Annotated in this window: 48 protein-coding genes; 20 read left to right on the forward strand and 28 right to left on the reverse strand. The window is 62.8% G+C overall.

All coding sequences use genetic code 11. The features are described from left to right. Positions 1–69 precede the first annotated feature (69 nt). The 5 genes from mtgA to C0456_RS11595 form a co-directional block, all read right to left on the reverse strand. The gene (gene mtgA / locus C0456_RS11575; RefSeq protein ID WP_291052051.1) at positions 70–1,188 is read right to left on the reverse strand and encodes a monofunctional biosynthetic peptidoglycan transglycosylase; all 1,119 of its coding nucleotides are present in this window, start codon (positions 1,186–1,188) and stop codon (positions 70–72) included. Continuing rightward, the gene (gene queG, locus C0456_RS11580; RefSeq protein ID WP_291052054.1) at positions 1,185–2,312 is read right to left on the reverse strand and encodes a tRNA epoxyqueuosine(34) reductase QueG; all 1,128 of its coding nucleotides are present in this window, start codon (positions 2,310–2,312) and stop codon (positions 1,185–1,187) included. The genes mtgA and queG overlap by 4 nt, the downstream gene beginning before the upstream one ends. Further along, positions 2,293–2,970, reverse strand: coding sequence for a glutathione S-transferase family protein (locus C0456_RS11585; RefSeq protein ID WP_291052056.1), 678 nt, complete (start codon positions 2,968–2,970; stop codon positions 2,293–2,295). The genes queG and C0456_RS11585 overlap by 20 nt, the downstream gene beginning before the upstream one ends. A gap of 68 nt (positions 2,971–3,038) precedes the next feature. Continuing rightward, the gene (locus tag C0456_RS11590) at positions 3,039–7,763 is read right to left on the reverse strand and encodes an NAD-glutamate dehydrogenase (protein ID WP_291052059.1); all 4,725 of its coding nucleotides are present in this window, start codon (positions 7,761–7,763) and stop codon (positions 3,039–3,041) included. 373 nt (positions 7,764–8,136) lie between these two features. Continuing rightward, positions 8,137–9,228: an AI-2E family transporter gene (locus tag C0456_RS11595; protein ID WP_291052062.1), complete on the reverse strand. Its 1,092-nt coding sequence runs from the start codon at positions 9,226–9,228 to the stop codon at positions 8,137–8,139. Between the two features lie 151 nt (positions 9,229–9,379). Between C0456_RS11595 and C0456_RS11600 the strand changes: the two genes are divergently transcribed. Continuing rightward, positions 9,380–10,948, forward strand: a complete 1,569-nt coding sequence (locus C0456_RS11600; protein ID WP_291052065.1) for a helicase HerA-like domain-containing protein — start codon at positions 9,380–9,382, stop codon at positions 10,946–10,948. After that, complete coding sequence (locus C0456_RS11605; RefSeq protein WP_291052068.1) at positions 10,945–11,145, forward strand: hypothetical protein; 201 nt, start codon at positions 10,945–10,947, stop codon at positions 11,143–11,145. The genes C0456_RS11600 and C0456_RS11605 overlap by 4 nt, the downstream gene beginning before the upstream one ends. A gap of 9 nt (positions 11,146–11,154) precedes the next feature. Here C0456_RS11605 and C0456_RS11610 read toward each other — a convergent pair whose 3' ends face one another. Further along, entirely contained in the window at positions 11,155–11,388 is a 234-nt protein-coding gene (locus tag C0456_RS11610) for a hypothetical protein (RefSeq protein WP_291052071.1), read from the reverse strand. 149 nt (positions 11,389–11,537) lie between these two features. Between C0456_RS11610 and C0456_RS11615 the strand changes: the two genes are divergently transcribed. The 3 genes from C0456_RS11615 to C0456_RS11625 all read left to right on the forward strand — a co-directional run bounded on the left by C0456_RS11615 (position 11,538) and on the right by C0456_RS11625 (position 14,395). Then, positions 11,538–12,968, forward strand: coding sequence for an aldehyde dehydrogenase family protein (locus C0456_RS11615; protein WP_291052074.1), 1,431 nt, complete (start codon positions 11,538–11,540; stop codon positions 12,966–12,968). A gap of 163 nt (positions 12,969–13,131) precedes the next feature. Next, on the forward strand, positions 13,132–13,716 hold the full coding sequence (locus C0456_RS11620; protein WP_291052077.1) for a hypothetical protein: 585 nt from the start codon (positions 13,132–13,134) through the stop codon (positions 13,714–13,716). Positions 13,717–13,822: 106 nt separating this feature from the next. Continuing rightward, a complete protein-coding gene (locus tag C0456_RS11625; protein ID WP_291052080.1) occupies positions 13,823–14,395 on the forward strand; it encodes a hypothetical protein in 573 nt (190 codons plus the stop codon). Between the two features lie 45 nt (positions 14,396–14,440). Here the strand turns inward: C0456_RS11625 and C0456_RS11630 are convergent, their stop codons facing one another. Beyond that, positions 14,441–16,036, reverse strand: a complete 1,596-nt coding sequence (locus C0456_RS11630; protein ID WP_291052083.1) for a PQQ-dependent sugar dehydrogenase — start codon at positions 16,034–16,036, stop codon at positions 14,441–14,443. Between the two features lie 186 nt (positions 16,037–16,222). On the opposite strand from C0456_RS11630, the gene C0456_RS11635 reads away from it, so the two are divergent. Next, positions 16,223–17,479: a multidrug effflux MFS transporter gene (locus tag C0456_RS11635; RefSeq protein WP_291052086.1), complete on the forward strand. Its 1,257-nt coding sequence runs from the start codon at positions 16,223–16,225 to the stop codon at positions 17,477–17,479. A gap of 9 nt (positions 17,480–17,488) precedes the next feature. Here the strand turns inward: C0456_RS11635 and rimK are convergent, their stop codons facing one another. Next, positions 17,489–18,877: a 30S ribosomal protein S6--L-glutamate ligase gene (rimK, locus tag C0456_RS11640; protein WP_291052088.1), complete on the reverse strand. Its 1,389-nt coding sequence runs from the start codon at positions 18,875–18,877 to the stop codon at positions 17,489–17,491. A gap of 203 nt (positions 18,878–19,080) precedes the next feature. Here rimK and C0456_RS11645 point away from each other — a divergent pair, with 203 nt between their 5' ends. The 3 genes from C0456_RS11645 to C0456_RS11655 all read left to right on the forward strand — a co-directional run bounded on the left by C0456_RS11645 (position 19,081) and on the right by C0456_RS11655 (position 20,856). Next, on the forward strand, positions 19,081–19,734 hold the full coding sequence (locus C0456_RS11645; RefSeq protein ID WP_291052090.1) for a hypothetical protein: 654 nt from the start codon (positions 19,081–19,083) through the stop codon (positions 19,732–19,734). Between the two features lie 124 nt (positions 19,735–19,858). After that, positions 19,859–20,311 carry a hypothetical protein gene (locus C0456_RS11650; protein WP_291052093.1) on the forward strand — a complete coding sequence of 151 codons (453 nt, stop codon included), beginning with the start codon at positions 19,859–19,861 and terminating at the stop codon, positions 20,309–20,311. 59 nt (positions 20,312–20,370) lie between these two features. Further along, positions 20,371–20,856, forward strand: coding sequence for a hypothetical protein (locus C0456_RS11655; RefSeq protein WP_291052096.1), 486 nt, complete (start codon positions 20,371–20,373; stop codon positions 20,854–20,856). On the opposite strand, the gene C0456_RS11660 is transcribed toward C0456_RS11655, so the two are convergent. Continuing rightward, positions 20,816–22,810, reverse strand: coding sequence for a protein meaA (locus C0456_RS11660; protein WP_291052098.1), 1,995 nt, complete (start codon positions 22,808–22,810; stop codon positions 20,816–20,818). The two genes, C0456_RS11655 and C0456_RS11660, sit on opposite strands and share 41 nt — an antisense overlap. 141 nt (positions 22,811–22,951) lie before the next feature. Between C0456_RS11660 and C0456_RS11665 the strand changes: the two genes are divergently transcribed. Continuing rightward, entirely contained in the window at positions 22,952–23,491 is a 540-nt protein-coding gene (locus C0456_RS11665) for a hypothetical protein (protein WP_291052100.1), read from the forward strand. 3 nt (positions 23,492–23,494) lie between these two features. On the opposite strand, the gene C0456_RS11670 is transcribed toward C0456_RS11665, so the two are convergent. Both C0456_RS11670 and C0456_RS11675 read right to left on the reverse strand, forming a co-directional pair. Further along, entirely contained in the window at positions 23,495–23,818 is a 324-nt protein-coding gene (locus C0456_RS11670; protein ID WP_291052103.1) for a carboxymuconolactone decarboxylase family protein, read from the reverse strand. Between the two features lie 40 nt (positions 23,819–23,858). After that, positions 23,859–24,749: an aminotransferase class IV gene (locus C0456_RS11675; RefSeq protein ID WP_291052106.1), complete on the reverse strand. Its 891-nt coding sequence runs from the start codon at positions 24,747–24,749 to the stop codon at positions 23,859–23,861. A 159-nt stretch (positions 24,750–24,908) separates the two neighbouring features. On the opposite strand from C0456_RS11675, the gene ccrA reads away from it, so the two are divergent. From ccrA to C0456_RS11690, 3 genes are read left to right on the forward strand one after another with little or no spacing between them, the layout of a single operon-like run. Beyond that, positions 24,909–26,180 carry a crotonyl-CoA carboxylase/reductase gene (ccrA, locus tag C0456_RS11680; protein ID WP_291052109.1) on the forward strand — a complete coding sequence of 424 codons (1,272 nt, stop codon included), beginning with the start codon at positions 24,909–24,911 and terminating at the stop codon, positions 26,178–26,180. A 5-nt stretch (positions 26,181–26,185) separates the two neighbouring features. After that, positions 26,186–26,542 (forward strand): nuclear transport factor 2 family protein, encoded by a 357-nt coding sequence (locus C0456_RS11685; RefSeq protein WP_291052111.1) that lies wholly within the window; start codon positions 26,186–26,188, stop codon positions 26,540–26,542. Positions 26,543–26,554: 12 nt separating this feature from the next. Then, a complete protein-coding gene (locus C0456_RS11690) occupies positions 26,555–27,076 on the forward strand; it encodes a shikimate kinase (RefSeq protein ID WP_291052114.1) in 522 nt (173 codons plus the stop codon). 121 nt (positions 27,077–27,197) lie between these two features. On the opposite strand, the gene C0456_RS11695 is transcribed toward C0456_RS11690, so the two are convergent. The 6 genes from C0456_RS11695 to C0456_RS11720 form a co-directional block, all read right to left on the reverse strand. Next, entirely contained in the window at positions 27,198–28,490 is a 1,293-nt protein-coding gene (locus tag C0456_RS11695) for an adenylosuccinate synthase (protein WP_291052117.1), read from the reverse strand. Between the two features lie 87 nt (positions 28,491–28,577). Next, entirely contained in the window at positions 28,578–29,156 is a 579-nt protein-coding gene (locus tag C0456_RS11700) for an acyloxyacyl hydrolase (RefSeq protein WP_291052120.1), read from the reverse strand. 99 nt (positions 29,157–29,255) lie between these two features. Further along, positions 29,256–30,851 (reverse strand): phosphoglycerate dehydrogenase, encoded by a 1,596-nt coding sequence (gene serA, locus C0456_RS11705; RefSeq protein WP_291052123.1) that lies wholly within the window; start codon positions 30,849–30,851, stop codon positions 29,256–29,258. A gap of 143 nt (positions 30,852–30,994) precedes the next feature. Further along, a complete protein-coding gene (locus C0456_RS11710) occupies positions 30,995–32,155 on the reverse strand; it encodes a phosphoserine transaminase (protein WP_367179255.1) in 1,161 nt (386 codons plus the stop codon). Positions 32,156–32,309: 154 nt separating this feature from the next. Beyond that, on the reverse strand, positions 32,310–32,963 hold the full coding sequence (locus C0456_RS11715; protein ID WP_291052129.1) for a lysoplasmalogenase: 654 nt from the start codon (positions 32,961–32,963) through the stop codon (positions 32,310–32,312). A 5-nt stretch (positions 32,964–32,968) separates the two neighbouring features. Continuing rightward, positions 32,969–33,370 (reverse strand): YkvA family protein, encoded by a 402-nt coding sequence (locus C0456_RS11720; protein WP_291052131.1) that lies wholly within the window; start codon positions 33,368–33,370, stop codon positions 32,969–32,971. A gap of 65 nt (positions 33,371–33,435) precedes the next feature. Here C0456_RS11720 and C0456_RS11725 point away from each other — a divergent pair, with 65 nt between their 5' ends. The 3 genes from C0456_RS11725 (at position 33,436) to C0456_RS11735 (ending at position 36,304) form a co-directional block, all read left to right on the forward strand. After that, complete coding sequence (locus C0456_RS11725; protein ID WP_291052134.1) at positions 33,436–34,218, forward strand: SDR family NAD(P)-dependent oxidoreductase; 783 nt, start codon at positions 33,436–33,438, stop codon at positions 34,216–34,218. 135 nt (positions 34,219–34,353) lie between these two features. Beyond that, positions 34,354–35,031 (forward strand): nitroreductase, encoded by a 678-nt coding sequence (locus C0456_RS11730; RefSeq protein WP_291052136.1) that lies wholly within the window; start codon positions 34,354–34,356, stop codon positions 35,029–35,031. A gap of 97 nt (positions 35,032–35,128) precedes the next feature. Continuing rightward, on the forward strand, positions 35,129–36,304 hold the full coding sequence (locus tag C0456_RS11735) for an acetyl-CoA C-acetyltransferase (protein WP_291052139.1): 1,176 nt from the start codon (positions 35,129–35,131) through the stop codon (positions 36,302–36,304). A gap of 74 nt (positions 36,305–36,378) precedes the next feature. Here the strand turns inward: C0456_RS11735 and C0456_RS11740 are convergent, their stop codons facing one another. From C0456_RS11740 to C0456_RS11755, 4 genes are all read right to left on the reverse strand, one after another. Next, positions 36,379–37,419: an aspartate-semialdehyde dehydrogenase gene (locus tag C0456_RS11740; protein WP_291052142.1), complete on the reverse strand. Its 1,041-nt coding sequence runs from the start codon at positions 37,417–37,419 to the stop codon at positions 36,379–36,381. Positions 37,420–37,645: 226 nt separating this feature from the next. Beyond that, entirely contained in the window at positions 37,646–38,113 is a 468-nt protein-coding gene (locus tag C0456_RS11745; RefSeq protein ID WP_367179256.1) for a MaoC family dehydratase, read from the reverse strand. Between the two features lie 191 nt (positions 38,114–38,304). Then, positions 38,305–39,066 carry a vWA domain-containing protein gene (locus C0456_RS11750; protein WP_291052147.1) on the reverse strand — a complete coding sequence of 254 codons (762 nt, stop codon included), beginning with the start codon at positions 39,064–39,066 and terminating at the stop codon, positions 38,305–38,307. A gap of 163 nt (positions 39,067–39,229) precedes the next feature. Continuing rightward, the gene (locus C0456_RS11755) at positions 39,230–40,120 is read right to left on the reverse strand and encodes an acyl-CoA desaturase (RefSeq protein WP_291052150.1); all 891 of its coding nucleotides are present in this window, start codon (positions 40,118–40,120) and stop codon (positions 39,230–39,232) included. Between the two features lie 233 nt (positions 40,121–40,353). On the opposite strand from C0456_RS11755, the gene C0456_RS11760 reads away from it, so the two are divergent. Continuing rightward, on the forward strand, positions 40,354–41,571 hold the full coding sequence (locus C0456_RS11760; RefSeq protein WP_291052152.1) for a hypothetical protein: 1,218 nt from the start codon (positions 40,354–40,356) through the stop codon (positions 41,569–41,571). On the opposite strand, the gene C0456_RS11765 is transcribed toward C0456_RS11760, so the two are convergent. After that, positions 41,568–42,620: a lysine-2,3-aminomutase-like protein gene (locus C0456_RS11765; RefSeq protein ID WP_291052155.1), complete on the reverse strand. Its 1,053-nt coding sequence runs from the start codon at positions 42,618–42,620 to the stop codon at positions 41,568–41,570. The two genes, C0456_RS11760 and C0456_RS11765, sit on opposite strands and share 4 nt — an antisense overlap. Beyond that, positions 42,617–43,660: an EF-P lysine aminoacylase EpmA gene (epmA, locus tag C0456_RS11770; RefSeq protein ID WP_291052158.1), complete on the reverse strand. Its 1,044-nt coding sequence runs from the start codon at positions 43,658–43,660 to the stop codon at positions 42,617–42,619. The genes C0456_RS11765 and epmA overlap by 4 nt, the downstream gene beginning before the upstream one ends. A 133-nt stretch (positions 43,661–43,793) precedes the next feature. Here epmA and efp point away from each other — a divergent pair, with 133 nt between their 5' ends. The 3 genes from efp (at position 43,794) to C0456_RS11785 (ending at position 46,641) form a co-directional block, all read left to right on the forward strand. Beyond that, on the forward strand, positions 43,794–44,366 hold the full coding sequence (gene efp / locus C0456_RS11775) for an elongation factor P (RefSeq protein WP_291052160.1): 573 nt from the start codon (positions 43,794–43,796) through the stop codon (positions 44,364–44,366). 412 nt (positions 44,367–44,778) lie between these two features. Then, positions 44,779–45,348, forward strand: coding sequence for an RNA polymerase sigma factor (locus C0456_RS11780; RefSeq protein ID WP_291052162.1), 570 nt, complete (start codon positions 44,779–44,781; stop codon positions 45,346–45,348). Positions 45,349–45,939: 591 nt separating this feature from the next. After that, positions 45,940–46,641 carry a response regulator transcription factor gene (locus C0456_RS11785; protein ID WP_291052164.1) on the forward strand — a complete coding sequence of 234 codons (702 nt, stop codon included), beginning with the start codon at positions 45,940–45,942 and terminating at the stop codon, positions 46,639–46,641. On the opposite strand, the gene C0456_RS11790 is transcribed toward C0456_RS11785, so the two are convergent. The 5 genes from C0456_RS11790 to bcsA form a co-directional block, all read right to left on the reverse strand. After that, the gene (locus C0456_RS11790) at positions 46,638–48,995 is read right to left on the reverse strand and encodes a PAS domain-containing protein (protein ID WP_291052168.1); all 2,358 of its coding nucleotides are present in this window, start codon (positions 48,993–48,995) and stop codon (positions 46,638–46,640) included. The genes C0456_RS11785 and C0456_RS11790 overlap by 4 nt on opposite strands. Positions 48,996–49,165: 170 nt before the next feature. Continuing rightward, on the reverse strand, positions 49,166–50,578 hold the full coding sequence (locus tag C0456_RS11795; RefSeq protein ID WP_291052171.1) for a PAS domain-containing protein: 1,413 nt from the start codon (positions 50,576–50,578) through the stop codon (positions 49,166–49,168). Next, a complete protein-coding gene (locus C0456_RS11800) occupies positions 50,575–53,100 on the reverse strand; it encodes a cellulose synthase subunit BcsC-related outer membrane protein (protein WP_291052174.1) in 2,526 nt (841 codons plus the stop codon). Before C0456_RS11800 ends, C0456_RS11795 begins: the two co-directional genes overlap by 4 nt. Beyond that, positions 53,097–55,271: a cellulose biosynthesis cyclic di-GMP-binding regulatory protein BcsB gene (locus tag C0456_RS11805; RefSeq protein WP_291052176.1), complete on the reverse strand. Its 2,175-nt coding sequence runs from the start codon at positions 55,269–55,271 to the stop codon at positions 53,097–53,099. The genes C0456_RS11800 and C0456_RS11805 overlap by 4 nt, the downstream gene beginning before the upstream one ends. Then, positions 55,268–57,409 carry a UDP-forming cellulose synthase catalytic subunit gene (gene bcsA, locus C0456_RS11810; protein WP_291052179.1) on the reverse strand — a complete coding sequence of 714 codons (2,142 nt, stop codon included), beginning with the start codon at positions 57,407–57,409 and terminating at the stop codon, positions 55,268–55,270. The genes C0456_RS11805 and bcsA overlap by 4 nt, the downstream gene beginning before the upstream one ends. Positions 57,410–57,671 lie beyond the last annotated feature (262 nt).

Below are 57,671 nucleotides of genomic sequence, written 5' to 3' on the forward strand. Positions count from 1 at the left end.
TTTGGACAAACCCGGACAAATCCGGACAGGCAGGTGCATTGCGCGGCGCTTAAGGCACCCTTGCCGGCCTTACTCCGGCGGGCGGAGTTCGCGGGGGCCGGAGGGGGTGTCTTCGGAGGGCGTGATTTCGGGCAGCGGTTCGGGTGCCGGCTGGCTGACGGGGTCCTGGGGGGTCTCTTCGGGGGCTGCCCCCTGCCCCTCTGCGGGCGCGGGCGGCGCGCGGAGGGATTCGTCGGCGGCGTTGAGAAGGTCGTTCAACTCGTCATTGGCGTTGCGGGGCACATCCGTGCCGAGTTCTTCGGGGGACGCGCCGAGGGCCTCTTCACCCGTTTCGGGGGCTTCGGGAAGATCTTCCAGCACCGGCGGGGCTTTGGGCGTTTCGCCTTTGGGGCGCTCGCCCGCAGGCGGCCGGGGCGCTTCGCCGCCGAAGACGCAGGCCGCATAGCCCTCATTGGCCACCACGCGCATACGGCCCTGGATGGAGCTGGCGCGGCGCTGGACATAGGGGCCCGGATTGACGGCCTTCCATTTGTTCGGGGACGGAAGAACCGCCGCGAGCAGCGCGGCTTCGCGCTCGGAAAGGTCTGCCGCCGATTTGCCGAAGCGGGCCTGGGCAGCAGCCTCGGCGCCGAACAGGCCATCGCCCCATTCGGCGACATTGAGATAGACTTCCATGATGCGCCGCTTGCCCCAGACGGCCTCGATCACATAGGTCATCCAGGCTTCGCCGGCCTTGCGGGGCATGCCGCCACCATTCCAGAAGAAGACGTTCTTGGCGGCCTGCTGGCTGATGGTCGAGCCGCCGCGCCGATTGCGATCCGGGTTTTTCGCGTTCCATTCGCGGGCCGCTTCCACCGCGTCCCAGTCAATGCCGCCATGGGTGCAGAATTTGGCGTCTTCAGCGGCAATGACGGCATGGACAAGGCGGGGGGAAATCTTGTCGAGCGGCGTCCAGTCATGGCGCACGTCCTGCCCTTCCAGGCTGCGCTGGGACATCAGGATGGTGCCGGGGACCGGCGCAAAGCGCAGGAGGAGGGCGTAAAGATGGAACAACAGGAAGGCAGCAACGCCCGCCAGCACTATGCCGACCAGAATGCGCCGCCAAAGGGGCGCCTTGCGCTTTGGCGCGGGGGCATCTGGGGCGGGCGCCGGCGCGAACGAAGGCGGCGGGGTCAGGCTGTCGCTCATGCCGGTGTCTCATCCCATTCTGCGATCACCGTCCTATCATGCTCAAGAGGCCGGCGGCGCGCCTTTTCGTCTGCAAAGCGGGCAGGATCAAGGCGGGCGAGCGCCCAGATCGCCGCCCCGCGCACGACCGGGGCTTCGTCCTGCAGCAGCGGCAGCAGGCTGGCGACGAGGCGGGGCTGCCCCGAATTGCCGATGGCAATGGCGACATTGCGCACGAACCGGTCACGCCCTGAGCGCTTCACCGGGGAGCCGGAGAAGACTTCGCGGAAGGCCGCGTCGTCGAGGGCGGCAAGTTCGTCCAGGCCGGGTCCTTTCAGTTCTGCGCGGGCGTAGAGTGCTGAATGAGACGCGCTGCTGGCAAATTTGTTCCATGGGCAGGCGGCCAGGCAATCATCGCAGCCATAGATGCGGTTGCCCATGGCGGGGCGGAATTCGCGGGGGATCGGGCCGGCATATTCGATGGTGAGGTAGGAAATGCAGCGGCGGGCATCGAGCTGGTAGGGCGCGGGGAAGGCGCCGGTCGGGCAGATGTCGAGGCAGGCGCGGCAGGAGCCGCAATGGTCCCCCTCGGCGGCATCCGGCGCGAGGGCGGCGCTGGTGAGCACGGTGCCGAGGAAGAACCAGGAGCCGAGCTGGCGGCTGACGAGGTTTGTGTGCTTGCCCTGCCAGCCGAGCCCGGCGCGGGCGGCCAGCGGCTTTTCCATCAGCGGGGCAGTGTCGACGAAGACCTTCACGTCTGCGCCGGTGATCTCAGCGACCTCGCCGGCGAGTTGTTTGAGGCGGGACTTGATCAGGTCGTGATAGTCCCTCCCCCGTGCGTAGACGGAGATGTTTCCGGTGGCAGTCTGGGCGAGGGTATCGAGGGGATTGTGATCGGGGCCATAGTTCATGGCGACCACGAGGGCGCTGCGGGCGCCCGGCCACATGGCAGTGGGGGCGCTGCGGCGCTCGAGCGTTGTTTCCATCCAGGCCATGTCGCCATGGCGGCCAAGCTCGACAAAGGTTTTCAGACGCTCGCCCGCCGGCCAGGCTTCATCGGCGCGCGCGATGCCCGCCGCATCGAAGCCGAGGGCGAGGGCCCGTTCTTTTAGCCGGGCTTCGGGGTCAGAAATCGAGCTCTGCATAATAGGATACGGGACGGGCGGCCTCGAGACGGTCAGCAAGCAGGGGCCGGAAGCTCGGCCGGGACTTGATGCGCATATACCAGGCTTTGAGGTCTGGCACGGCCTCCCACTGCACATCGCCGAAATAGTCGTAGGCGGAAAGATGCGCGGCGGCGGCAAGATCGGCCAGGGAAAGGTGGCGGCCGGCGAGATTGCCGCGGGTTTCGGTCAGCGCGTTGAGATAGGTCAGCCGCCCGCGTAAGGCATGGGCGCCGCGGCGCAGCCTGTCGGAATCAGGCTGGCGGCCGCGATGGGTCCATTGGGTGACGCGCTCGGAGAGGAGATTGTCGGTCACCTCCTCCATGCCGGCTTCGACCCAGGCCCAGAGGCGGCGCGCCTCGGCGCGCTCGGAAAGATCATCGGGCAGCAGCGCGGGCACCGGGCGGACCTCTTCGAAATGCTCGCAGATGGCGCGCGTTCCGCAGGCGGCGAAGCGGGGGCTGGTGCCATGAGTGGACACGACGGCAGGCGCCACGGCGCCGGGCGCGATCGAGGCTATCTCAAGTTCCGGCGCCCAGGGGCGGGAGGGCACGGCGTCGAAGGGCTCGCCCTTTTCGGCAAGCACGAGCCGCACCATGCGTCCGGCGGGGTCGAGGGGCCAGTGATACAATCGAAGCATGTGCCAGACTGTGGATAACATGCGTAAACGTTGTATGGAGCTGGCGCCCTTTCCTCCGGATTTTTTCCCTAACGACCCATGAACTGACGCACCGCGTCGGTCGACAGGGCGAATTTGGCGAAGGACCAGTCGCGATCCTTGCCGAGCGCGCCGAGGGTGGCGAGGAGCTGTTTGCGGCCGTCGCCGCGCGTTTCGAGCCAGGCCTCTACACCGCCCGCCGACAGCGCCTCTTCCGACACGCTGGCCTGCAGGCGCACGAGTTCGGAGATGAGGCGGCGGCCCGCGACACGGTCCCAGTAAGGCGCATGGGCGAGCCCCTCGCGCGCCGAGGTGCGCAGGCGGTCAAGGCGCAGGGCATCGCCCACCTGATAGAAGGTGGCGCCCGCTTCAGCGACCTTGCGGCCAGAATGGGCGGCGATGTCCGTGACGACGAGGCCTTGGGCAAAATAGTTCATCGCCGGGGCCCAGCGGGCGAGCGCTTCGGGCACGCCGCGCTTCATGAAGGCGCGGGCTGAGCGCTCGATCCGCGCGGCGGGATAGGCCGTCTGGATGCTGCTGAGGGCGGCTTTCAGCTCGTTGAGCGGGGCATAGGTGAGGCTGACGGCGTCGCCGGTGGACTTGTCCGGCAGCACACGGATGAACCAGGCGGCCGCCTCGCTGACGGCCTGAACGGCTTCAATTTGAAGCTCCGTCTGCAGATCAGCAGAGACCTTGTTGTCCAGCGCGAAGACTTCCTTGCGGAAGCCGGCAATGTCGAGCACCGCGCGGGCTGCTTCCACGCCGCGGATGACGGCAGCGGGGGAGGCCCCGGTCAGCTCGCGCAGACGCTGGATGGCGACGGGGCCGCCAAGGTCCAGGCTGCGGTTGGCGATGATCGTGGCGATGATCTCGCGGCGCAGGCGGTGATTGGCGAGGGCTTCGCCGAAGCCATCGATCGGGCTTGGAAAGTAGCCCCTGAGCACTTCGGCAAACCACGGATCATCCGGCAGGTCAGAGGCGACGATATCATCGAAGAGGACGATCTTGGACCAGGCGAGCAGCACGGCAAGCTCCGGCCGGGTCAGCGGACGGCCTTCGGCGCCGCGCGCCTGCATCTCCTGGGTGGAGGGCAGGCCTTCGAGCGCCCGGTTGAGCACGCCGCGTTCTTCCAGATAGACCATCACGCGCTCGAGCGCTTCATGGTCTTCGGTGGCAGTGGCTTCCGCCAAGCTCAACGTGTTGGTCTGGTCATAGTTATGCGTGAGCACGAGACGGGCGACATCGTCGGTCATCTGCGCCAGCATCGGGTTGCGCTCGGCCTCCTTCAGCGCGCCGAGGCGGATGGCCTCTGCGGCGAGGATCTTGATATTCACTTCGTGGTCGGAGGAATCCACGCCGGCAGAGTTGTCGATGGCGTCTGTATTCAGGCGCCCACCCGCGAGGGCAAACTCGATGCGGGCGGCCTGGGTCATGCCCAGGTTTGCACCCTCCCCGATTACCTTGGCCTTCAGATCACGGCCATTGACGCGCACGCCGTCATTGGCGCGGTCACCAACATCGGCATGGCTTTCATGGGCGGCCTTCACATAGGTGCCGATACCGCCGAACCAGAGGAGGTCTGCCTCTGCCTTGAGGAGGGCGTTGATCAGTTCATCGGGGGTGACGACATCCTTGCTGATACCGGCCAGCGACTTGATCTCGGGCGTCAGCGTGATCGACTTGGCAGAGCGCTCGAAGATGCCGCCGCCCTTGGAGATCAGCTTGGTGTTGTAGTCTGCCCAGCTTGACCGCGGCAGGGCGAACATGCGCTCGCGCTCGGCCAGGTTTTTCTTTGCGTCGCCGGGATTGGGATCGAGGAAGATGTGCATATGGTTGAACGCGGCCACGAGGCGGATTTCCGGCGACAGCAACATGCCATTGCCGAACACATCGCCCGACATGTCGCCCACGCCGATGACGGTGAAAGGCTCGGTCTGGATGTCCTTGCCCATCTCGCGGAAGTGGCGCTTGACCGCTTCCCAGGCGCCGCGCGCGGTGATGCCCATCTTCTTGTGGTCATACCCGGCCGAACCGCCCGAGGCGAAGGCGTCGCCGAGCCAGTGGCCTTTTTCAAGGCTGATGGCGTTGGCGGTGTCGGAGAAGGTGGCCGTGCCCTTGTCGGCTGCAACCACGAGATAGGGATCTTCCCCATCCCAGATGACCGTATGCTGAGGATGGACGACCTTGCCTTCGATGATGTTGTCGGTGACGCCCAGCAGCGCGGTGATGAACTGCTTGTAGGCGTCGCGGCCGCTTTCGAACCAGGCGTCGCGGTCTGACCGGTCAGCGAGCTGTTTGGGGTAGAAGCCGCCTTTGGAGCCCACCGGCACGATGACGGCATTCTTCACCTGCTGGGCTTTCACGAGACCGAGGACCTCGGTGCGGTAGTCGGACGGGCGGTCTGACCAGCGCAGGCCGCCGCGCGCCACCGGGCCGAAGCGGAGGTGAACGCCCTCAACCTTCGGGCTGTGCATGAAGATTTCACGGAACGGTTTGGGCTCCGGCAGGTCTGCCAGTTCGCGGCTGGCTACCTTGAAGCTGATGAAGGGGCGCACCTCTCCGTTTTCGTCTTCCTGATAGAAGTTCGTGCGCTGAATAGCCTCGACGAGGTGGAACAGGCGGCGCAGGACGATATCGTCCGCAAGGCTCGCCACATCCTTCATCGCGTCTTCAAACTTTGCGGCCAGAGACGCCTGGGCTTTCTTGCGGGCGTCCAGAGACTTGTGCGCCTTCGGATCAAAGCGGGTGGCGAAAAGATCCAGCAGCAGGCGGGTGACGGCCGGGTAACGGGCGAGCGCCGCTTCCTGGACTTCCTGAGGCTGGTCCAGACCGCTCTGGCGGCGATAGGAGGCCAGCCCGCGGATCAGCGCCGCCTGACGCCAGCTTGCCCCGGCCACCAGCACCAGCTTGTTGAAACCGTCATTCTCCCCGCGCCCGCCCCAAACGGCGAGGAAGGCCTGTTCGAATTCATGGGCGATGTCTTCCAGCGCAAGCGCCGAACCGTCCGCCGTCTGCATCGACAGCGAATGGATCCAGTAGACATCGGGCGCATCCTCGACCGGCTTCATCAGGGGACGGACCGGATAGCCGGTCTCGAAATCCACGAAGAGGCCGAGATTCTCGAAGACCGGCACGCAGCGGGACAGCGGGATGGAGCCGGTGCGGGTGTAGATCTTCACGCGCACCTTGGATGGGTCGTCGGTTTCAAGCCGGTAAGCGCGCGCCACGATGGGCTTGCCGGCGCTGAGCTCTGCCATGCAGGTTACATCGCGCAGCGCTTCTTCCGGCGGGAAGGCTTCGCGGTAGGCCGCGTTGAAGCCGCCGATGAAGCAGCGGGCCCCTTCCCGGTCCGGGCCGGCAAGACCCGCCCCCATCAGCAGCTCGCGGAAGCCCTGGTCCCAAGTGCGGGCAAGCTCGATGATGCGGCGCTCGATGTCTTCCGGGTCAGGCTCGGGATGATCCGGATGCAGCGCAATCTCGAAATGGACGCGGGCGAGCGGGCCGGAGTCGAAGTAAGGCTGGAAGCTTTTCAGGTCGCCCTTGTAGGCGTCGGTCAGCAGCGCGCCGATGCGCTGGCGCAGGGCGGTGTCATAGGATTCGCGCGGCACGAAGACGAGGGCGGTGACGAACCGGTCAAACTCGTCCCGGCGCAGGAAGACGCGGGTGCGCGGGCGGCCGATGAGGTGCAGCGCGCCCATGATCATCGGGCCAAGCACGGTTGAGCGGGTCTGGAACAGCTCGTCGCGCGGCCAGGTCTCGATCAGGTTGGCGAGGGCCTTTTCGGTATGCCCGCCGGGGGCGGCGCCTGAGGCGGTCATGATCTTCTGCACACGGCGGCGCACGAAGGGAATGGAGCGCGCAGTCTCGTCATAGGCCTCCGCCGTGAAGAGGCCCAGGAAGCGGACCTCGCCATTGACGCGGCCTTCCTCATCATACTTCTTCACGCCGATATAATCGCACGGTACGCGGCGGTGGACCCGGCTCGGAAGGGTCGACTTGGCGATGATCAGCGGCACGGGTGACTGCAGGAACTCGCCGATCTCACGCGTCAGCACCAGGGGCTCGCTGTCGCGGCTCAGAACGTTGAGGTTTTCGTCGCGCAGGATGCCGAGATTGGAGCCTTCCACCATCAGCGGCTCGGAGGGCAGCACACGGCCCTCCGCATCGGTCTCGAAGTCATATTCGCGCGCGCCGAGGAAGACGAAATGCTCCCGCGAGAGCCATTCGAGGAAGGCAACGGCCTCGTCCCGCTCCGCAGACTGAATATGCGGGAGGCTGGAGATGCGCTTCATCTCGCTGCGCATCCGGGCGCGCATGGCAGCGTGATCAGACACGGCGCGCTCGACATCGGCGAGCGTGGCGCGTGCCCCCTCTTCCAGCAGCTTTGCTTCACCGGGGGTGAGCAGCGCGGTGTGGACCTGGATGACCGAGACCATACGCCCGTCCGCCATGGTGACGACGGGGTGGAACAGGGTTTTCACCTCATGGCCCTGAGCGGCGCATTCCCCCAGCAGCGAATCGACCAGGAAGGGCATGTCCGGCCCGGTGACCTGAAGCAGGCTGCGCGGCAAGGTTCCGCTGGCGCCTTCGGCTTTCACGGAAACGTGAACGGCGCGCTGGCCGGCTGGAACGTCCTCGGCCCAGTCCCACAGGCGCTTGGCCAGCGCCTGGATGTCTGCCTCACTGAGGCCGGAGACATCCTCGCGTGCAGCTTCCTGTAGAATCTGATCGAGAACCTGGCTGGCAGGTCCGGGGGCGGTGGTGGAACGGGGCATGGAAACGACTCTTGCTCGAAAACCGGTCAAACACCGGGTCTACCCGCCCTAAGGGAAGGCTTCAAGAAACATGTTCCAAATGAAACGGTTGCGCGGATTCAGAAAGCCGGTGAGAAGGCCCGGAAACAAGCGGGCCCGCCAGACGGGGACATGTCCAGCGGGCCCTACAGGCAAATTCCGCAGGCTGGGTGGGGGGACGCACGCGGAAGCCTGATCTTGTTTTATGTTGTTCGTGACAGCGGCAAATCAACTACATTCCGCTGCCACAAACGTTAATTTTCGGTAGTGCGGCAAACCGGAATCAGTTGCCATACAGCCTCAACCCAACCCGCATGTAACATTTCAATGGCGGGTTGGCTAGCCTTGCCGTCAGTCACGCCGCGTCTCCTTCAGGCGAGGCGCCGCCCTTGGGTTTGCCGTCTGCCGACAACAGGATGGCGATCCATCTGGTGTTTGGGGACTGGGCAAAGAGGATCATCATCAGCACAGTCAGCGGGGCCGACAGGAACATGCCGGGGATGCCCCAGATCAGCCCCCAGATGGCCAGGGCCAGCAGCACCACGAGGGCGGACAGATTGAGCGAATCGCCCATCATCCGCGGCTGCACGAAATTGCCGATGGAGAACTGCCAGAAGCTGACCACCGCAAAGACAATGGCGGCGTAGATGTAGGATTGCTCGAAGGCCACATCCGGAACCCATCCGGGCACTTCCGGCTGCACCAGCGCAAACAGCGGCGGCACCATCGCTGCGACAATAGACCCCACGGTCGGGATGTAGTTCAGCACGAAGATCAGCGCCGAGAGGAACAGGGCATTCTGCACGCCCAGTGCCAATAGGGAGATGTAGGTCAAGAGGGTGATCAGCGCGGAGATGACCGTCTGCGTCCAGAGATAGGTCTCGATGGCGAGGCGGGCATCATTGCCGATCCGGCGCACCGCTTCACGGCGCTGCGAATCGGGGAAGATGTTGTCGAGCTTCTGCGTCCACATCGACTGGGCGGTGAACAGGAAAGCGACATAGATCAGGATCAGCACGATGTCGCCGGAAAGACCGCTGACGGAGTTGGCGATCGTGGCAAAGAAGCGCTGGCCGCCTTCGTCAAATACCAGATGCGTCAGCGTCGGCGCGTCCTGCAGGCTGGCGAGGCTGTAGACATCGGCAATCAGGCCATTGATCTTCTCTTCATAGTCCGCCCCATCACGCCCGAACTCGGCCACGCCATTGGCCATCAGCGCAATGAAGCCGATAAAGCCGGCAACCACCAGCAACACCGCAAGGATACGCGCAAGGCCGATATGGATGTTGCGCGAGGCATTGTTGATGACCGTGCCGAACCCCTCGATGATCAGGAAGAGGAAGACCGCCATGGCGAAGGTCGCCAGGATGCTGCGGCCGAAATACAGGAGCGCGATGATCACGCCTGTGGCGATGATCCAGATGCCCGTCTTGGTGGCGCTGCCCATTTACTGCTCCGATTGAATGTGAGGCCATCAGGGTGCGGCCCCGCCCCTTCCCCGTCAAGCGGGAGAAACCTGCGCGGCATAGCTTGCTGAAATCTCCGGAACAGCTAGCGTCTCCGCCTTGATTCAGAACGTATCAGCAAGGGGCGGCGGCATGAGCGAGACAATCTTTCTGGGAGGCGCAGATGCCGATGGCGCGGGCAAGCCGGACGATGCCCAATCGCTGATCCTGAAGGTTGCCAACCGGCACGGCATCGTTGCCGGCGCCACCGGCACGGGCAAGACCGTGACCCTGCAGGTGATGGCGCAGGCCTTTGCCGACGCCGGCGTGCCGGTCTTTGCCGCTGACGTGAAGGGCGACCTTTCGGGCATCGCCTTTCCCGGCACCGAAACCCACAAGGCACACGCCTCTTTCGCCAGCCGCGCCGAAAATATCGGCATGGGCCCGCTGACCTATCATCCCGCCCCGGTGATCTTCTGGGATGTGTTCGGCGAGAAGGGCCACCCGATCCGCGCCACGATCGCCGAGATGGGCCCCGTGCTGCTCTCCCGCCTGATGGGGCTGACCGCCGTGCAGGAGGGCATCCTCAACATTGCCTTTCAGTATGCGGATGACCGCTGCGTGGACGATCCCGATTTCCGCATCCTGGACCTGAAAGACCTGCGCAAGCTGCTGGCGCATCTGGGCGAGCCGGGGGTCCGTGAGGAGGTCAGCCGCAAATACGGCAATGTCGCCGCCGCCTCGCTGGCGGCCGTGCAGCGCGAACTGCTGGTGCTGGAGCGCGCCGGGGCGGAGAATTTCTTCGGTGAGCCCGCGCTGGAACTTGCAGACTTCATGCGCACGACCCGCGACGGGCGCGGCTATGTGAACATTCTGGACGCGACCAGGCTGATCAACAGCCCGAAGCTCTATTCGACCTTCCTGCTCTGGCTGCTGTCGGAACTGTTCGAGCAGCTGCCTGAAATTGGCGACCCGGAGAAGCCGCGCCTCGTCTTCTTCTTCGATGAGGCCCATCTTCTGTTCACGGACACTCCGCCCGCCCTGCTGCAGAAGATCGAGCAGGTGGTGCGTCTCATCCGCTCGAAGGGTGTGGGGGTCTATTTCGTGACGCAGAACCCGCGCGATGTGCCTGAGAGCGTGCTGGCCCAGCTTGGCAACCGTATCCAGCACGCCCTGCGCGCCTATACGCCGATGGAGCAGAAGGCGGTCAAATCCGCAGCCGCCTCCTTCCGGCCGAACCCGGCCTTCAAGACCGAGACCGTGATCACCGAACTGGGCGTCGGCGAAGCGCTGGTCTCCACCCTGGACGCCAAGGGCACGCCCTCGATGGTGCAGCGCACGCTGATCCGCCCGCCGGCCTCGCGCCTTGGCCCGGTGACCGATGCCGAGCGCGCCGAGATCAACAAGGCAAGTCCGCTCTTTGGCCGGTACGACAAGATGGTGGACCGCGAGTCCGCCTATGAAATCCTGACCAAGAAAGAGGCCGAGGCGGCCAAGCTCGCCGAGAAGGCCCGGCTGGCAGCGGAGAAGGAAAAGGAAGCGGCCGCAAAAGCCAAAGCCACCGCCAAGGCCCCGGCCAAGGGCCGCGCCACGACCACCCCCAGCCGCTCGCGCCGGATGACCCCGGCAGAACGCGCCACCAATACTGCCGCCACCACAGTCAGCCGCGAAGTTACCCGTTACATCCTGCGCGGCATTTTCGGGAACATGAAAAAGAAATGAGACAGATCGCGCTCGTCCTTGCCGCCGCTGCCCTGCTTTCCGCATGCGCCAGCGCCCCGAATGATGGCTGGACCGCCCGGGAGGGGGCCATGCCCTACGAATCGGCCCGCGCGGCCTGCCAGCAGATCAGCTATGGCATCGAGGTGAACTACATCACCTGCATGGCCGGGCGCGGCTGGGTGAAGGCGAAGAAGTAGCGCCGCGCCTCAGTCCATCTTTTCCTCGATCGTGCTGACCAGCCGCGTGGCAAGCGTCAGGCTGTGCATCGCCGTCTGGCCATAAGCATGGCGCGGCGGGTCCCCGTCGACATGAAACACGCATTTCCAGGCCCGCATTGCCTCGTCGAAGACCGGTGCCTCGAAAGCCACCTTTTTGCTTCCGTTGCGGTTCTGCCCATTCCCCCAATCCGGGGTGAGCACGAGTTCCAGCCGCGTGTTCATGTCATGTCTCCGATAGCGCCTGAAAAAGCGCTGGTTTTACTGCCGCGCCGCATCGCCCCTCCCCCCGCGTCAGGAGTGGCGAAAGCGTCACACCTCTCCTATAGTCAAGGAGATGGCTCAATAAGCTGCGCCCAAGGGAGGCCCTACTCATGCAACAATATCTCAAATTCTATATCGATGGCGAATGGGTTGACCCGGTAACGCCGCGCACGCTGGAAGTCGAAAACCCGGCGACCGAAGAGAATTTTGCCGTCATCTCCATCGGCTCTGCCGCCGATGTGGACAAGGCCGTGGCCGCCGCCAAGCGCGCCTTCCCGAGCTTCTCGCAGACGAGCGTGGAATACCGCGCGGACCTGCTCGACAAGATCACCGCCGGCCTGCAGAAGCGCATGCCGGACCTTGCCAAGGCAATCTCCGAAGAGATGGGCGCGCCGATGTGGCTGGCCAATGCCGCCCAGGTGCCCTCGGGCCTTGGCCACTTCGCCACCACTGCTGCGATCCTGCGCTCATACAAGTGGGAGGAGCTGAAAGGCACGACCCTGCTGCGCAAGGAGCCGATTGGCGTCTGCGCCTTCATCACGCCCTGGAACTGGCCGCTGAACCAGATCGCCTGCAAAGTGGCGCCTGCCCTGGCTGCGGGCTGCACCATGGTGCTGAAGCCGTCTGAAATCGCGCCGCTCGACGCGATGATCTTCGCTGAAGTGCTGCATGAGGCCGGCGTGCCCAAGGGCGTGTTCAACCTGGTGAACGGCGACGGCCCCGGCGTTGGCGCGGCAATGTCGTCCCACCCCGATGTCGACATGGTGAGCTTCACCGGGTCGACCCGCGCCGGCGTGCTGGTGGCCCAGGCTGCTGCTCCGACCGTCAAGCGTGTGGCCCAGGAACTTGGCGGCAAGAGCCCGAACATTGTTCTGCCTACGGCCGATCTCCAGAAAGCCGTTTCCAGCGGCATCATGAACATGATGACCAATTCGGGCCAGAGCTGTAACGCCCCCTCGCGCATGTTTGTGCAAAAGGACCAGCAGGACCAGGCCATCGCCATTGCCAAGGCAACGGCCGAGGCCGTGAAGGTTGCCAATCCGGCAGACGCCCCTCCCGGCGCCATCGGCCCGATCTCCAACGGCAACCAGTATCAGAAGGTCCAGGACCTCATCCAGAAGGGCATCGAAGAGGGCGCAACCCTCGTCGCCGGTGGCCCGGGCCGTCCTGAAGGCTTCAACAAGGGCTACTTCGCCCGCCCGACCGTGTTTGCCAACGTCACCAATGACATGACCATCGCGCGCGAGGAAATCTTCGGGCCGGTCCTCGTCATGATCCCTTACGACACTGTGGACGACGCGGTCGCCATGGCCAACGACACCGTTTACGGTCTTGCCGGCTATGTTCAGGGCCCGGACAAGGAAGCCCATGCGGTTGCCAACCGCATCCGCGCCGGCCAGATCCTCGTCAATGGCGCACGGCCTGACTTCTCGGCGCCCTTCGGTGGCTACGGCCAGTCAGGCAATGGCCGCGAATGGGGCGAGCATGGCTTTGAGGAGTTCCTCGAAGTCAAAGCCGTCATCGGCTACAACGCCGCCTGAGGCAGGCTTCCTGCAACAGATCAAAGGAAACGGCAGCCCTCGGGCTGCCGTTTTCGTTTGCGCACAAAGCCCGCCAGAACGGGATTTTTTTGGTCCGGTATTGACGTGGTCAAACTACTTTGTAATTCAAAGTTATTGTTCATCTGGACCAAAGGCCCCTTCCATGACCCTCGCCGAGCTCAATGCTTCTCTCAAGACCGCCCGCCTGCAGGCTTACGCGGAGGCGCGCGGCGGCTGGCCCGTGCCGCTGGCCGGGGCGCTCTACTGGGCCGTCCTCGCCTGGCTGGGCACACGCATGGCGCCGGAAGACTGGTCGGTGACCGCGGCAATCTTTTCGGGCGCCATATTCCCGGTGGCGGTCGCCCTGGCGGCGCTGCTGCGCAATCCCTTCATGAAGGTGCAAATCCCCGATCAGGGCGTGGTGTTCATGGCGATGGGCGCAATGCTGCTGTTCTGGCCGGGCGCGATTGCAGCGATGTGGACCTACAATGCGCTGGCCCCGCTCTTGATCGCCATCGGGATTTCAGGCCACTGGCCGGTGTTCGGCTGGTCCTATGGCCGCCCCGCGCCGTTCATTGCCCATGCTGTGATCCGGGCTGGGACCGTCTCTGCCATCTGGCTGCTCCTGCCGGAAGATCGCTTCACCCTGCTGCCTGCGGCGGTGGCCGGGATCTATCTCGTCACGGTGCTCGCGCTCTACGTCGACAGCGGCCAGGTCGCCCGGAAACTGAAATCCACGGCATCGTGATCGCCCGGCGCCTGCGTCACGTTGTTGTGAACTTGCGTGTTGGCTGGCGTTCATCTTCGTGGAGTCACACTATATAGTGTAGATGAAGCTTTTGGAGGCCGTTGCCATGAAACGCCTTAGCCTTGCCGCTGCCGTCGCTGCGCTCGCCTTTACGGCGGCCTGCGCCACGGCGACCCCCTATCAGCCTGCCACCCTGTCGGATCGCGGCTATTCGGAAATGAAGATCGAAGACAACCGCTTCCAGGTGGAGTTCGCGGGCAACTCGCTGACCAACCGGAAGACGGTGGAAACCTATCTCCTGTTCCGCGCGGCAGAGCTGACCAAGCAGAACGGGTATGACCATTTCCGGGTGGTGCGCCGGGATACCGACGCCAATACCCGTGTGGTTTCCTCGGGCGCAGCCTATTCGCCCTATTATGACCACTTCTACCTGAACTACCGCTATTTCGGCCCGCGCGCGGCGTATTTCTACGATCCCTATCGCAGCGTGCGCTACAGCCGGTACAGCTTCTACGATCCCTTCTGGGATGGCCCGCTCAACTACCGGGAACAGACGAGCTATATCGCCAGCGCCGAGATCGTGATGGGCAAAGGCCCCAAGCCCGATGATGTGGCCTTCTTCGATGCCGATCAGGTGATCTTCAACCTGGCAGGCCAGATCCAGCGCGCCGCGCCCTAGCTGCGCCGGCCTGAAGCAGGCGTACCAGAATGATCAGAGGGCGCCTTACGGGGCGCCCTCAATTCTGAAGATGCTGCCATTATAGGAAACGATGTAGACGTTGCCGCTGTTATCCAGGCCAAAGCTGGTGATCTGGCTGAGCGTTCCGGCATCGGGCACCAGCTGGTCATTGAGGCGGTTGAAACTGGTCGCCGCCAGGGTCTGCCCGACCGTCAGCGACGAGACCGGAACCGACCACACATTGCCGCTGATAAAGTCCGCAAACAGATAATGGTTGCGGATCGGGCCGATATTGCCGCGATAGACATAGCCGCCGGTGATCGAGCGGCCCTGTGTCGCCGAAGTGCCGTGGGTGTACTCGGCCACGGGCGGGGTGAAACTTGCCGAGTCCGCGCCCGAATAGAATGCCGTGCCTTCGCGAACGGCCCAGCCATAATTGGCGCCCGCATCAGACGGGCGCATCCGGTTGATTTCCTCGCGGTTGGACTGGCCCACATCGGCAATGAACAGGTCGCCCGTCTGGCGGTCAAAGCTCGACCGCCACGGATTGCGCAGGCCGCGCGCGAAGATTTCCGGACGCCCGGCGCTGCCATTTGACGGAAACGCATTGCCAGCAGGGATGCGATAGTCGCGGTTGGCATCGGCGGGAAAATCATCGGCAGACACATCAATCCGGAGGATCTTGCCGAGCAGGGAATTGACGTTCTGCGCGTTCTGGTCCGCGCCAGCGGTCACCCCGCCGCCATCGCCGGTGGCAATGTACAGCAGGCCGTCATTGCCAAAGCCGAGCCAGCCACCATTGTGGTAGGAGTCGACCTGGGTGACGGTCAGGATAACGTCCGATGTTGCCGGATCGAGTTGCAGCGGATTGTTTGCATAGGTCTGGTAACGGCGGATTTCCGTATCGCCGGCGGTATTGGTGAGGTTCACGTAGACGTACCGGTCGGTAGCAAAGCTGGGCGAGAAAGTCATGCCGACAAGACCCTGCTCACCCTCGCTCGACACCTGAGACGCCACATCCAGGAATGGCACGCTCTCTATTGTCCCATTCGACGGGTTCAGGACGCGGGCCAGGCCGCCTTTCTGCAGAACCACCACACGGTCCGTACCCGGAATTCCCTCCAGATAAAGCGGCGCCGAGAAGCCGGTGGCCACGCGGCGCAGGGCCATACCGGTTATGGTCTCATCCACATCCAGAACGCGGATCTGAACGGTGATCTGCGCCGTGCCGCCCCGGCCATCGCTCACCTGAAACGTCACCAGATAGATATTGTCGCCATTGCCGTCCTGGGGCGTCTCATAGTCGAGCGCCGAATTCAGGGAGAGGACGCCGGTTGTCGGGTTGAAGCTGAACAGTGCGGCGTCTCCGCCGGCAACCAGCGAGCGGGTGAGCGGGTCTCCATCCGGATCGGTGGCCGTCAGCGTGTAGACGGTCCCGGTCGTCCCCTCATTGATCGACACAGAGGCGGGCGAGGTGATCGACGGCGGCTGGTTCACCGGCGGCGGAGGCGGCGGGGGCGGCGGTGGGGGTGAGGACGGCGGTGAACTGGACCCGCCCCCGCCTCCGCAAGCCTGAAGCGCGAACATGCCGGCGGCGACGAGAGCCACCCAGCGCTCTGTACGGAGGGTCGGTGTTTTCATGAGGGGATTCCTTACCACTCCTGCAGAACCGCCCGAAGTGTACATTTTGCAAGGAAATTATCCGGCAGCACGAATTTGTGCGCCCCTACTCTGGCCAAGCGGGAAAGATGGGTCCAAAAGGCCCGGTTGTTGACGGGCGGCCTGGCTGAAATCTGGGGCGCGCCGGATTTTGGAAAGACCGGACCAATGGACGGAAGTGAAGCGGGCAAGGCCGAAGGCCTTCACATGCCGCCACCGACAGGCATGCGCAAAGTGGAGTTCGTGGCGATCGTTGCGGGCCTGATGGCGCTCAACGCCATCGCCATCGACATCATGCTGCCTGCCCTGAGCGAAATCGCCCGCGCGACCGGCCTCACCGCAGACGGCGGCGACGCCAATCGTCAACAGCTGATCATCTTCGCCTATGTGCTCGGCTTTGGCGCGCCGCAGCTGATCTGGGGCCCGATCACGGACCGGTTCGGGCGGCGCGCGCCGCTGTTCGTTGGCCTGGTGGGCTATGTGCTCACTGCCCTGCTCTGCGTCATGGCGCATGATTTCTGGGCGCTTCTGGCTGCGCGTTTCCTGCAGGGCATCTTTGCGTCAGGCGCCCGCACGGTGGCCGCCGCCGTGGTCCGCGATCTCTTCGCCGGGCGGGCCATGGCCAGCTTCATGTCGCTGGTGATGACCATCTTCATGATCGTGCCGATCATTGCCCCTGCCATCGGCCAGCTCATCCTGGCATATGCGCCCTGGGAAGGCATCTTCATCGTGCTCGCCGTCTGGGGCGGGCTGATGCTCGCCTGGACCTGGGTGCGCCTGCCGGAAAGCCTGCCGAAAGAGGCCCGACGGTCCCTTGAGATTGGCAGCGTTCTGTCAGCCTACATGCAGGTGGTCCGCTCGCGGGTTGCCTTCGGCTACATGCTGGCTTCCGGCATTGTGTTCGGCGCGCTCTTTGCCTTCATCGCCTCGTCCGAGCAGGTGTTCCGGGAAGTGTTCGATCAGGGCGACAACTTCGCGCTCTGGTTTGCCGGCATTGCCGGCGCGCTGGCAATCTCGAACTTTGCCAATTCCCGCCTCGTCGGAAAGCTCGGTATGCGGCGCATCGGCCATATTGCCCTGCTCACCTTTACCCTTGTCTCGGCCCTGTTGACCGCCACAACGCTGATCTGGGGCGAAAACCTCGCCGTCTTCTTTCCGATGTTTGCGGTGGGCTTTGCCTGTTTCGGGATGATGGGATCAAACTTCTCCGCCCTTGCCATGGAACCCCTCGGCAAGATCGCGGGCACCGCCTCTGCCGCCTATGGCTTTGCCACCACGCTGATCTCCAGCCTGGTCGGCATGTTCATCGGCGCGCAGTTCAACGGCTCCACCGTGCCGCTCACCCTCGGCTTTGCCGCGATGGGCGCTGTCTCGCTGGGGGTGATCCTCGTCACCGAAAAAGGCCGCCTGTTCAGCCGCTATTAGCGCCGCGCCCTATAGCGGCTCGCGGTGGCGCGAGAGCGGGCGGACGACCGTTTCCAGATGCTCGATGATGCGGGCGGCAATGTCCTTGCCGGTGGCTTTCTCAATGCCCTTGAGGCCGGGGGAAGAGTTCACCTCCAGCACCTTGGGCCCATCCTTGGTCTGCAACAGGTCAACGCCGGCCACTTCCAGCCGCAGCACCTTGGCCGCCTCGCGCGCCACGTCCCGCTCCTGCGCGCTGAGCCGCGCTTCGCTGGCCGTGCCGCCGCGGTGAAGGTTTGAGCGGAACTCGCCCTTCTCCGCCTGCCGCCGCATCGCGCCCACCACCTTGCCGCCCACCACGAAGGCGCGCACATCGGCCCCGCCCGCCTCCTCGACAAATTCCTGCACCAGGAAATTCGCGTCGAGCCCGCGGAACGCATCGACCAGCCGCTCGGCAGACTTGCGCGTTTCAGCCAGCAGCACCCCCTTCCCCTGCGTGGAGGAGAGCAGCTTCAGCACGATCGGCGCCCCGCCTGCCAGCGCCACCAGACCGGCGGTGTCCTTCGGGCTATGCGCAAAGGCGGTAATCGGCATGGCAATCTTCGCGCGCGCCAGCATCTGATGGGCCAGCAGCTTGTCGCGTGAGCGGCCAATGGCGCCGGCCGTGTTCAGGCAGAAGGCGCCGGTATTGGAAAACTGGCGCAGCACGGCCATGCCGTAATCGGTGATCGTGGCGCCGATACGCGGGATCACGGCGTCATAACGCGGCAGTGCCTGGCCATCATAATGCACCTCGGCGTCCACCGCCCCGATGCGCATGTAACAGCGCGCCGTATCGATCACCTCGATCACATGGCCGCGCTTTTCAGCCGCCTCGATCAGGCGGCGGGAGGAATAATTCTTCGGCTCCCGCGTCAGGAGCGCAATGCGCAAGGGGCGCTTCACCGGCTTGCGGCGCGGCAGGCCCTGATAGATCTGGTAGCCGAGCGGGGGCTGAAGAAAGGACGCATTCGGATCAATGATCCAGCTTGGCTGGATCGCGCCGCGCCCCAGCAGCATCCGGTAGGCCATCGTCTCGCGGTTGGAGAGGGTGAGCTGGATCGGCCAGACGAGCCCGCCGAGCTCGGCATGGGTCTCGATCACATAACGCAGCTCCCGCTCGCCATTGGAACTCGTCACCTCCCGCCGGTCCACCACCGGGGCCGAGCAGGTGATCTCCAGCGAGGGGTCGCCGGGGTCCGGCTGGATCAGGAAGCGCACCTGCGGGGCATGGGCGGGCCCGAACGGCTCGATCACGCTGGCATGCAGGGCCGATGTCTTGGCGCCGGTGTCGATCTTGGCCTTGATGGCGGGCAGGCCCAGCTCCCGCAGCGCGATCCATTCTTCCCAGCCAAGCTGGAACGGGGCAGCAGAAGGCATGGGGCGGCTCCATAGGCTGACCGGCCTCCCCGTTACTCTGCCTTCGGCGCACCCTGCAAGGGCTGCTACAGAAGTCTGGAGGCTTGCCCTCACTTACCCTTCAGTTTCACTACGCTCATCGCCCGCGCTGACGCGAGGACAGCTCTTGGCGCCGCATCGGACTGCCATATGCTTGCGTGAAATCATTGGCTTTGGGGGGAACCATGCCGCTACCACGTTTTCAAACGGCCATTGCTGCTGGCCTGGCCGGGCTCATTCTTGCTGCCTGCGGACAGTCCGCTGCGCCCCCCGCCGAGGCTCCAGCCGCCGCTCCACCCGCCGCAATGGCTGCCAGTTTTGAGCCGCAGGCGGAAGATTTCCGCTGTATCCGCGACATGCATCCCGTGCGCGGCTTCTTCGTGGATAACCTGCTGGGGGATCTGGAAGCCACGCTTGCCGTCGCCCAATCGGAAACCGGCGGCGTCTATCCGCCCGGATCAGTGGTTCAGCTTGTCCCCGGCGAAGTGATGGTGAAACGCGAAGCGGGCTTCAGCGCCGAGACCCAGGATTGGGAGTTTTTCGAGCTGGATGTCAGCCCTGCCGGATCGGTCATCCGGGTCAGGGGCACGAATGACGCCGTCAACCAGTTTGGCGGAAACTGTCTGGAATGCCACGCCAAGGCAGAGCCGCAATGGGACCTCATCTGCGAACAAACCCATGGCTGCGATCCCATCCCGCTGACCGCCGTGATGGTGAAGGCGATCCAGAACACCGATCCGCGCTGCCCGCCGGTCGATAATCTGCCCCCGGAACAGATAGAAGCGCTGGAACTTCTGGCCTTCCTCCGGGAAGTATCGGCCGAAAACGAAGCGCCCTGAAGCGCCTCAGGCACTCAACTAGCCAGGCTTTTTGAACAAGACTGGTTACAAAGAATCTTAGCAGAGCAACTTGATCTATCTAAGATAGATGGCATACTCTATATGCGCTATCGGGGGAGCAATCATGGCCGATACATATGAGTGGCAAGACGATCAACGCCGCGCCTACATTCACTCTGTTGCCGGAAGCGCTTTGTTCACTGACGAAGAATACTCCAAGCCAAGATATGTCCCCACTACTATTCCTGAATTGCCGGTGCGAGCCTGGGAAACATTCCACTCCCGCTTCACCGAATTTGTTTTTTACAATTTGTCCGACTTCCGGAGGATAAGCGATCAAAAGTGGCGGCGTCTCACCAGAGCTCAGTTTGCAATCCTCGACCAAGAGATCGTGAATGATGCGTTTGCCGATGAATATGTATCAAACCTGACTGGAAAAGGAGCGTATGCGGAAGCATCGGGTCAAATTTGCCAATGGCTAAAAGACAATGGATACTGCATCAGCGCAGACAGCCCCCTCAGCCCAATTCCTGTAAGTTCCCCCATTATGCCTATGGGCGGCGGCAGCGTAGACTGACTGTGATTCTCGGAAACAAAGAGAAAGCACTAGACACGCGAGTGAATGCCGCTGGGGCGATGATATCAGCAGCCAGCCTGCTGATTGCGGGCCTGTCTTTTTTCGCCTTTCAGTATCTTTCGAGCGACCAACCGATCCTCCGTGGTCTATCCGCACTCGGCTTGATTCTGCTTTGTGCCGTAGTCGTCCAATGTGTGGCAGTCACCTACCTAGTATCGAACATATATAATGAGGGAGCCCGTCCCGGGGACAAGAGGTTCACCACAATTAAGAAAAACCTGAACAGATCATCCCTCTCAATGATTGCCGGGATGCTCGTATTTGCAGGATTGGCTTTATTCGCTCTTGGGCAGCCCAATGCCCCTGCAGACAATCGGGGCAGTATGCCAATGCCCGAAAAGTTGCTCTACGACTGCGACATCGTGTATGGCGAAGAAACGACAAAGATGACCTGCATCCGCACCCACCAGGAAGCAGCTCCAGAACCAACCAACCCGGCAAAAACTACCCCTTCACCAGCCAGGCCTTCTCAACAAGGCGGGTGACATCGCCCATGATCTCCGTGATGCGGAAATCCTTCGGCGTATAGACCGCCGCTACGCCCATCTGGCGCAGGGCGCGGGCGTCTTCGGGCGGGATGATGCCGCCAACGACGACGGGCACATTGTCGAGGCCGAGCTTGCGCAGTTCGGCCACCGTCTCGCGCACAAGATCGAGATGGCTGCCCGAGAGGATGGAGAGACCCACCACATGCGCCTTGGCTTCCTTGGCCTGGGCGGCGATTTCGGCCGGGGTGAAGCGGATGCCTTCATAGACAACCTCCATGCCCACTTCGCGGCCACGCGCGGCAATCTGTTCGGCGCCGTTGGAGTGACCATCGAGGCCTGGCTTGCCGAGCACATAAGTCAGTGTACGGCCAAGCGCCTCTGAAACGCGGGCCACCTCGGCTTTCACCTGCTCGACGTCTTCTTCGCCGCTGCTCGAGACGACCAGCGCCACGCCGGTCGGCGCGCGGAATTCGCCGAACACCTCGCGCAGCACCGTGCCCCACTCCCCTGTCGTCACGCCGGCCTTGGCGCAGGTAATCGAAGGCTCCATGATGTTGCGGTTCTCGGCAGCTGCCGCGCGCAGTTCAGCCAGCGCCGCCTCGGCAGCGGCGTTGTCGCGGGCGGCCCGCCAGGCTTTCAGGTCGCGCACCTGCATTGCCTCTTCGGCCGGGTCCACGGTCTGGATGGCGCCATCGCCGCCGCCCAGCGGACTTGCCTCGGTCTCGGTAAACCGGTTGACGCCCACCACGGTGAGCGCGCCGGACTCGATTGCGCGTATACGGTCTATATGGGCGCCAACCAGGCTTTCCTTCATGAAGCCGATTGCCGCCGTTGCCCCGCCGATCTCGTCGATCCTGGCCAGCGTGGCGCGGGCCTTCTCTTTCAACTCCTCGGTCTTGGCCGTGATCACATGGCTGCCATCGAAGATGTCTTCAAATTCCAGAAGATCGGTCTCATAGGCGAGGATCTGCTGCAGGCGCAGCGACCATTGCTGGTCCCAGGGGCGCGGCAGGCCCATCGCCTCATTCCAGGCCGGCAGCTGCAGCGCGCGGCAACGGGCGCGCTTGGAGAGCGTGACGGCGAGCGCTTCCATCAGGATACGGTAGACATTGTTCTCCGGCTGCGGCTCGGTCAGCCCCAGCGAGTTCACCTGCACACCATAGCGGAACAGCAGCGCCTTGGGATCGGTGACGCCATAGCGCTCCCGCCCGATCTCTTCCCAGAGATCGACGAAGGCGCGCATCTTACAGAGTTCCGTTACGAAACGGACCCCCGCATTTACGAAGAAGGAAATGCGGCCGAACACGGTTTCAAAGTCTGATTCTGGAACTTGACCGCCGGCCTTCACCGTATCGAGCACGGCAATGGCGGTGGCCAGCGCATAGGCGAGCTCCTGTTCCGGCGTCGCGCCCGCTTCCTGCAGGTGATAGGAGCAGACATTCATAGGGTTCCATTTTGGAACTTCTGTATAGCACCAGCTCACCATATCCGAGATCAGCCGCAGGGAGGGCTCGGGCGGGAACACATAGGTGCCGCGCGAGAGGTACTCCTTGACGATGTCGTTCTGGGTCGTCCCGCGCAGATTTTTCCGGTTGTCGCCGCGCTCATCGGCCAGCGCCACATAGAGCGCCAGCATCCAGGCGGCCGGCGCATTGATCGTCATCGACGTGTTCATCGTCTCCAGCGGCAGCTCGGCAAACAGCTCCCGCATGTCGCCCAGATGCTTGACCGGCACGCCCACCTTGCCGACTTCGCCGCGGCTGAGGATATGGTCGGCGTCATAGGCCGTCTGGGTCGGCAGGTCGAAGGCGATGGAGAGGCCGGTCTGGCCTTTCGACAGGTTCAGCCGGTAAAGCTCGTTGGATTTCTTGGCGGTGGAATGGCCCGCATAGGTGCGGAAAATCCACGGCGCGTCAGGCTTGTGCTGGTAATTTCCGGCGGCTTTTGTCATGGTCTTCTTGCCTCCCCTATGCTGCGGCGCAACATGGCCGAGCGGCCTGCCGCTGGCAAGCGGCGCCTCTGCCGCACTTGCAGGCCTCTGCCTGTGCGACCACCTACCCTGCACCAGACTGCAAGAGCCCGCCAGATACCCGTGACCCAGCCCCGCGCTACCCTCCAGACCGCCCTTGGCCTTCGCCTGGCCTCGCTCATGGCCTTTCCCGCTGGCGCCGCACTGATGGCGATCTTCCAGCGCAGCCCGCTGGCGCTCGCGCTTTTGACTGGAGCCATGCTGGCGGTCGGCCTTTATGAACGCCGCCGCCTCGCCGCCGTCACCGGCGTGCAGACAGCCATTTCCGGCGCTACGCTGCTGACGGGCTTCGGCTTCCGCCTTGGCCTGCTGATCGCGATCTTCGTTATCACGGTCGGCCTGCTCGCCCTCTTCCGGGATACCTCGCTCGCCCGGCAGCTTGAGCTGATCGATGCCGGCCTGATCGCCCTGCCTGTGGCTATCGCGCTCGCCGCCAACGAGATCAGCGCCGGCATTGCCCGGCGCGAGCTGGGCGATGTTCACACCCAGATCACCGCCGCCTTCAGCCAGCAGACCAGTTCCGGCCCCGCAGCCCCGGACGCCGGCGGCGACATCATCGAAGGCGAAATCATCGAGGACAGCGACCCGCCAGAGCGGCGCTGACCCTCAATCCGCCTGGTCGTAGGCCTGCAGCGCAACCGGCAGAGCCTGGATCACGCCATTGCCCACGGCCGGCAGGCCCGCCAGCACCGCGCTGATGATCTCTTCCCGCGTCGCCCCCAGCGCGCGGGCATGGGCCACATGAAAGGCCAGCCCGCTCTCCAGCCGCGCCGCCGCCAGGATACCGATATAGACGAGTTCCCCCGTCTTGGCGTCCAGCGCCGAAGCCCCCTCCAGCTTTCCCACCGCCTCAAGCCAGGCCTGTTGATGCTCCGGCGCCTCCTTCATGAAGGCCTGAAAGGCAGCGCTTACTCTGGACATGTCACTCATCGAAACGGCTTCCTGTTCATCCTCCCTGCCGGAGGGCATTTCAGTCCCGGTCAAACACAAACGGCGCGGCCACGGCCACATCCGCCCCCATCGCTTCATAGTAAAGCTTCTGCACCTTCCGGGTCACTGGTCCTGGCCGGCCATCGCCCACCGGCTTGCCTTCCAGCGTGACCACCGGCGCCACCATCGCCCCGGCCGAGCTTGTGAAAATCTCGGCCGCATTCACCGTCTCCTCCGGCGTGAAGGCGCGCTCGGTGATGGTAAACCCGCCCGTCTCGCGCAGGCTCATGACACCCGCCCGCGTGATCCCCGGCAGGATCGCCGGGGAGAGATGGCGGGTGAGGATCTCGCCCTGCCGGGTCACGATCCAGGCATTTGCCGAGGCCGCTTCGGTGACAAACCCGTCTTCCACCATCAGGGCGGTTTCCGCCCCCATCGCCCTGGCGGCCCGGTAGGCAAGCGCCTGGGAGAGGAGCTGCGTGGTCTTCATGTCGCGCCGTTTCCAGCGGCCATCCTCGATGAACACTGCCCCGATCCCGTCGCGCGCCTGCGCCCCGATCAGCGTCTTGGTGTCGGCATAGGCAAAGACGGTGGGTGTGAACCGCTCCGGCCCGGCAAAGTCGCGCGCCTCATAGGCCCCGCCGGTGACCTGCAGATAGACCAGCCCCTCGACGAGATCATTGTGGGCGATCAGCTCCCGGTGAAGGTTGGCCCAGCCTTCGGGCGTATGCGGGTTGGGAATGGAAATCCCCGCCAGCGTCCGCTCCAGCCGGGTCACATGCCCCTCCAGATCGACGAACCGCCCGCCATAGACGGCGGTGACCTCATAGGCGGCGTGGGCAAACAGGAACCCCCGGTCCAGCGGCGAAATATGAGCCTCTGACAGCGGCAGCAGCGTGCCATTCAGGTGAACCAGCGGACAAATCGTCATGACTTAAATGCCTCAGGGGAACGGAACATCTATTGTGCGGCGCAACATTGACCTTGCGAAGCCTCACAACACTTGCCAGTGTGCCCGCGCCAGACGGGGCTGTGAAGACGCCGCATAGAGCGAGCCCGCCCCCAATGCACCAGAGACGGAGGAAGGTCCATGACCACAGAAACGGCAGGCCGGGTTAAAAAAGACATCTACGCACTCGGCGAGATCCCGCCCGAGTTTCACGTGCCCAAGCTGATGCACGCCTGGGCGATCCGGCGCGAGCGGCATGGCCGCCCGATGACCGCGATGCAGGTCGAGCAGGTGCCGGTGCCGGAAATCGATTCCGATGAAGTGCTCGTCCTCGTGATGGCGGCGGGCGTGAATTATAACGGCATCTGGGCCGCGCTCGGTGAGCCGATCTCCCCTTTCGATGTTCACAAACAACCCTTCCATGTCGCCGGTTCCGATGCGGCCGGCATCGTCTGGGCCGTGGGCCGCAAGGTCACCCGCGTGAAGCCCGGCGATGAAGTCGTCATCCATTGCAACCAGGATGATGGCGATGATGAAGAGTGCAATGGCGGCGATCCGATGTTCTCGCCCAGCCAGCGCATCTGGGGTTATGAAACGCCCGACGGCGCCTTCGCCCAGTTCTGCCGCGTGCAGGCCCGCCAGTGCATGCCGCGCCCCAAACACCTCACCTGGGAAGAAAGCGCCTGCTACACGCTCACCCTCGCCACCGCCTACCGGATGCTGTTCGGCCACCGCCCGCATACGCTCCAGCCGGCAGATAACGTCCTCGTCTGGGGCGCTTCGGGCGGGCTGGGCAGTTTCGCCGTGCAGCTCTGCGCGGTCACCGGCGCCAATGCCATTGGCGTTGTCTCTTCCGACGACAAGCGCGACTATGTGCTCTCCCTCGGCGCCAAGGGCGTCATCAACCGGAACGATTTCAACTGCTGGGGCCAGCTGCCGAAGGTCAACGGGCCGGAATTTGCAGACTATATGAAAGAGAGCCGCAAGTTCGGCAAAGCCATCTGGGACATCACTGGCAAGAAAGACGTCGACATCGTCTTTGAACACCCCGGCGAGGCAACCTTCCCCGTCTCGGTCTTCGTGGTGAAGCGCGGCGGCATGGTCGTCATTTGTGCGGGTACGTCCGGTTTTAACCTGACGATGGACGCCCGCTTCCTCTGGATGCGGCAGAAACGCGTTCAGGGCAGCCACTTTGCCAACCTGAAACAGGCCTCCGAGGCCAACCAGCTCGTCATCAACCGGCGTATCGATCCGGGCATGTCGGAAGTCTTCACCTGGGCCGATATTCCGCTGGCGCACGAAAAGATGCTCGATAACAAGCATATGCCGGGCAATATGGCCGTGCTCGTCACCGCGCCCAAGCCCGGCCTGCGCACGGTCGAAGACGTACTCGCCCTCAGCGGCCAGGCCTGAGGGCCATGCTCTCCCGGCCCTTCGCCGAAAACTTTGCACGCGACTGGCTGGCCGCCTGGAATGACCGCGATATTGAGCGCATCCTCAGCCATTATGGCGAGGACATCGTCTTCCACTCGCCCCGCATCGCAAAGGTGCTGGGCACTTCGGCCAGCAGCGTCTCCGGCAAGGCCGCGCTGCGGGATTACTGGACAAAGGCGCTGGGCCTCGCCCCGCAACTCTTCTTCGAGCTGGATGACATCCTCATCGGCTCGGATGCCCTGACCATTCTTTACACGAACCATCGTGAGGAGCTGGTCGCCGAAACCTTTGTCTTCGGCCCCGAAGGCAAGGTCGTCCGCTCGATTGCGGCGTATCGCTGAAAGGACACCGCCATGCGCCTGATCTTCATCTATGGCGAGGCCGCCGCCGGCAAGCTGACCGTGGCAAGACAGCTGGCAAGGCAGACCGGCCTTCCCCTCTTCCATAACCATCTCGTGGTCGATGCGGTCGCCTCGGTCTTCCCCTTCGGCTCTGAAAGCTTCATCCGCCTGCGCGAGCAGTTCTGGATGGATGTGTTCAGCGCGGCGGTGGCCGAAGACCGCTCCCTGATCTTCACCTTCGCGCCCGAACCCACGGTCGATCCGGGCTTTCCGCAAGCGGTGAAAAGCCTGGTCGAAAGTTCCGGCGGCGAAGTGATCTTCATCGCCCTGAGGGTCAGCGCCGAAGAACAGATGCAGCGGATCGCAAATTCCAGCCGCGCGGAGTTCGGCAAGCTGCGCTCGCCGGAAATTCTCAGCGAGATGAAAGAGGCTTTCGTGGCGTCGATGGCCGCGATGCCGGCCGCCGATATCGTCATCGACACCGATCAGACCTCCCCGGCCGAAGCAGCCGCCGAAATCCTCGCCCGCCTCTGACGCATAAAAAAACTCCAACGGCGTTGGAGTTTTTTTGGAGTTTTCGGGCAGCCCGTTGGAGTGCCGTTGGAGTTTTTTGGCGCCCTTATCCACGGGATAGGCGGCGCCCTCTCCCCGGTTCTTACACCTCGAACGGATCGCGCATCAGGATCACGTCTTCCCGCTCCGGCGAGGTGGAAACGAGCGCGCAGGGCTTGCCCACAAGTTCTTCCAGGCGGCGCACATAGACCACCGCTTCGGGCGGCAGATCGGTCCAGCTGCGGGCTCCGCGGGTCGAGCCGCTCCAGCCTTTCAGGGTCTCGTAAACCGGCTCCACGGCCGCCTGATCGGTCAGGCCGGCGGGGAAGTAGTCAATCGTCTTGCCGTTCAGCTTGTAGGCCACGCAAACCTTGATTTCTTCAAATCCATCAAGGACATCCAGCTTCGTCAGGGCAAGTCCGTTGACGCCCGACGTGGCGCACGCCTGGCGCACCATGACCGAGTCAAACCAGCCGCAGCGGCGCGCCCGGCCGGTATTGGTGCCAAACTCATGGCCAATCGTGCCAAGCCGCTTGCCGATGTCATTGTCCTGCTCGGTCGGGAACGGCCCGGCGCCGACGCGCGTTGTGTAGGCCTTCGCCAGGCCCAGCACATAGGAAACCGCCCCCGGCCCAACGCCCGAACCGGCCGAGGCATTGCCCGCCACCACGTTGGAAGAGGTCACAAACGGGTAGGTGCCATGGTCGACGTCCAGCATCACGCCCTGGGCGCCCTCAAACAGGATGCGGCTGCCCCGGCGAACCTTCTCGTCCAGCAGTTTCCACACAGGCTGGGCATAGGCCAGCACCTGCGGTGCAATCTCCAGAAGCGCGGCCTTCAGCGCGGCGCCATCAGGCTCGGGCAGGTCGAGACCCGCGCGCAGCGGGCAGTGATGAGCGAGCAACCGCTCGATCTTCATGTCGAGGGCGGCGGGGTCGGCAAGGTCTGCCACGCGGATGGCGCGGCGGCCAACCCGGTCTTCATAGGCCGGGCCGATGCCGCGCTTGGTGGTGCCGATCTGGGCCGCGCCGAGGGCGCCTTCACGGGCCGCATCGATGTCCTTGTGCCAGGGCAGGATGAGGGATGCATTGTCGGCCAGCACCAGGCTTTCGGGAGAAACTTCAATGCCTTGCGCGCGAATGCCGTCGATTTCAGTCAGCATGTGCCAGGGGTCGACCACCACGCCATTGCCGATCACCGACAGCTTGCCGCCGCGCACGAGGCCGGAGGGCAGCAGCGCCAGCTTGAAGGTCTTGCCGTCGATGACAAGCGTGTGGCCGGCATTGTGCCCGCCCTGAAAGCGGACCACGACATCGGCCCGGCTCGACAGCCAGTCGACGATCTTGCCTTTGCCTTCGTCGCCCCATTGGGCCCCGACGACCACTACTCCTGCCATGAACCTGCTCCGTTGTTCAGCCGCGGCGACAAGGGCAGCATTCGGCAGGCAATTGCAAGGGGCCTTTTGCCACCCCTTGCGGCAGACCTATTCGCCGAACGCGTAGCGGACGCGGACACCAATACTATCAAGGCCCTGGTTGCGGCCACTGCCCAGGATCTGGCCATGGCTGAGGTGTTCATACATCAGCTGCACGCCCCAGGGACCGGCGAGATCCTTGTTGAGGGAGAGGCTTGTGCGGAAGAGGTCGCGCGAGCCGAAGAAGACCTTGCTTTCCGAGATCGGGGCATTGCGCGGATCCCCTTGCGGGAACGGGAAATCCAGCTCGCCATCATGGACCACATAGCCCACGCCCGGCTCCAGCGACCAGCCTTGCGCGAAATCCCAGTTCCAGTTCAGGCCAGCGCCGCCAAAGCTGGTATCCCCGGCCGTGTTCACGCTGCCCATCACATAGGGGCGCGGGCTCCAGATCAGCCGCAGGAACTCCGGCGAATTGAAAACAATCTCGCCATTGACGTTCGGCCCACCCTCCTTGCCTGCATTGTCACACCCAAGGACGCAGACATTGTGCGCGACTACGCCAAGGCGGACTTCATCGACGATCTGGGCCGAGGCCATCATCGGCATGGCCGCCAGGGCGGCTGTGAGCAGGGAAATACGGCGCATCAAAATGCCTTTCGTGACGATTTCATCACAAGCCATCGCGCCCCTTCCCCGCCCTCGTCAAGTGTGGCCGGACGGTCACGCCCGGCCACTGCCCTGCCTTCAGAAGGACAGGACCTTCGCATACCGGACCTGCGGCAGGCTGCTCAGCTTTTCCATGATCGCTGCCGGCGGGGTGGAATCGATACCGATCAGGGCAATCGCCTCCCCGCCCGCTTCCTGGCGGCCAAGGTGGAAGGTGGCGATATTGACCTTCGCCTCGCCCAGCATCTGGCCGAGGGCGCCGATGAAACCCGGCTTGTCGATGTTGTTCACATAGAGCGTAACCGGCGAGAAATCGCCCTCCAGCGCCATGCCCTTGACCTCGACGATGCGCGGCTTGCCCGCGATCAGCGCGCCCGCCAGCGTACGCCATCCGCCTTCGGGAGAGTTCTTGGTGGCCTTGGTCTTCACCTTGATGCGGATCAGGCTGTCATAGACGGGGCTCGTCTCGGTCTTGGTCTCGGTCAGCTTGACGCCGCTCTCGGCCAGGATCGCCGGGGCGGACACCATATTCACATCGCCGCGCGAGGCCCGCAGCAGGCCCGCCAGCAACGCTGCCGTGATCGGCTTGCGGTTCAGCTCGGAAACGTCGCCTTCATATTCGATGACGACTTCTTCATAGCCATAGTCGGAGATCTGACCGGCAAAGCTGCCGAGCTTTTCGGCCAGCGCCGCGAAGGGTTTGAGGCGCGGGGCTTCCTCGGCGGTGACAGAGGGCATGTTGAGGGCGTTGGTGACCGCGCCGGTGAGAATGTAATCGGCCATCTGCTCGGCCACCTGCAGCGCCACGTTTTCCTGCGCCTCATTGGTGGAGGCACCAAGATGGGGCGTCGCCACGAAGTTCTTCTTGCCGAAGAGGATGTTTTCCTTGGCAGGCTCGACCGCGAACACGTCAAACGCAGCCCCAGCCAGATGGCCGGATTCCAGAAGTTCGGCGACGGCTTCTTCATCGACCAGGCCGCCCCGGGCACAGTTGACGAGGATGAGGCCCTTCTTGGTTTTCAGCAGGCTTTCGCGCGACAGGATGTTGCGGGTCTGATCCGTGAGCGGAACGTGCAGCGTGATCACATCGGCGCGCTTCAGGAGCTCGTCCAGTTCGACCTTTTCAACACCCAGCTCCACGGCGCGTTCTGCCGTAAGGAAGGGGTCATAGGCGATAACCTTCATCTTCAGGCCAATGGCGCGCTCAGCCACGCGGCTGCCGATATTGCCCGCCCCGATCAGGCCGAGCGTCTTGAAGGAAACCTCAACGCCCATATAGCCAGACTTGGGCCATTTGCCGGCCTGGGTGTCAGCATTCGCCGCCGGGATCTGGCGGGCGGCAGCAAACATCATGGCGATGGCATGTTCGGCCGTGGTGATGGCGTTACCGAAGGGCGTGTTCATCACCACGACGCCCTTGGCGGTAGCGGCCTTGATGTCGATATTGTCGACCCCGATACCGGCCCGGCCGATGACCTTCAGCCTGGTGGCCGCTGCGATCACGTCGGCGTCCGGCTTGCAGGCAGAGCGCACGGCGAGGCCATCATAGTCCGGAATGATCTTGATCAGCTCTTCCTTGGAGAGGCCAACCTTGATGTCGGTTTCGATGCCGCGTGCCTTGAAAATCTCGACGGCGGCGGGGGAGAGCGTATCTCCGATAAGGACTTTAGGCATTTTGATTTCCTTTCGCTTGCGGCAGGCACCGGCCTAAACCCAGCAAGACAGAAACAAGAGAGAAGGGCGCTTAACACCCGCCCCGGCAGCCCCTGCCCTCAGAAGAGAGACCAGGCGCCGGGATCAGGCAAACAGGCAGAACCTCAGAGCTTTGCAGCTTCCTCATGGAAGGCCCAGTCGAGCCAGGGGAGAAGTTTCTTCACGTCAGACGGCTCAACCGATCCGCCCACCCAGATGCGCAGGCCCGGAGGGGCCTTGGCATAGCCGGCAGCGTCAAAACAGGCATTCTCCGTCTCAAGACGTTTCATCATCTTCTTGACGAAATCGCGTTGCCCGGCCTCATCCAGGCCCGCAACCCGCGGATCCTTGATGCGGAAGGTGACGCCAGTGTTCGAGCGCACCGAAGCATCCTTGCACAGGAACTCGACCCAGTCGGATTTCTTTTCCCATTCGGTGAGAATGGCGAGGCTTTCATCCGAGCGGGCTTTCAGCTTCTTCCAGCCGCCCAAACGCTCAACCCAGTCAAGCGCCTGGAGATAGTCTTCCACGCAGAGCATCGAGGGGGTGTTGATCGTGGCGCCCTGGAAGAGCTCCTCGTCGATCTTGCCGCCCTTGGTCATGCGGAAGAGTTTCGGAAGGGCGCGGTCCGGCGTGTAAGTTTCGAGGCGCTTCACGGCGTTCGGCGAAAGGATGAGCATGCCATGGGCCGCTTCCCCACCAAGGCATTTCTGCCAGCTATAGGTGACGACATCCAGCTTTTCCCAGGCGATGTCCTGGCTGAAGGCTGCCGAGGTCGCGTCGCAGATCACCACACGGTCCGGGTTCGGCTTGATCCAATCGACATCCTTCACGCGCACGCCGGAAGTGGTGCCGTTCCAGGTGAAGATGATGTCAGCATCGTCGCGGGCTTTGGCAAAGTCCGGCAGCTGACCGAATTCGGCGACATGGGTGTTGCAATCGGCAAGCTTCAGCTGCTTGACGGCGTCGGTCACCCAATCCTGCCCGAAGGCTTCCCAGGCGAACACGTCGACCGGCTTTGCGCCGAGCATCGACCACATGCACATCTCGACGGCGCCGGTGTCGGAGGCCGGAACGATGGCCACGCGGTAATCATCCGGAATGCCAAGGATCAGCTTGGTGCGGTCAATCGCAGCTTTGAGTTTTTTCTTGGCGTCGCCAGAACGATGCGACCGGCCGAGGGCGGCGGTGACAAGGTTCTGCAGCGAGAAACCGGGATATTTTGCGGTGGGGCCCGACGAAAAATGCGGGCAAGCGGGGCGTACAACCGGCTTGGCGGTAGTCACTGTCATCTGTTTTACTCCTATCCTCACAGATAGGCTGGGCGCCGTTGGGGGCGCCTGGCCCGCCGCGTCTGTCGCATATTTCGGGGGGCGCGGCCAGTGGCATTTTTGTGACCGGCTGGAGAGGCGCCGGTTAACCCTTGGCCGCAGGCGGGTTTCAGACCGTCAGGCTGCCTGTCACGCCCAGCGCAATCAGCACCTGCCCCCCGAAATAAAGCCCCCAGACGGCAAGCGAGGCTGGGATATTGGCCGGCCCGTCCTTCGGCTGGCGGAAGAGGAGAAGCGACAGGATCACATCCGAGGCGATGAACATCAGGGCGCCAAGCGTGACGAGCCAGTACGCGCCCGGCAGCGCGATGGCAGCAGCCCCCATCATCAGGATCACGCCAGTGTAGAGGATCACCGGCACGCGTATCTTGGGTTCCACAAAGGGCGTCAGCCAGCGCAGGAAGATCACGCCGCCGATCACCAGCGCCGCCTGCCCAGCTTTTACAGGCCAGCTCCAGCCGCCCTCCCCCAGCTGCCAGAACAGCGGCACATATGCAGCATGGGCCAGGAAAAAGGCCGCCATGCCCGGCAGCAGCCAGCGTTCCGCCTTGCCGGCCAGGAAGGCGTCGCCCACCGCGCTGAGCGCCAGAGCTGCCACCAGCAATACCGGGCCGCCCATCAGGAACGCCCAGACAGAGAGCAGCGCCACCGAGCCGGTTTTCACCAGCAGGCCGGCCAGCCCCTTCTCACGATAGCACCAGACCGCCCAATAGGCGGCGCCCAGAACCAGCGATGTAATGAATACCCCCGCCCCCGCTGTCATGACCGTCAGCCGGGATCTTTGACCGGCTCGGGCAGACACAGCAGCTTGCGGGCCATCGCCCGGTGGCGTTCCTTCACATGCATGCCCACAACGCTGAGTGCGGTGGCCAGCACGGTGGCGTCATCGGTAAAGCCCAGGCCGACGACCACATCTGGCACCAGATCAGCCGGCAGGACGAAATAGGCGGCAGCGCCAAACAGCACTGCCTTGGCCTTCACAGGCGTCAGCGGATCGCGTGCGGCATAATAGGCCGCCGCCAGATCATCGGCAAAAGGCAGCTTTCCCGCCAGCCGGACAAGCTTGGGCACAAGGCCCCTGGCCAGGCGCTCATTGCGCTGGATTGTCTTGGGCAGGTAGATGTCTCCATCCCCTTTGACCGTATTTATGATTTCCGCTGCGTCAGACATTGCGCTCTCCTAGGGGCATTATAATTGAAGTCCGCAGTTTTCGAAAACAGGGAGGGCAGTGGCCCATGGAACTCAATTCTAACATCTCCGCCGTCATCACCGGTGGCGCTTCCGGCCTCGGCGCCGCAACCGCCCGCAAACTCGCCAGCTATGGCGTGAAGGTCGCTCTGTTCGACCTCAACGCTGAAAAAGGCGAAGCGCTGGCCAAAGAGCTTGGCGGCGTCTTCTGCAATGTCAACGTCACCGACGAAGCCTCCGTCGATGCCGGCTTTGCCAAATCCCGCGCCGCCATCGGCCAGGAGCGTATCCTGATCAACTGCGCCGGCACCGGCAACGCCATCAAGACCGCCAGCCGCGACAAGAACACGGGCAATATCGAGCACTTCCCGCTGGATAAGTTCAACCTGATCATCCAGATCAACCTCGTCGGCACCTTCCGCTGCATCGCAAAGTCCGCCGCTGGCATGATGACCCTGGACCCGCTGCCCTGCGGCGACCGCGGCGCCATCGTCAACACCGCTTCGGTGGCTGCAGAAGACGGCCAGATCGGGCAGGCCGCTTACTCGGCGTCCAAAGGCGGCGTTGTCGGCATGACCCTGCCGATCGCGCGCGACCTTTCGCGCGAGAATATCCGCGTCAACACGATCCTGCCGGGTATCTTCAACACCCCGCTGCTGGCCGCTGCGCCTGAGCCGGTGAAACAGGCCCTCGGCGCGCAGGTGCCGTTCCCGCCGCGCCTCGGCAACCCGGAGGAGTATGCGTCGCTGGCCACCGAAATGGTCCGCAACAACTATTTCAACGGCGAAGATGTCCGCCTCGACGGCGCCATCCGGATGGCTCCGCGCTAAGCGGCCTCACATATCTGAACAGAAAGCCCGCTCGCTTGAGCGGGCTTTTTTGTTTGCCCCGGCGTCAGGGGATGCCAGCAGGGCATGCTTCGCTAAAAGTCGTTGCAGCTATGACAGTTCGGGGAGGCCTTGGCCGTGGAATTTGATGATGTTGTCCGGGGGCGGAGAAGTATCCGCGGTTTCCAGAAGAAGCCTGTGCCCAAGGCGCTGATCCGCGAAATCCTCGAACTGGCGATGCGCGCCCCCACCTCGCTGAACTCCCAGCCCTGGAATTTCTACGTTGTCACCGGTGAGGTGCTCGACCGTATCCGGAAGGGCAATGTGGAGCGGAATGTGGCCGGTGTGCCTGACAGCCGCGAGTTCCGGATGGGCCCGGCCTATCAGGGCGTCCACCGCGACCGGCAGGTGGAGATCGCCAAGCAGCTGTTCGCCGCCATGGGCATTGCGCGGGAAGACAAGGAGGCGCGGATGGACTGGGTACTGCGCGGCTTCCGCCAGTTCGATGCGCCCGTCTCCATTGTCGTGACCTATGATAAGGCGCTGCATGGCGGGGATATTCCGCCCTTTGACTGCGGCGGGGTGGTCAACTGCCTCGTCAATGCCGCCTGGAACCGGGGCCTTGGCTGCGTGATCAATTCGCAAGGCATCATGCAGAGCCCGGTGGTGCGCGCCGAAGCCGGCATCCCGGACGATCAGGTGATCCAGACTTGCGTGGCGATGGGCTGGCCGGATGAGAGCTTTCCGGCAAACGCGGTCGTCTCCCTGCGCAAATCCGTGGACGAGGCCGCCACCTTCCTCGGCTTTGACGACTGAAAACTGCGTTTTCCCGCCTCCCCCTGCCCCGGCGTGAGCGCTGGCGCAGGCCTGAATGGCCATTAAACTCGCGCCATCCAGTCAGGAGGAAAAGACCATGGCGACAGCCTATATCGTAGCAGCGAAACGCACAGCCGGCGGCCGCAAGGGCGGCGCCCTTGCCGAATGGCACCCCGGCGACCTCGGCGCGCAGGTTCTGAACGCCATTGTGGCCGAGACCGGCGTTGACCCGAAAGCGATCGAAGACGTGATCATGGGCTGCGTGTCGCAGGCCGGTGAACAGGCCGGCCAGATCGGCCGCACGGCGGTTCTGGCCTCCAACCTTCCCAATTCTGTCCCCGCCGTGACCATCGACCGCCAGTGCGGCTCGTCCCAGCAGTCGATCCAGTTTGCGGCCCAGGCGATCATGTCCGGCACGCAGGACCTCGTGATCGCAGCCGGCGTGGAAAGCATGTCGCGCTGCCCGATGGGCATCAACGCCCGCGCCGGCAAGGTGTTCGACATCCCGACCGATCCGACGCCGCAATCGGTGAAGGAGAAGTTCGGCATCAAGCACTTCAACCAGTTCACCGGCGCTGAAATGATCGCCAAGAAATACGGCTTCACCAAGGAACAGCTGGATGCGTTCTCGGTGGAAAGCCATCGCCGCGCGGCCGCCGCCACCAAGGCCGGGGCCTTCGCCAAGGAACTCGTGGTCATCAAGGGCCGCAACGGCGAGGGCGCCGAAGTGATGCACGACAAGGATGAGGGCATCCGCTACGACGCCAATATGGAAGCCATGGCGAGCCTCAAGATCCTTATGGAAGGCGGCGTCATGTCGGCGGCCAATGCCAGCCAGATCTGCGACGGCTCCTCAGCCGTGATGATTGCGTCGGAAGCCGCCCTGAAGACGCATAACCTCACCCCGCTCGCCCGCATTCACAACGTCACCGTCACGGCCGGCGACCCTGTGATCATGCTGGAAGAACCCCTCTTCGCCACCGACCGCGCCCTGCAGCGCGCCGGCATGAAGATCGGCGACATCGACCTTTACGAAGTCAACGAAGCCTTCGCGCCGGTGCCGATTGCCTGGCTGCAGCATACCGGCGCTGACCCGTCGAAGCTGAACGTCAATGGCGGGGCCATCTCGCTGGGCCACCCGCTGGGCGCTTCGGGCACCAAGCTGATGGCAACGCTGGTGCATGCCCTGCATGCCCGCGGCAAGAAATGGGGCCTGCAGACGATGTGTGAAGGCGGCGGCGTCGCCAACGTCACAATCATCGAAGCGCTCTGATCCGGATACGAACGGATCTCTGAACAAGGAAACGCCGGACCGAAATGGTCCGGCGTTTTTCTTTGGGAGATGACCTAGGCGAGCATCGCCTCGGCAATCTGAATGGCGTTGAGCGCGGCGCCCTTGCGCAGATTGTCGCCAACCACAAACAGGGCGAGGCCGTTTTCCAGCGCGCTGTCCTTGCGGACGCGCCCCACGCTGACGGCGTCGCGGCCCGCAACAGCCAGCGGATTGGGCACCTCGTCCAGTTCCACGCCCGGCGCCTTTGCCAGCAAGGCATTGGCCTCGTCGGCAGAGACCGGGCGTTCGAATTCGGCATGGATGGCCAGGCAATGGCCGGTCAGCACCGGCACGCGCACGCAGGTGCCCGAAACAAGCAACCCCGGAATACCGAGGATCTTGCGGCTTTCATCCCGCAGCTTGGCCTCTTCATCCGTATACCCGTCTTCACCCAGAACATAGTTCAGCGGCACCACATTGAAGGCCAGCGGCACCTGCCATTTCTTCGGCGCCGGAAATGTAACTGCGCCGCCATCATGAGCGAGCGCCTCGAAATTGCCGACGGCCGCGGCGGAGATTTGCCCGGACAGCTCCGCAATACCGGCCACCCCTGCCCCGGACGCGGCCTGATAGGTGCTGGCGAACAGGCGCTTCAGGCCCCAGGCATCATGCAGGGGTTTGAGCACCGGCATGGCTGCCATCGTGGTGCAGTTCGGGTTGGCGATAATGCCTTTGGGAAGGCTGGCCAGCGCGTGCGCGTTCACCTCGGCCACCACCAGCGGCACGTCAGGATCTTTCCGCCAGGCCGAGGAGTTGTCGATCACCACGGCGCCGGCCGCTGCGAAGCGCGGGGCATACTGGCGGGACGTTTCTCCGCCTGCGGAGAAGAACACGATGTCGAGCCCGGAGAGATCGGCCGTCGCCACATCCTCCACGATCACCTCGCCGCCCCGGAAGGCGACCGGCTTTCCGGCGGAACGGGCGGACGCAAACAGGCGCAGGGAGGCCAGCGGGAAATCCCGCTCGGCCAGAAGGTCGCGCATCAGGCTGCCGACAAGGCCGGTGGCGCCGACGACGCCGACACGGGGCGGATTGGATCGTGAGAATTTCTGCATGGCTCTTCTCCATTAAGGGACTTTGGAGCGGGAGAGCCGGTTTCCTTGAGAGGGCCGTCCCGCGCCTTTGCGGGGACGTTGTTCAAGGTGGCTGCTGTCAGATCGCACACACCCGCAACGTCCCGCCGAGGCGGATCGTCTTTGGGGTAATAATAATGGCGGTCTTGTTCAGCATTGCGGGCGGACGGATATAGCGCGGCGCGCGGCTTGTAAAGCGGGCGCCCGGCTACTCTGTCTCGATTTCCGGATGGCGCACCTTGATGAGCCCGTTGGACACCATCGTCATCACCACTTCGCCATTCTGATTGTAGACGGTCTGGCGCGCTTTTGAGAGGCCCATATCCGGCCGGCTTTTCATGCGCCGCTTGGAAATGAGTTCCATCTCCACGCTGAGCTCGTCGCCGGGATAGACGGGCTTCACCCAGCGCAGCTCGTCAATGCCGGGCGAGCCGAGGGAGGCGGTCGGCTCGCCGGTCCGCCCGGTCTCGACCATGATCCGCATGACCATGGCGCCGGTATGCCAGCCCGAAGCCGAAAGGCGCCCGAAATGGGTGTTGGCGGCGGCCTCGTCATCCAGATGGAAAGGCTGGGGATCATATTTTCTGGCAAACTCGATCACTTCCTCGCGGGTGACCGTATAAGTGCGCACGCCGCGCGTGACCGTGCCGATGACCAGATCCTCGTAATACTTCATCGCCCTGCCCTGCAATTGAACCACGCTTTCCTGAAGCGGGCCCATCAGCGAATGGCAAGTATGACGCAGCGTAATATACAGGTGGCGCAAGGCTGAGCCCGCTCCAAGGGGATGGAGCGGGCCGCCTCTCTGCCAGTCTGCGATGCCGTGGGAAGCCGGACGGAAACCGGAGAGATTCCGGTGGCCGGGGCTTAGTTGCCGCCCTGGCGCTGTTTGACGCCTTCTTCATCGGCGGCGGCGCGGTCTTCTGCGCTGAACTCCACGGCAGGGGCGGCGCCCTTGCCATAGGCCCGGGCTTTCTGGGCGAGGGCGTCCATCGACTCGTTCATGCGGCCCTGGCCAACCGCCATCGTCTTGGACGAGGCCATGCCGACGGCTTCGGCGTCGTTGAAGCTTGCAAATTCAGCGCCGAGGAACACGACTTCCCAGCCGCGCGCCTGCGCCCGGTCGAGCGCGGCCTTCGCCCCCTGCTTGGTGAACTCGCGGGAGGAGTTTTCAAGGCCGTCCGTCATGATGACGATGACAGCCTTTTCTGGATTGTCCGCTTCGGCGCGGGTGATGATCTTGCCGATGGCATCATATAGCGGGGTCATGCCGCGCGGGCTGGCCTCATCATTGGTGATCTTCTTCCAGGCCGTCGGGTCCACCTTGTCGCGCAGCACATCGAACTGCATGCCATCCTGATAGTCGAAGACGGCGACGGTCACGGCCGTCTTGATGTCAGCCCCGGCAATCTCTGTCCCCGGAGCATCTGCCGCGAAGCTCTCGGCATAGGCGTTCACCGACGAGAGCGCCTCGTCCCAGATGTTTGACATGGACCCGGTACGGTCCAGAAGCACATAAGACTGAACCGTCTCGGGCTTGGGCGGCTTGGGAGGTAAGACTTTGGCGGAAGCGGTGGCGGCCAGAGCTGCGCCGGCGGCGATGGCGAGGATGGAGTGAAAGAGTTTCATGCGGGCGTCCCTTCCCAGTTGCTGTGTGTGGGCAGGAGGCTGCGCCCCGAATACGGCGCGTCTGTGTCACGAATCAGGAATAGAAAAGGAAAAGGGCCACCTTTTGAGGGGTGGCCCTTGTGAAACTGAACAGGCGTTCAGACTGAGGCGTTCCGGGAACTGATCACGCAAAACGCGGCGCGATCTTCAGATCCTTCACCCAGCCGATCTTCTCAAGGAAGAGAAGCACCGTGCCGTTATAATCCACGATGCGGTTCCAGATGCCTTTGCGCGGACGATGCAGCGCGCTTTGCGGCTCGTCATGGTGGTGATCGTGGAAGGCTTCCCCGCCCGTCAGCAGCGCCATCAGATGATCCGCCCACACCGGCGTCTTGAGATGGCCGAGCACATTGATGCCATAGACGGTGGCATGGAACTGGATCGCCCGGCCGATCACGACGCTGGCATGCAGCAGCGCGGTCAGCACCAGCGAGCCGCCAGCGGCCCAGACGATCAGATAGATCAAGGCCGGGATGACGAAATGGATGACGATGCTGATCTCATTATAGAAGCGGTCCATCCATACGATGACCGGTTGCTGTTTCAGCCAGGCCGCCATCGGGCGGGCGGTGTCTTTCCGGTCGCGGAAGAGGATCCAGCCAACCCAGGCCCAGCGCTTGGACTCGAAGGGATTGTGCGGGTCGCCAGGACCATCGGCAAAGCGGTGGTGCTGTGAGTGATAGTTCACCCAGTCGCGCAGGTTGCCCTGCATGGCGATGATGATGTTGAGCATGGTCAGCACCTGGGCGGGCCATTTCATTTCCCCGGCGCGGTGCTGCAGGATGCGGTGCATCGGCCCGATGCCGAGATTGCACCAGAATACCGAGAAGGCGATCACGGCGCCGGCGATCGGCAGGTACCACCAGTGGAAGGTCAGCTCGCTGACAAAGATGCCGAGCAGCACCATGGTGGTGAACAGGGCCACACCCAGGGCGGGGTAGCCAAAGGCCGAGAAAAAGCTCGGGATATCGAAAGTTTTCCAGTTTTTTGGGATCGCGGCGGAACGCGGGGTCATTTCAGTTCAGTCCTCTTCAGGCCGGCCATATCTGGCGCGGCAGTCCCCCATATAGGTACGGCAATCTCACTTTGGCTGCCTTAAGACAGGATTAAGATGTCTTGGGCTGCGGTTAAAGTTGTAATTGCGTCTCAACTGCGTTCCTTACGCGAGTGTAATCGCGATGCCGCAAGGCAGGTGACGGCGCGGGGCCCGATCCGCTATGCGTGGATGGCACGGGATAAGGGGCTGACATGGCAGACGAGCGCCATCTGAAGGAATTGCAGCGTGTGGCCGAACTGCTCGGCCTGGATGACGAGGTCAGCCAGGATACGTCCGAGGCGCGCCTGCCCTGTCCCCTGCACGAAGAGTGCGTGGCCTCTTCAGGCGACAATAACCTCATCCTCAACTGGCAGCGCCACGCCTATCGCTGCGCCGGAACGGGTGAGACCGGCCCGCTTCGCGACCTCATAAAACAGCTCGAAGCGATCCGGGCGAGCCGTCTTCTGCCGGCGCTGCGCAGCGAAACGCTTCCGGAAAGCATCACGCCGCCGCCTCCGGCGGCCCCGATCGATGCGGAATTCACCGAGGTCACCCGCGCGGCCAATCCGGTCCTGAAGACAGAGGCCAAGGTGCTGCAGCTCAAACCCGAGCAGAAGCTGCCGACGCCTGAAGAGATCCAGGCAGAAAGGGAGGAACGTCTCGCAGCCCTCAAAGCGCAGCGGGCCGAGAAGCACCGGGGGCGCAGTGAGCGGCTGATCATCGGCGCCCTGGCCCTGATCTTCCTGCTGGCGGGGCTCGCGGCGGCGGGCCTGTCCGGTTTTGCCAATTATCAGGCCTTCTCCTCGACCGTGACCGACCCGGTGCAGGGGCGCATCTGGGGCTGGGCCGGGGTCATCGCCGCCATCATCTCTTTTGGCGGCTTCACCTTCGTCTACTGGCACGGCGCCAATCGCCGCTTCAAGGAAGCCGCCCGCGCGATGATCTTTGCAGCCGTCGGCGCGGGCGCCTCCATTCTCGGCACCGAGATCTACATCCGCAGCAATGCCGAAGCTTCGGCCGCCGCCGTGGAGACCGCCAGTTCCAACCGGGCGGTTCTGGAATCCCAGATTGCCGACTGGCGCCGCCAGCTGGAGGGCATTCCGCCGGAAACAAGATCCGTTGAAGGCCTTGAAGCCTACATCTCAGAAGTCGAGCGCGTTGGCCGCACCGATCAGAAGCCCTACCGCGACGCGCAGAATGAATTGGGTCTGGCGAGGCGCCGGGACGAACTCACCGCGCGGATTGAGGCGGCCAATGCCGAACTCCTCGGCCAGGGCTCCGGCAATATCCTGCTGCAGGCCGAGCAGCGCGCTTCCCTGCCCAGCTGGCTGTTTGCCGCCCTGCTGGAACTCTTCTCAAGCCAGGCCACCTCCATCGGCTTTGTTGCCCTGCTCCTGCTGGCAGGCGGGCGGCAAAAGCCGGAAGACTAGCCACCCTGCGCGCCTGGCAGGGGATGCAACTCACCATCCCTTCCGCGAAGGCGGAAATCATCTTCGCGGCGCTCGATATCCGGCAGGTTCATGACCGCCTTGGAGACGCCGCCGGGAATGTCGGCCACGTAGTGAGGCGTTGCCAGGCCCGTGAGGTCATCGCGCAGGCGGCGCACCAGCGCCTGCCCCTCTTCCACCGGCACCCGGAAATGCGCTGTGCCGGGGGCAGCGTCCAGTTGATGCAGATAGTAGGGTTTTATCCCTGTACTGAGGAAAGCGCGCATCAGGTCTGCCAGGGCGTCGAAGCTGTCATTCACACCGCGCAGCAGCACTGATTGCGACACAAGCGAGATGCCCGCCTGCGCGAGGCGGCGGATGGCCGCGATTGCCTCCGGAGTAAACTCCCGCGCATGATTGGCGTGAATGGCCACAAAGACGGCCTTGCTCCGTCCCCGGATCGCCTCAACGAATTCCGGGGTGATGCGCTCCGGCGCGGCGACGGGCACGCGGCTATGCCAGCGGATCAGCTTTACATGCTCAATGGCTTCAAGCCGGCGCGTGATCTCGCCGGCCCGCGCCGGCGACAGGACCATCGGGTCACCGCCGGTAAGAATGACCTCAAATATCTCCGGCCGCCCGGCAATATAAGCCAGAGCCGCTTCAAGCTCGGCCTTGCCCAGCGGCGCGCCCTTCTCCGGCCCGACACGCTCACGCCGGAAACAGAAACGGCAGTAGACCGGACAGGTCGAGGTGATCTTCAGCAGCACGCGGTCAGGATAGCGATGCACGATCCCCGGCACGGGGCTGTGGGCGGTGTCGCCGATCGGGTCTTCGGTTTCACCCGGCAGAGCGTTCAGTTCTTCCCCGGACGGAACATATTGCCGGCCGATCGGGTCGCGGGGATCGGCCGGGTCGATCAGGGCCGCCAGAGGCTCCGGCAGGGCGATCACATACTGCTCGGCCACACGGGAGAGGATCTCCACCTCATCTGCCGGAATGAGGCCTGCTGCCAGAAGCTCCCCAGGACTGCGGAGGGTAACCGGTTTCATGGGCGGGGTTCTTCCGCAATGACGGGCGGCGTCCAGAGCACCTCATTGATCGCGTTTGCCCCGCTCGCCAGCATCACCAGCCGGTCAAAACCGAGCGCCACACCGCTTGCCTCCGGCATGGCCGCAACGGCTGCCACAAAATCGGGGTCCAGAGGATAGCGCTCGCCATAGACCGCTTCCTTGAGGTCCATTTCAGACTGCTGCCGGGCCACCAGCAGGGCGGCATCGGTCAGCTCACGATAGCCATTGGCCAGTTCTACACCGCAGGCATAAAGCTCAAACCGCTCGGCAAAGCGCGGATCGTCCGGCGCCGGCCGCGACAGGGCCGCCTCGCTGACCGGATAGCGATGCAGGAAGGTCAGCCGCCCCATGCCCAGATGCGGCTCGATCTTCGTAACGAGGATGGCCGAAAACACATCCGTCCAGGTCGCCCCTTCCGGCACGCCGATGCCAGCGGCCAGCGCAGCGCCCCGGAACGCGCCTGCGTCCTCCAGATGACGGGTGAGGTCGATCCCGGCATACCGGTCAAACGCCTCGGCAAGGGTCAGCCATTCGGGCTCTGCGAACGGGTCGCAGACCTGCCCCTTCCAGACGAGCTGACGCGTGCCCGCCGCCTTAGCTGCCCTTCTCGCGATGGCCGTGCAATCGCCCATCACATCCGCCATGCCTGCCCCTGCCCGGTACCATTCCAGCATCGTGAACTCGGGCGAATGCCGGCCGCCAGATTCCCGGTTCCGGTAGGCGCGGGCGAAATCGAAGATGCGCGTCTCGCCGGCCGCCAGAAGCTTCTTCATGGCAAACTCTGGCGAGGTATGGAGGTAAAGTGTCCGGATTTGTCCACTATCTGTCACGTATTGTGTCTGGAATGCGTGCAGATGGGCCTCGTTGCCCGGCGAAACGACCAGCGCGCCGCATTCGGTCTCCAGAAATTCCTGCGCCTCAAACCAGCGCCGCAAAGCGGACTTGATCTTGCCGCGCGCCAGAAGATGGCGGCGCCGCCGGGCATGCGTCTCAGGACTCCACCACGCAGAAGCTTCCATAAGGCCTGTTCCTGGGGTCAAAAGTCTGCCGTAAACTGCCGGGCCAGACTGAAAAGCCACAGCATTCGGCTGGCCAAATGGCGCGGAGGCGGTATATAGCGGCCCTTTCGCTCTCGCAACTCAGGAACACCCCATGGCCGTTGAAATCGCAGCGGATATCCGCAGAGGCAACATCATCGAGTACACCGACGGCCAACTGTATGTTGTCCTCAAGGCAGAGTCTTTCCGTCCCGGCAAAGGCACGCCGACAACCACCATCGAGATGCGCCGCATCTCCGACGGCATCAAAGTTGTCAATACTTTCAAGACCTCCGACAAGCTCGAGAAGGCTTTTGTCGAGGAGGTCGAGCACACCTATCTCTATCCGGAAGGCGACAATTACGTCTTCATGAATTCGAGCAATTACGAGCAGGTCGTTGTTCCGGGCGCGATGGTCGGCGATAGCGCCGCCTATCTGCAGGAAAACATGGCTGTCAGCCTGCAGATGTTCAACGGTGAAGCGGTGTCCATCACCCTGCCCCAGCGTATCACCGCAGAAATCGTGGAAACCGAACCGGTGGTCAAAGGCCAGACGGCTTCGGGCTCTTACAAGCCCGCCATCCTCGACAATGGTATCCGCATCATGGTGCCCCCGCATGTCGGCGTGGGAACCCGCGTTGTGGTCAATACCGAAGACGGCAGCTATCTCGAGCGCGCCAAAGACTAAACTATTTTCAATAAAATAATCCGGAACCGGATTCCGGGGCTGCGCGTAGTATTCATGTAGCAAATTTTGCTATGCCATCTATCTTGTACCCTAAGCCGGTGCGGTATCCCGCACCGGCCTTTTTTTATCCCTCACGCCACTATCCTTGATTTTAAAAGAATTTTTCAAGTATTCGCGCTCGATCGCGTAGAAACCACTCGTTAACTATTGGGATCGATACTCGTCACAGCTGCTCCAGAGAGCGCAAAATGCGGCCCCGACCGCAACACAAGATAGATTTCGCACCAGAACCGACGGCGTTTCCCGCATTGCCTCCCTGCATGCGGTTCCCGCCAGCGCTATTGTGGAAGGATCTATGTCTTGACCCAGCCGATGAGCAGAAAAGACCCGGCATCCAAGCGGAGCACCTGCCATGGAGCGCCCTGAACACGCCCCCGCCCCTACGGGCCCTGACAGCTTTGTCCATGAGCTCGAAGCGATGGTGCCCCATATGCGGGTGTTTGCGCGGAAACTCTGCCGCAATGATGATCTGGCCGATGACATCGTCCAGGAAGCCTGCCTGAAAGCCTGGGCAGCTCGCGACCGGTTCATCGCGGGCGCGCCGATGAGGCCCTGGCTGTTTAGGATCATCCGCAATGCCTACGTCCAGCACTGGCGCAAAGCCTGGCGGTCCTCCTCGCTCGATCCCTCAGACGCCGAAAAATTCCTCGTCGCCCCAGACAATCAGGAGTGGGCCAGCGATTTTCAGGTCATGCAGCAGGCATTGCTCCACCTGCCCGCCAAGCAGAGGGAAGCGCTTGTGGCCGTGCTGGCGGTGGGGTTCAGCTATGAAGAAGCCGGGCATATTCTCGGTTGCAGCGAAGGCACCGTGAAAAGCCGTGTAAGCCGCGGACGGGAAGCGCTGGCCGACTTGATGGACCCCTCATACTCCAAAAGGCCCTATGCCGAACCCTCCCCTTTTGAGCCCGGACAAGCCGCCTGAGTAAACAGTGTGATGGCCCGGAAAACTCCGGGCCACTCTTTTCTGGAACAGCCCGGAGTTTCGCGGCGACGGGATCGTCAGGTTCCGCAGGGAACGTCGATGCTTCTGCATAAACGATGATCCGGTGCGCGCATAAGTATGACAGCCACGCACCGGATCTCACCGCGCCTTGACTGGGATGGGATCCAGAAGCACGGCGTGGGTACCGGAAAGACAGCGCTTATGCGGCTTGGGGGGGGAATGACGCAGCGCGTCCTTCCGGTATCACTCCCATTACGCGCTTCCCGCAATCGAGTTCCATTCAAGGCAACATAAAAATCGCAATTGGGTAGGGCTCAACGTTATTGCGCGGGGACGCAAGGCGCACTGAAGGCCGCCGTGATGCCGAACCCGCCGCGAGTTGAGGGGAAAACCGCCTGACACCAAATTTCGGCAGATGACGCGGAATTGAAGCTGGCCACGCCCATCCTGCCGCCAGATCATCTTTCCCTGCGCATTGCGTTATGTATCTGTAAATCCTGAGATGAATATCTTCCCGAAGGAACCACGGGCAGCAGGAGTAAGTTGCCCTTGGCGCAGCCGGAGCGGGCGATGCGCATAGTGCTGATAGATGATGACCGGATGGTGCTGGAAACCATCACCCTGAGCTGGCCGGACCCTGCCGATCAGTTTGATACTTTTGAGTCCTTCGAAGCGCTCAAAACACTTCTTTACTCTCCTGGCTTCGCTGATGTGGATTGTGTGATCCTGGATCTGCAGCTGCCGGATGCGTCGGGATCGCAGATTCTCACCGAAATCCGCAAGCTCAGCGACGTCCCCATCCTGATGCTATCAGGATGGGGGGATACGGAGTTTCGCGCCGACCTGATCAATCGCGGGATTGATGACTATGTTCTCAAACCCGCGAGCGCGAAGGAACTGCACGCCCGCGTAAGCCGTCTGACGAAACGGTCAAAAGGGCTGCCCGCAGTTGAACTGCCGGACACCATTGCCATTGGCGGGCTGAGCTATTTGCCCAAGGACCGGGGTTTGCGCCACGGTCTGCAATTCACGGAGCTTACACATGCGGAAGCGAAACTGCTTGAGGCACTGATCTCCGCTGGCGGCAAGCCGGTTGCCCGGAACGACCTTTACCACCAGGCCTTTGGACGTCCTTACAGGGAAGGCGAAAAAGTTCTGGAGACCTATATCAGCCGGCTTCGCCAGAAGCTCGAGGATCTGGAAAATGGCTCTGGAAATTCCCTGCAGACCGCTCGCGGGATAGGATACCGCCTGGCGACCGGATCCCTCTAACCACCCGGCGCTGGCCCTCTCTGCAAATCTGCAAGCTTCCGGATGAGTTCATGGCGCTCATAGGGCTTACGCAGCAACTCGGCGTCCGAAACGAGCGAACCGTTGAACCCGATCTCGCCGGGAACATAGCCCGATGTATACAGCACTTTGAGGCCCGGATGGCGGCGGCGCGCCTCGACTGCGAGTTCCAGACCGTTCATTCCGGCCCCCAGAACAACATCCGTGAACAACATGAATATACCGGGATCTGCCTCCAGTGCGCCAAGAGCCTCTTCAGCGGAAGCCGCGAGAGATACTGTGTACCCAAGCGCATGAAAGTTATGGGCAGAATGTTCACGCACCAGCGGATCATCTTCCACGATCAAGACACTTCCCGTGCTGAATAAAGCCGGCTCGTCTACGTCCGGCAGGATAGCTGATGCCGCCACGCCGCTTTTCGGCGCCCTTGGAAAAAACAATCTGACCGAAGTGCCCTCGCCAACGGCGGACCTGATAAGAATATGTCCTTCAGACTGGCGCGCGAAGCCGTAGACCATGCTGAGGCCCAGGCCGCTGCCCTTTCCCGCAGGTTTGGTCGTGAAGAAGGGCTCGAAGGCCCTCCGCTGAGCCTCTTCTTCCATTCCTGCGCCGGTATCAGAAACCGTGATGCACACATAATCCCCCGCCGGCACGCCCTCTCGCGCCACCCCGGATCGTCCACGCACCTTGAGGTTCTCCGTCGCAATCGTCAGTGTGCCACCTGTAGGCATCGCATCGCGCGCATTGAAGGCGAGATTTAGAAGCGCAACATCGAACTGTCCCGGATCAACCTGAACTTCCCAGAGGGCAGGCGCCGGCAAATGCCGTATCCGGATGCGGGCATCCAGAGCGCCTCGGAGCAGAGCATGCACCGACCCGGTCCGTTCGTTGAGGCAGGTCCTCTGGGGCTTCAGGGGTTGGCGCCGCGCAAATGCCAGAAGCCGCTTGGTAAGTTCCGAACCGCGCGTGGCAGCCAGATGGATAAGGTCGGCCATCCGGCGCTGGGCAGGATCATTCAGCCTGTCCCTGAGAACATCACTGTTTCCGAGGATTACCGTAAGCAGATTGTTGAAGTCGTGCGCCACCCCGCCCGTCAGCTGGCCGATCGCTTCCAGGCGTTCGGAATCGCGCGACCTCTGCTCGCTGGCGCGGCGCTCTGTAAGATCGATCATGGTGCCGACCATACGGCCCGCGATGCCGGCCTCATCCCGCACGATGAAGCCCCGGTCCAGAATGATGCGTTCGTGGCGATCATCCGCAACAAAACGGTACTCTTCTGACCAGCTTTCCGCTTCCGGCGAGGCGACGAACTCCATCAAGCTGTCGACAACCCGGTCCCTGTCTTCGGGATGGACCCGTCTGCTCCAGGAATCAAACCCCGTTTCCAGATAGGCGCCTGGCGTTCCCGTCACCTTGTCGAAGGCTTCGCTCCATATGAATGTACCGGCGGCGATATCCCACTCCCATACCACATCGGCCGTCGAGCGGCTGACGAACTGGAAGCGGTCTTCATTGATAGCTGCACGTTGTTCGGCCACCCGGCGGTCGGTGATGTCCCGCGCCACCACTGCCCAGTGAGAGTATTTTCCGTAGACGTCTGCCACCGGCAGAAACTCTACGTCCCAGGTAACCTGCTGACCGGGCTTGATCGGCCCGGCGACTTCAACGCGCAGCGACTGCCCCGCATTCATGGCTGCCTCCAGAACATGCGGATCAATCTGGGGCTCAGCGCGAGACAGGATGAAAGACAGCGGCTGCCCGACGACCTGGCTCCGGGCATAGCCTGTAATCCGCTCAAATGCGGAATTGATGTAGACGATCGGCGCTTCTGTTCCCGGAACGGACGGGTCAACGCGCAGGATAGCCACGATATCGTTGAGCCGCTCTACCGAGGCGCCCAGTAACCGGAGTTCAGACTGCCTGTTCCGCTCGGCAGTTACGTCCTGAACAACGCCGGTAATTACATCGCCCGTAACTGTCTGTGTACGTTCGCCGATTCCCTTGACATAGATCGTGCTTCCATCCTTGCGGGTGATACGGCGCTCGAATTCGTGGAGTTTCACCCCAGGATCGTCGAGCGTTTGAACTGACAGGGCTGCCTGATCGCGGTCATCGGTGAAAAGTATCTGAACATACCGCTCCAGCGAGCCGTCAAATTCCTCCGGGTCGATGCCTGCCATCTCATAGATGCTGGGAGACCAAACGAGTTTGCGGTTAGATATGTCGTACTTCCAGAAGCCTATCTTCAGCAACTGGCGGACAGCCATTTCAAGGACGCCCCGGCTCGCTTCGACGCGATGCAGGTCGTATTCCAGGTCGATATACTCGTCTGGCATCTCTGGCCTTTGGAATTTTGCACGCTTTTCCATGACGCCACCAAAACACACCAAATGCTACAACGGGGTTTCCGAATAGTCTAAAAGGTTCAACCGGGACAGGATATCGGGAAACCTTGTATCAATTAAGGACAGTTCAGCGAATGCTTGAAGGCTGGCATCTCCGCGGCCTATCCTGTCAGAGCGTAATCCTTTGGCGGATTGAATCCGTTCAGTGTCTCTTTCAGAGCCGCGCCATCCGCAGCTTCCGGTGTCTGAACAAGCACGATACGCGCGGGCTTCCCGTCAAGGCCGCTGACCGCACGCCCCCGCTCCAGTACCTGCACCCACATGCCGGATGGCAGTCTTATGCGTATGCGATGTTCGATGTCATTTGCCGTTCCATCCAGCAAGGATTGATAGGTTTCCCGCGCCGCATCCTGATCCTGTGGATGAACGCGCGATATCCAGTCATGCGCCTCTTCAGATGCCGGCTTCACACCGCGTGCGAACATTTCTGCCCAGCCTTCGGAATACACAATACGGCCATCGCGGACTGACCAGTCGATGACCCCGGCATCCAGCAGATCGCAACTTGCCCTCGCCTGAGCCAGCACAAGAAATGTGTCCTCGTTTTCCCTATCATCGCGGCGCCACTCATTCTGGATGAGCGAAAGCGCTAACACCAGCGCAAGCATGGAGACCCCGAACAGCGCCAGAAATTCCGTCTTGCGCGCGGTGATAATCGCCAGCACGGACGGTTCATCGGCAAGATAAGCTATGTGGAGCCGGCCGCCAGCCACGCTGCGGGCTTCCAGAAAGACGCCGTCCGTGCGGCCTGAAAGCCGGCCGGGCGCTGAAACCTGGTCTCTATGCAAAGGCTGCCAGCCAAGCGCCTGTCCGGCGAGGGCGGTGTCCGATGACGTAAAGGCGCGGCCGGGCGCGGAATTGGAGAGCACGACCTTTCCATCCAGATTGAAAATGGCTGCGCGCCAGCCGCTCCCCGCAGATGCGCCCGCATCCAGCGCCGCACCGAATGCGCCGGAACGCAGTACAAAAACCATTGGCAACTGCCCGCCCCCGGCAAGCTCCGCTTCCCGGTAAAAGGCCGCGCGGAGCCTGGAAACCGGAACGAGTTCGAGACCCAGCAGTTCCTGCCCTGCGCGCTGGCTGGAAGACAGCGGCGCAAGACCGCCAACTGCGTCAGACGGCATATGTCCGAACACAGATAACACGCCTCCTTTTCCATCCAGCACGGCAACTGCCAGCACCGGCGTGGAAGAAAGCATTTCTGCGACCTGCACCTGCGCATTCCGGAGATCGGCTGTTGAGACATCGCCGCGAACGGCCGCGGCAATCAGCGGCGCGGCCCTCTCTGCGGCGGCCTCAATCCGCGCCATTTCTGCATCGGCAGCCACCTGTCCGGCGGCTGCGGCGTCCGCCAGCCTGCGCTGGCTGGCGCCGGTCTCATTGTGAAGGGCAATCCATGCATAGAGGATCAGCCCCAGAATAACCCCGCAAAGGGCGATCGCCTGAAGCGCGCGCGTCAATACAGGGTCATTATGCTTTCGGCCCGCCGGGAGGGGGTGCATGTCATTGGTCATGGGCGAATCCAGGAGCCGGGTGAGAAAGGGTCTGTCGCGAGATCTGAAGGCACAAGCGCTGCGCGGCCGCCCGGCACCCAGACAAGGCCGAGGCCGGCGCGGAGATCTTCAAAAGCTTTTGAGGCTGTGGCGGAAAGATTTGCGGACACAATGACTTCCCGCCCAAGCCTGCGCGCCATGGCAACGTCCACCGAACCGGCAACACCAGAGCTTTTCCCGCCGCCGATCTGCATGCCCTGGCCTGCAAAGAGAGGATACTGCGGGGCCGCATCCTCACGGACGGATTCAAACGCGACAGCGCCGTCCACTTTGACAATCCAATCCCTCAAGGACTTCGTCCGGGCATTGACCGACCAACCAGCCCGATGGAACCGTTGCGGGCTAAAATAGCCGCCATGGCCCGCACTGAAGAAGTTCGTGTTCCGATCATAGGACTGGAACTGGTAGAACGGCCCCGTCACCAGATAGTCGAACCCGTCCCTTGCAATGGCCTGAGACGCGGAAAGCCCTGCCGACACCATGGAGTTGCTGACGGTAGCGCGCCCGTCCAGATGGGCGGCAGAGATATCTGCCTGCACCGTGCGCCCACCGCCAACATCAATCCTGCCGCGGACGAGCGCGCCAGCCTCGACAACACGGCCAGATTGCCCGGCAGAACCAATATCGGCCCCCGCAAATGCCAACAGGCTGTCCGTCCTTGGACGAACGAACACACGCGCCTCTCCCATGTGAGCCCCGAAGCGCCTTGTCGCGGCGACTTCTCCGGAAATGGCGGGATCTGCGCCCGCCCCGACGGGCATCAGGCCAATCCGCGTCGCAAGGCTGGTCTCCCCTTCCTGGCTCCAGCCAAGATAGGGGGCGGCAAGTGTCTCCCGTCCGGCGCCGCCATTCGCGCCAGTATCGATCTTGTAAAGCGTGACGCCTGCCTCATAGCGGCTCACGCCGCGCACGGCCTCCATGGAAGTGGTCGACGCATAACCCGTCATCCTGTTCTCGCCGCGCGCGCCATCCTGCTGGCGCATGGAGACAGACTGCCTGTAAAGTGTGTGATCGACGCCCTCGAGCGCTTCATACGTATCAGGGGCCAGGGCGCGGGCCGTCAGGTAATCCCCTTGATAGAAGGCAACCGATGCGTACTGCGCCTGGACTTTCTCTCCCAGAGGGCCGCCTGCGGCTCTCGCGATGGCTGCCGCTGACTCCAGCTTGCCGGCCTTTTGTGCCGCAAGGGCAAATCCTTCCGCCGACTCATCATCCGGCCCCGCAAGGTAAAGCCGGCTGAACGTCGCAGCCGCCAACTCAGCGTCGCCTGACTGGAGGTCCACCCAACCGCTGCGCATCTGCGCTGCTCGTTGAACGGCCGGATAGGCAGCGGCCTTCCGGGCAAGTGTGCCAGCCGTTTCCAGATCGCCCAGATCATAAGCTTTCGCAGCGGCATCGAGCAATGCGCCGCCACCGATCAGCTGAGCTTCGCCCGCAAGCGCGGGATCAAGCTTCGCGGACCGGTCTGCCAGCTCTGCGGCGCGCAGCGAGCTTCCCTGCTGGCGCAACATGCGCGCCTCATCCAGGTCAACCCGCGCCAAGAGACCGTCGAACCCCTCGGCGCTGCGTGCTTCGGAGATGGCGCTGCGCGCGCCCGTATAATCGCCCGTGGCCAGCGCCGCCATCACCAGACCCCGGCGCACATCCTCATCCGCGCCGCGCGCCAAAGCGCTTCTGAAAAATCCAGCAGCCTGGCCAGGATCGGGCTCAAGGTGTATCCACCCGGCCTGCGCCAGGATCCGCACATCCTCGGACGCGCCGGCAATCGCCCCGGCCATCTCGATGTCTCCGGCGGATTGAGCGGCCTGAAAGTTCAGCCAGGTTTCTGCCCTGACAAGCTCTGCATAGGCACGCGCGATTTCCGGATGTTCGTTGTTCGCCAGTGAAGGTATGCGGACGAGAGATGAAATGCCTTCCCTGTCCAGCACAGTTGAGGCGCGGGATGCGAGCGCCGCGACGAGTTCGGGATTATCGCAGTGCGTCAGAACCCGTTCGTAGAAATCCCGCAGACCGCTGTTGATGCCGAGCCCTTCCAGCGCGTCAGCGCGTGCCCAAAGATCAAAGGGACGCTCACACGCTTTCGCCGCCGGAACCGGCAGAAGCTGCAGAACACGTCCCCAATCTCCGGCCGCCTGAGCTTCACGCACTTCATGTTCGCGCCGACCGTTGGCGACGTAAGCCAGAATGTCCGCAGGCGCTTGCCACCCTTGATGACGGCCTCGCAGAGCGCGCAAGCGTGCGGCCGCTTCATGCCACCGGCCTTCCGCGCCTAGTGCCCAGACAGACTGAACATCCCCTTCTGCTGGCCCTGGCGGAAGTGCAGTTTCCACAGGTTCCGGTTCGGAGATATCCGCCGTCGGAATACCGATCGGGAAGACCCCTTCCCGCCCGGTATCGGGCGCAGCCTGCGCGCCCTGGCCCATTACGAGCAGGATGCTGGCGCCGGCAACCGCCGCATGGAGAAGGGTGGAAAAGAGCCTCATTTTCCGTTGATCTGTTTGCGCATGTAACGTGCGATCAGAGCCAGACCTGCAGCCATTGCGAAAAGGATTGCCGCGATGGACGCGATCCACCCCCAGGATGCCCTCTCGCTGCCGGCGCGAACAGCTTCGCGCGCCGCCCTGTCGCCAATTGTAAACGTCGTATCGGCGTCAGCGGAGACGATGGTGGCGGCATTTTCCCGCCACACGGCGGCGCCGCCCTTGATCTGGCTCCAATGGCTGGGCTGCACCAGCGAGCGTACCGAAGACAGCAGCTGCGTATCAGTTTCCGCTGTCACCAGCATGACCAGCCGGCCCTTGTGGCTGGGCGACTCGCCCTCGACAAGCAGACCGTTATCGCCAAGATCAACCAGATTGAGTTCGCGGCTGAAACCGCTCGCCTGCGGCAGCCTCAGCTTCTGCAATGGCAGGAATCCGCCGAGCGCCGGCCGGGCGCCAACGAGAATTGTGTTGGCGTCCGGAAGATCGAGACCAATGCCGAAATTCGTGTCCGTAAAGACGGTCCCATTTATCTGGCCGAGCCGTGCAGCAAGCGTCCAGACGCTCGCCACCGTTTCTGCAGACGCATCGGCTGCGCGGATTTCCATCGGCGCCGCTTCCAGCCCCGCAAACGGATACCCCGTCTCTTGAAGAAGCGCGAGATTGGGCAGCTCTGCGAAATATCCAGCCGGCGGAAGAGTGACCGTTGATGTGCCTTTCAAGGTGAAGGCAAGGTTACGCGCATTGCGTGCGGCACAGGCGCCTTCAGCTGGCGAAGACAGCTCAACCTGAAAATCAATGGTGTTCCAGCCTGGCCGCAGGGAACGAGCCGAGACGGCGACCTCATAGGCCGGGACCACCTCACCGTTTGGATTTGTCAGCCGGACCGCCCGCTCAAACGCGCCATTGGCGAGAATATTGACAACCGACCGGCCATCGAGACCCGCGCCATACGCAAAATCAAGTGCGAGCACCACCTCATCATTTTCTCGGAAGCGTATATCCGCCGGCAAGGCGAAGGAAAGCTGCGCCCGGCCGCGGTCCTGCCCGAGCACCGAGGCCCCCTCAAGGCCAAGATCCCGGAACGCATATTTCGCGTCGGCCCGAAGCGGTTGACGCTTCGCGCTGACAATGGCCGAGGGAACCTCGGCAGCGCTGATCACCGCCGACGCCGCCGCCGAAAGCGGGAAGCCTTCAGACGCCAGCGTCCGCAGCGCGCCCTCAATGGCTTCTGGCGTATGGCCTGCTGCAATGATCAGGAAATGGGTTGGATCGTTCGGCGACGGGCCGATCGAAAGCCAGGATTCGGTTTCCTTGAGACTGGCGAGGCCCGCAGGCGCAATGGCGGCGAGCTGCGCCGGGGTTCCGATCGCGATGATATCCCGCCCTTCCCCGTCCGGTCCCGCATCAAGGGATGAGAGCATCGCTATCTTCGGCAGCCGGTATCCGAGCCGGTTGCCCACTGCCTGAGAGGCAAGAGCGCCCCAGCGCAGCGTCTGGGCGTCTGGTGAACCGGCCAGAATGCCGAGTTCCTCGACACCGCCTATCCCAGCAGAGAGGAGCGCACCAAGATCCGCGAGCGTCGCGTTGAGCGACCGGCGCGCATAGGTGATTTCAATATAAGAGCGGGACGTATCCACTTCGGTCCACAGCTCTGCAGCCTCGGTATCCTGGCAATCGAGCGTATAGCGCTGAACCGCATCGATGCTCAGCGTATTGTACCCATGCTGGACCATTGCCGGATCAAGAACGATTTCGTTGATCGCAGCGGCTCTTTCCGTCACGCCGTCCAGCTGACCGATGAACTGGCCATTCATGCCGAGACGCAATTGCGGTTTGAGACCTTCCTGCGCGCGTCCGCTGACATGGCGCAGCAGCACACGCGCATCCTTGACGTCCGCCTGCGGAGCAATTGCAAAGGAGATCAATTCACGCGCGCTTGCCCCGTCAAGATGGATCGCGCCCTGCGCGCTGCGCAGTGAGGCGAGCGGAATACGCGTGCGCCAGAGGCCATTTTCAAGGCGCTCAGTCGTCACCTGAGGATTATCCCGGTAGCGGGCGTAGATATCGAGCGCTGCCTCTCGGCTCGCCGCCTGCTGCGCTATCGCAGGAGCCGGCATGAGGCAGACAGACAGGGCGGCCGCGAGTACCGCAGGACGGAGGAGGGATTTCATGGACGTACTTCCCGTGTAACGGCGCGAATGTGGCCCAGCGCTTGCGAAAGGCTTGAGCGGATGAGGTGGGCGATCTTTGCGCCCATATGTTCGGAATTGGCGCGGGCATCGCGGAACTGCTTCCAGTTCTCGCTGCGCGCGTACATCAGGGTGACCACCGCGGCCCATTGTTCCCGGGTCTCGATTATGAAGCTGAGGCCGAGTTTCTGACCCTCCGGCGCGTCAAACACCGAAAGCACCTTGAGGGACAGCATGGACGCATTGCTGGCTCCCAGCTCGCGGGCATCGATGGTCAGTGTCTCACCTTCTGTAAACTGATGAGCCGATCCGGATGGAACCAGGCAGCCCATGCCCGTGATCGAGACGTCAGACATATGTGCCTGAATTTCCGCGTCTCCGTGCCCCAGCAGCACGGGCCGGCTGACTTCAAAACGCGGAAAGGCGCGTTGCTGTGACCGCTCATAGAGGACGCCTAGCGCGGATACGAGCAGGAGGAGATGAAACGTGTTCCAGAGCAGCAGCACCGTTATGACACCGGCGCCAGCCGGATCGTTGAAGAGCCGCACCAGCCCCACCACCTGCCCCAGCCCGACCAGCGCAATAAGGACGTAGAACGGGCGCGCCAATGGAGAGATGAAATCCTCGCTGAGATTTTCCCCCTTTGGAGTCACCGCAAAGCTGGGCGCGCGCGGATTGCGCAAAACCTGAAGGATCGCGCCACTGCAATGGATGGCCTGAACAACTTCATAGAGCTCTGACGCAAATGCCCAGCGCGTATGGCCATAAAGGATTGAAGACAGCATCAGCGCGCCCACAATGTGCGGAAGGCCGTACATCAGGAAGTCGCTGAGATCCCCGACATAGACGCGTATGCCGAGCAGGAGATACAGCAAAGGCGCCAGGATGAATGTCAGGCGCGCGAGCGGAAAGAACCAGTAGAAGCAGGAATTGAGATAGCCAATGCGCTGGGACAGGGAGAGCCCGCGCTTCAGCAGCGGGTTCTTCAGAATGAAGATCTGGATCATCCCCTGGGTCCAGCGCATTCGCTGCGTTATGAATCCGGAGAAGGTTTCCGGCGAAAGCCCCGCAACCATTGGCCGGTCAACATACACACTGCGATAACCGCGCGCGTGAAGCTCAAGCGCCGTTTCCGCATCCTCCGTGATCGTATCTCCCTGGAGCCCGCCGATTTCCATGATGTGCTCGCGCCGCAGCACGGCGGCCGACCCACAGAAGAAGGAGGCATTCAGCCCATCCAGTCCGCGCTGGATGACCGAATAGAACATCTCGTTCTCACTCGGCATTTCGCGGAATGTGCCGAGGTTTCTCTCCAGAGGGTCGGGATTGAGAAAGAAGTGCGGCGTCTGGACCAGGAAGACTTTCGGATCATCGACAAAGTATCCCACTGTCCGCACAAGGATGTCGGCTGCCGGCACATGATCGGCATCGAGTATCAGAATGAGGTCACCGCTGGTCTCTTCAAGGGCCGCGTTTATGTTGCCTGCCTTGGCGTGCTCGTTCTTCTCGCGGGTAAGATAGTTCGCCCCAAGACGTTCACACATCGCCATCAGCCGCTCATGCCGCGCATGAGCCTCCGCTGCCTTGACGGGATCGGACTGTGTTCTCTTGGCGAGTGTACCCCCATCGTCCAGGAGGTAAACCTTCATACGGCCTGCCGGATAGCTGACATTCAGCGCCGCTGTGAGCGTTACCTCGAGCAATTCATCTGGCTCATTATAGCTCGGAACCAGAATATCGACGGTAGGCGACCGCTTTGCCGATACCGGTGCAGGCCGGGCGGCGCGCTTATAGACATCGACAGACAGGAAGGTGGAGAGCAGAAGCAGCACATAGCCATAACTCTCCGCTCCGAGCAGGAATATCCCCCCCAGAATCGAGAGGGCCGAGTCGGTTGGCATCGTCTCGGTTACGCGCCAGATCATGTAGCGTGTGCTTGTGAAAATGATCAGCAGAGCCACGAAAACGCGGAAAGGCCCGCCTGTCGGGCGCAGCCACCCCATCAGGAAATAGGTCGCAATCGTCGCCACACACAGCTGCACCTGAACCGCATCGGGAACAGGGGCAGCGGCGATGATCGCGATCAGCCCGAGCGCCAGCAAGCCGCTTACGGTGCGCAAGGGCGCGAACCGGGAAGCCGGCAGGCCTGATGGCCGGGATGTCTCACCATGCGCCATTGCTGGGTCCGTCTGATATTCAAACCAGTTATCAGCCGGTACATTTCAAGCATGAAATTTCCGATAAATCAGAGACTTATTAATGTGCCAGTAGGTTAATTTTGAAGTGCATTTTGTATACGCGATCAAAACTCAGCCCATACAATCAGCACTTTCCGGCACCCAAGGAAGCAATCCGGAATTATAATCCTTGTACAGATTTTTA

It is taken from the genome of Hyphomonas sp. (assembly GCF_013823385.1).
Lineage (GTDB): Bacteria > Pseudomonadota > Alphaproteobacteria > Caulobacterales > Hyphomonadaceae > Hyphomonas.

Excerpts from the sequence above, each read along its gene's own strand:
- serA (WP_291052123.1), bottom strand. The coding sequence starts at position 30,851 with ATGCCTAAAGTCCTTATCGGAGATACGCTCTCCCCCGCCGCCGTCGAG.
- C0456_RS11765 (WP_291052155.1), bottom strand. The coding sequence starts at position 42,620 with ATGAAACCGGTTACCCTCCGCAGTCCTGGGGAGCTTCTGGCAGCAGGC.
- C0456_RS11805 (WP_291052176.1), bottom strand. The coding sequence starts at position 55,271 with ATGAAATCCCTCCTCCGTCCTGCGGTACTCGCGGCCGCCCTGTCTGTC.
- C0456_RS11790 (WP_291052168.1), bottom strand. The coding sequence starts at position 48,995 with ATGCCAGACGAGTATATCGACCTGGAATACGACCTGCATCGCGTCGAA.
- C0456_RS11675 (WP_291052106.1), bottom strand. The coding sequence starts at position 24,749 with ATGACGATTTGTCCGCTGGTTCACCTGAATGGCACGCTGCTGCCGCTG.
- C0456_RS11785 (WP_291052164.1), top strand. The coding sequence starts at position 45,940 with ATGCGCATAGTGCTGATAGATGATGACCGGATGGTGCTGGAAACCATC.
- C0456_RS11655 (WP_291052096.1), top strand. The coding sequence starts at position 20,371 with ATGATATCAGCAGCCAGCCTGCTGATTGCGGGCCTGTCTTTTTTCGCC.
- C0456_RS11590 (WP_291052059.1), bottom strand. The coding sequence starts at position 7,763 with ATGCCCCGTTCCACCACCGCCCCCGGACCTGCCAGCCAGGTTCTCGAT.
- C0456_RS11585 (WP_291052056.1), bottom strand. The coding sequence starts at position 2,970 with ATGCTTCGATTGTATCACTGGCCCCTCGACCCCGCCGGACGCATGGTG.
- C0456_RS11740 (WP_291052142.1), bottom strand. The coding sequence starts at position 37,419 with ATGCAGAAATTCTCACGATCCAATCCGCCCCGTGTCGGCGTCGTCGGC.
- ccrA (WP_291052109.1), top strand. The coding sequence starts at position 24,909 with ATGACCACAGAAACGGCAGGCCGGGTTAAAAAAGACATCTACGCACTC.
- C0456_RS11695 (WP_291052117.1), bottom strand. The coding sequence starts at position 28,490 with ATGGCAGGAGTAGTGGTCGTCGGGGCCCAATGGGGCGACGAAGGCAAA.
- C0456_RS11745 (WP_367179256.1), bottom strand. The coding sequence starts at position 38,113 with ATGAAGTATTACGAGGATCTGGTCATCGGCACGGTCACGCGCGGCGTG.
- C0456_RS11605 (WP_291052068.1), top strand. The coding sequence starts at position 10,945 with ATGAGACAGATCGCGCTCGTCCTTGCCGCCGCTGCCCTGCTTTCCGCA.
- C0456_RS11645 (WP_291052090.1), top strand. The coding sequence starts at position 19,081 with ATGCCGCTACCACGTTTTCAAACGGCCATTGCTGCTGGCCTGGCCGGG.
- C0456_RS11685 (WP_291052111.1), top strand. The coding sequence starts at position 26,186 with ATGCTCTCCCGGCCCTTCGCCGAAAACTTTGCACGCGACTGGCTGGCC.
- C0456_RS11670 (WP_291052103.1), bottom strand. The coding sequence starts at position 23,818 with ATGAGTGACATGTCCAGAGTAAGCGCTGCCTTTCAGGCCTTCATGAAG.
- C0456_RS11755 (WP_291052150.1), bottom strand. The coding sequence starts at position 40,120 with ATGACCCCGCGTTCCGCCGCGATCCCAAAAAACTGGAAAACTTTCGAT.
- C0456_RS11725 (WP_291052134.1), top strand. The coding sequence starts at position 33,436 with ATGGAACTCAATTCTAACATCTCCGCCGTCATCACCGGTGGCGCTTCC.
- rimK (WP_291052088.1), bottom strand. The coding sequence starts at position 18,877 with ATGCCTTCTGCTGCCCCGTTCCAGCTTGGCTGGGAAGAATGGATCGCG.
- C0456_RS11800 (WP_291052174.1), bottom strand. The coding sequence starts at position 53,100 with ATGAGGCTCTTTTCCACCCTTCTCCATGCGGCGGTTGCCGGCGCCAGC.
- C0456_RS11795 (WP_291052171.1), bottom strand. The coding sequence starts at position 50,578 with ATGACCAATGACATGCACCCCCTCCCGGCGGGCCGAAAGCATAATGAC.
- C0456_RS11595 (WP_291052062.1), bottom strand. The coding sequence starts at position 9,228 with ATGGGCAGCGCCACCAAGACGGGCATCTGGATCATCGCCACAGGCGTG.
- C0456_RS11735 (WP_291052139.1), top strand. The coding sequence starts at position 35,129 with ATGGCGACAGCCTATATCGTAGCAGCGAAACGCACAGCCGGCGGCCGC.
- C0456_RS11660 (WP_291052098.1), bottom strand. The coding sequence starts at position 22,810 with ATGACAAAAGCCGCCGGAAATTACCAGCACAAGCCTGACGCGCCGTGG.
- efp (WP_291052160.1), top strand. The coding sequence starts at position 43,794 with ATGGCCGTTGAAATCGCAGCGGATATCCGCAGAGGCAACATCATCGAG.
- C0456_RS11750 (WP_291052147.1), bottom strand. The coding sequence starts at position 39,066 with ATGAAACTCTTTCACTCCATCCTCGCCATCGCCGCCGGCGCAGCTCTG.
- C0456_RS11620 (WP_291052077.1), top strand. The coding sequence starts at position 13,132 with ATGACCCTCGCCGAGCTCAATGCTTCTCTCAAGACCGCCCGCCTGCAG.
- epmA (WP_291052158.1), bottom strand. The coding sequence starts at position 43,660 with ATGGAAGCTTCTGCGTGGTGGAGTCCTGAGACGCATGCCCGGCGGCGC.
- C0456_RS11720 (WP_291052131.1), bottom strand. The coding sequence starts at position 33,370 with ATGTCTGACGCAGCGGAAATCATAAATACGGTCAAAGGGGATGGAGAC.
- C0456_RS11635 (WP_291052086.1), top strand. The coding sequence starts at position 16,223 with ATGGACGGAAGTGAAGCGGGCAAGGCCGAAGGCCTTCACATGCCGCCA.
- mtgA (WP_291052051.1), bottom strand. The coding sequence starts at position 1,188 with ATGAGCGACAGCCTGACCCCGCCGCCTTCGTTCGCGCCGGCGCCCGCC.
- queG (WP_291052054.1), bottom strand. The coding sequence starts at position 2,312 with ATGCAGAGCTCGATTTCTGACCCCGAAGCCCGGCTAAAAGAACGGGCC.
- C0456_RS11760 (WP_291052152.1), top strand. The coding sequence starts at position 40,354 with ATGGCAGACGAGCGCCATCTGAAGGAATTGCAGCGTGTGGCCGAACTG.
- C0456_RS11630 (WP_291052083.1), bottom strand. The coding sequence starts at position 16,036 with ATGAAAACACCGACCCTCCGTACAGAGCGCTGGGTGGCTCTCGTCGCC.
- C0456_RS11780 (WP_291052162.1), top strand. The coding sequence starts at position 44,779 with ATGGAGCGCCCTGAACACGCCCCCGCCCCTACGGGCCCTGACAGCTTT.
- C0456_RS11610 (WP_291052071.1), bottom strand. The coding sequence starts at position 11,388 with ATGAACACGCGGCTGGAACTCGTGCTCACCCCGGATTGGGGGAATGGG.
- C0456_RS11615 (WP_291052074.1), top strand. The coding sequence starts at position 11,538 with ATGCAACAATATCTCAAATTCTATATCGATGGCGAATGGGTTGACCCG.
- C0456_RS11600 (WP_291052065.1), top strand. The coding sequence starts at position 9,380 with ATGAGCGAGACAATCTTTCTGGGAGGCGCAGATGCCGATGGCGCGGGC.
- C0456_RS11700 (WP_291052120.1), bottom strand. The coding sequence starts at position 29,156 with ATGCGCCGTATTTCCCTGCTCACAGCCGCCCTGGCGGCCATGCCGATG.
- C0456_RS11625 (WP_291052080.1), top strand. The coding sequence starts at position 13,823 with ATGAAACGCCTTAGCCTTGCCGCTGCCGTCGCTGCGCTCGCCTTTACG.
- C0456_RS11650 (WP_291052093.1), top strand. The coding sequence starts at position 19,859 with ATGGCCGATACATATGAGTGGCAAGACGATCAACGCCGCGCCTACATT.
- C0456_RS11715 (WP_291052129.1), bottom strand. The coding sequence starts at position 32,963 with ATGACAGCGGGGGCGGGGGTATTCATTACATCGCTGGTTCTGGGCGCC.
- C0456_RS11690 (WP_291052114.1), top strand. The coding sequence starts at position 26,555 with ATGCGCCTGATCTTCATCTATGGCGAGGCCGCCGCCGGCAAGCTGACC.